We start from the raw sequence: 57,671 nt of genomic DNA on the forward strand, positions 1-57,671 counted from the left end.
CAATTTCCTGTAGGTACCACAATGGAAAATTATCATTGTCCCCTACCGTAAACAATATAGCCCCGGAATCTTGTTGGGTAGAATCCAAATAGGCCTTGGCCGATGCCCTTGCGGTAAATCTATTGGACCTATCGTGATCGTCCCAATTTTGGAAAGCCATCAATCCTGGAATGGCCAATAGAACCAAAATGAAATAGGGCCATGGTTTTTTAGGGAACCGAACCCGCTTTTGCAAAAATGCATATAGACCATAGGTCCCCATACCAATCCAAATGGCAAAGGCATAGAAGGAACCAACAAGGGAATAATCGCGCTCCCTCGGTTGAAAAATGGGCGGATTGGTGTAGAACTGGATGGCCAGACCTGTGAACATAAAAAAGACAAAAAGCACCCAAAACTGCTTGGAATCCCTTGAAAATTGAAAAACCATTCCAATCAAGCCCAAAAGTAAGGGCAAAAAGAAGTAAGTGTTCCTTCCTTTATTGGCCTTCAAATCCAAAGGAAGGTCCTTTTGATTTCCCAAACGCATCGCATCCAAAAAGCCAATTCCGCTGATCCATTCGCCATTTCCGTCGTATCTGCCCTGAACATCGTTTTGCCGGCCAACAAAATTCCACATGAAATAACGGAAGTACATATAATTGAACTGGTATGCTACCAAATACCTTATGTTGTCCCAAATCCCCGGTGGTTCAACCTCAATATATTCTCCAAAATCGTTTAGAAACTTAACATATTGGGACATTTCTATCTCCCCGGCCTTAAGACCTTGTTTGATTTGTTGTGCCACCTCCCTTAATTCGTCATTGGACAGATATTTAGCTTTAATCTGAAAATCCAATGGCGCAAAATACTGCATGTAGTTTTCGGCATGTTCGCTGCTCCACATTCTGGGCAGTAGCCCTATGTGTTCTTTGTTGGATTTGGGAATGGCCTTCTTATAGAGGTTTACAATTTTATACTTGCCCAAGTCCTCATTCTTTTCGTACTTGGGATTATCATCCCTGTACACTTCAACCTCGGCAAACCTATCGGAATAATAAGCTCCATAAAACGGGCTTTCGGTACTTGGATATTGCTCCCGATTGTAGTAGGCCAAGAGCATCCGCGCATCGGAAGGGTTATTTTCATTGATTCCCACATTGACATTGGCCCTAATGGGCAAAAGGAACCAAGAGGTAAAACCAAGGAACAAAAAGAGCACACAAAGTACCGTCGTGTTCAAATGAATAAGGCCTTTTCTTCTGGTGTACTGAATCAACATATAGAAGACCAAAACCAAAACCAGTCCCACAATAATGGACCCCGAATTAAAGGGCAGCCCCAATTGGTTTACAAAAAAAACTTCACCCCATCCAAACAATTTTAGGACATAGGTTAATGAAAACTTGAAAACCAACATCAGCAACAAAACGGCCACTGCATTGAATACTAGAAATCTTCCCACGGTAATTTTCGGGTAGCGCTTAAAGAAAAACAACAAGGCGATAGAAGGTATGGCCAAGAATCCCATAAACTGAATTCCAAAAGTCAATCCCACGACAAACGCGATGAGCAATAGCCATTTATGCCCCCTGGGGTCTTCCATCCGTTCCGTCCACTTAAGACCCAACCATATCAACAAGGCCATAACGAGACTGGCCATGGCATATACTTCCGTTTCCACGGCGTTGAACCAAAAACTGTCCGAATAGGTATAGGTCAATGCACCAACCAAGCCAGCGCATAGTATAAGTTGTCTTTTTCGCTGGGTCAATGGCCCCGCAAGTTTGCCGAGCAATTGGGTAATGGTCCAAAACAAAAAAAGGATGGTAAACGCGCTGGCCAAGCAGGAAACATAATTCACCATGAGCGCTACTTGGGTGTTGTCCTTTGCGAAAAACCCGAAAAATGCTCCTACCATTTGGAAAAGTGGGGCACCAGGTGGGTGTGGCACCTCCAACTTTGCCGAAGTGGCAATATATTCCCCGGTATCCCAAAAGCTAACCGTAGGTTCAACGGTAAGGGAGTATGTGACAAGGGCATTTAGAAATACGATCCAACCCAGGGCGGTATCCCAATTTTGGAAACGGTCGTTAAATGGGAAAAAGAACTGTTTTATCCTGTCTCGCATCCTTACTTTTTAGATGCAAGTAACTAGAGAACCTAGCCTTCTAAAAAAATCCAGGGGACCAATTAGGTACTAGTACCCGTTCTTTTTTGCAATAACTCTTTTCTATTGGCTATGTTCAACTTCGAATATATGTTGGTAATATGGGTTTTTACCGTGTTGAGGCTGATGAAGAGTTCGCTTGCGATTTCCTTATTCGTCTTTCCCTCTAAGATCAAGGCCTTTACATTTTGTTCCTGTCTGCTCAACCGATTATCCAATGCCACCCTATTTCTTTGTTTTACAGCAAAAATGCTCAGCGCAACCAGTAAAATGATGAGTACAACATTGAGCCATCTACTGACTAGTAGATCTTTTTGCACACCTACTTGGGTCAAATAGGCCATTTTCTTTTCTAAAAACCAATATTCGGAGGCTTTGATCGGACTTTCCCTTAAATCGTCAAGCAGGCCAAGATAGTAGGTGGGATTTTCCGAAATATCCCGGTCCAATAGTTGCTTTTCCTCCAATTGCTTTAACCCGATAAGTTTGACCATCAAAATCTGAAGGGAGTCCTTTATAAAACCCTTTCTGGGCCCATTCCCATCTTCTTCCGACAAAAGCCCACTTACCAACCGATTTTCAAAGGTCCTTAGCTTTTGCCATTCCAGATTTCCTTGATTGGTGGTTGAGTATTCCGCGAAAATCCGCTTTCCCTTCTTAAACTCCATGCGGTCCTTACCGGAAAACATAAAAGTGATGTCTTTGGCTAGGGTATCGTTAAGGATGCTCCGGATGCGTTCCACATGCAAACGATATATCTTATTGCTATCGGAAAAGTGTTTTTTGTCAAATTCAAAGAAGCCATTTTTTTGAACATCTGCTATGGCAATGGGAATTGCCTCCGATTCACTGCCCAGATTCACAACGGGCACTTGGCTCAAATACACCATAGGCTTCCAATCTTCCCCATCTCCAAGATTCACATAACCGGAAATAGCCTTTTGCGCGGATAGCTGAAACCCAACAGCAAACAAAAGAACAATAAGAAGATATTTGCGCATGTTCAATACTTTCCCAATAAAAGTACACTATTTGCTTTGCGGAAGCAATGTAAATTTTGATGCTTGGCATTTTCAATAAAATATCATGTTGTTACGACAACAAATTGGGTAATTTTGCACGAAATCCTAAGTAGATTCCATGACAAAGAACAGCGCCCAACTAGAACTTTCAAAAGAGGCCATGCAAGCTTATGGCTATCAAGTTGTTGATGCCATAGTGAACCATCATTGCACACAAAATGATCAGCTCCCGGTTGCCCTAGGTTCAAGGGAGGAGATGGACTCCCTTTTCTTGGAGGAAGCTCCTGAACAAGGTTCAAACCACGAGGATGTGCTTCAATTTGTGTTGGAAAAGGTAATGACAAACAGCACCAACATGTCCCATCCCAAGTCCTATTCCTTTGTGCCCGGTCCAAGTAATTATGTAAGTGTGATGGCGGATGCCCTTGCCACCGGATACAATATTTTTTCGGGCGGATGGGTGGCTTCGCCAGCTGCAGCTGAACTTGAAATTATTACCATTCAATGGTTGTTGAAAATTTTCGGGTTTCCCTCCAAAAAAGGAGGTGGAATTTTTACGAGTGGAGGCTCGATGGCCAACCTTACGGCCCTTACCACGGCTAGAAAAGTGAAATGCGGGCAGGATTTTTCCAAGGCCGTTATCTATCTTTCCGACCAAGCGCATTCTTCCAATATCAAAGCAATTAGGGTCCTGGGTTTTAAGAAGGAGCAAATCCGGATTATCCCAACCGACATCGAATTTAAGTTTGCTGTAAACAAGCTAAAAAACTGTATTGCCAAAGACCGCCTGGAAGGGCTGCAGCCTTTTTGTTTGATTGCCACTTCCGGAACCACCAACACAGGAACGGTTGATCCATTGGAAGAATTGAGCAAAATCTGTAAAAAGGAAGATATCTGGTTCCATATTGATGGTGCCTACGGTGCGGCAGCAATTTTGTCCAAAAGCGGCAAGGCATTGATGAAGGGAATTGAGAAAGCCGACTCCTTGACCGTTGATCCCCATAAATGGTTTTTCCAACCTTATGAAATGGGGTGTCTTTTGGTCCGAAATCACAAACATCTAAGTCAAACTTTCACGGAAAAGCCGGAATACCTCCGGGACATTGAAGGCAATACTTCTGAAATAAATTTTTACGACCACGGAATCCAGTTGACCCGAAGGTTCAGGGCGCTCAAATTTTATATGTCCATCAAGACTTTTGGACTTAAGGCATTTCGAAAGGCCATTAGCTACAACATCAGTCTTGCAGAAAAAGTTGAAGATCACTTACGAGGAAGCCAACATTGGGAGGTCGTTTTTCCAGCTACCTTGGCGGTCATTAATTTTAGATACCATCCCATTGGGAAAAGGTACACCGCGCAACAATTGGATAAAATCAACCAATATATTTCAGAACAGGTGGTGGCTTCCAGGAAAGCCTTGTTGGTAACGACGGTTTTACATGGTCAGGTAGTGTTGCGAATGTGCTTGATCAACCCCAGAACCACCCTAAACGATGTTCTGGACACCCTTAAGCTTTGCGAGCATTTTGCAAACGCATTACTTGCACCAAGCAGTGTGGAAAATTAATCTGAAGGTTGTGCTTTGCGCCTTTGGTTCTCGAAAATTGTAATAAACATACGGACGCTAATATTTCTGGCTCGCTGTTTTGCCTTTTCCGCATTTGCCCCAACAAAGTAGGTGTCCAAGGTTTCAAACCAATGCCGTAGCCAAATCCCAAAGTGATAATTGGTAATGGTGTTTCCCATCTTATCATCCACCTCTGCGTGCACTTGTAGCGGATTACCTTTATATTTTTGGACAAAAAATAGGTTGGTCTCCCAAAAATCGACCAGTTTTTCGATATGCTCTGGCCAATCTTGAATGACCTCATTAAAAAAATGCCCTATTTCCTTATCCTGCCTCACTTTTTCGTAAAAGCGGGTGACCAGTAGCTTCACATCTTCCCTTGATTCAATTTCTCCTTTGGACATCTTACAACAAATTTAAAACTAATACAGCGGTACTGACCAACAAGCTAAGGATAAATAGGTTTAGGATGCTTTTCGGCTTTTGCTGGGATAAAACAGCGGCATTGAAACCCATACAGGCGATGGTCACCAAGAAAAGTTGGGTCATCTGCCATACATCCACCCCATTGATCAAAACATACATGGCCGCCACTGACCCCAAACAACTTTGGGCAATGATAAAAATTGCGGAGTATCCCGTGGCATCCTTTTCAAATTCCTTTAACCCTTTAAGATATAGTTCCATCATCCTGTCATTTATCATTGTATGGAACAAAAATATTTTCGAATAGGTGTTGGGATTTATGACTGAAATCATATCAAATCCGACCAGGGAACAAGCTACCTAAGAATTTTATGGGATTGCAATTGCAGCAGGCCCTTCTTCTCCAAGGATTTTACTGCCCGGATCACGGTTTCCACGCGCAAGCCTGTCAAATCTGCCATTTGTTGCCTTGACAATTCCACCAGATAGGGTTCATATTCTGGAAGCCGGTGGATGTGGATTTTGAAGTAATCAATGAGTTTAAGTAGCCGATGCTCTGGATTTTCCGTAGAAATTTCAGCAACCATAGTAGCCTTATAATGCAGCCGGCCGGCCAATACCTTGGTCAATTTCAGATGCACTTCTGGTTGCTCCTTTAGCAAGGTCAAGAATTTGTGTTTATCCAGTTTCCAAACGGTTGAATCCTCCACAGCCTCAGCTTGTGCAGGATAAGCCAATTCCTGAAACAATGGAGGTTCCCCAAAACTGGAACCGGCCAGAAAGATACCCTGGATGTACTCCTTACCTTCTTCACTGTAATTATTCATCTTGATTTTTCCAGATAAAACCTGAAAGTAATATCGGGGTTGGGTCTCTACATGAAAAAGCACCTCCTTTTTCTGTAAGGTGACTTTTTCAGCACCATATTGATGTAGTAAATCTTCAGGAATCATGTCTTTTCCACAAATTCTACACAATCCAAGCGAATATTCTCATGCATCAATGGTTTTTCCAACAAATGACAATAGTGATGGTCCGGATTTTTTTGATAAAACTTACAGGCAAAACACGTTCGCTGTACCGTTAAAACACCTTCCCTATTCAGCCGATGAATAAGTTCAGACAATACTTTAAAAAATCCTTCTTTATCGGTAGGATTCACACCATCAAAATAATCACTTAGGCCTGCTGCAAAATGCTCGGTACCTTTCACTACTTCGCTTCCCAAACCAGATAGTACAATAGTATAGCTGCGGTTATCCTCGGAGGAGTAGTCCTTAATGATCAAAGCTTTTTTATCCAGAACTCGAATGGCATCACTTATAGTAGGCTTGGTAACGTTGAATTCTTGGGCCAAGGCACTTACATTGTTGAATTCACTTCGGTGGTGCGCCACAAAAATCAAGATTTGGATTTGTATTGGGCTTAATCCGAATTCCTTCGCTTTGTTCCACAGCATTACCTTAAAGGCTTGGGAAACACGTTCCAATCCAATTACTATTTTACTGGAAAGGTCATGTTGCTGCCGATGCGGGTCAAATGTACTTTTGCTATCCATAAAAAAGGGCCTGCCGGAAAATCCGACAGGCTAAGTTAGTAATCCTAATTATAAGTTTCGCAAATTGCCTTTGCATTTTATTAGGATTCCTAACATTAAAGGGCGAAATTAACCCTTTATATCCTCGATGGAAGCACCAAAATTAATGTGCAGCACATTCCCATTAGGAGTAACCAAGGCTGGAACCGACTTAACCCCGTACCCTTCGGCCTCTGGAATTCTGGATTTTTCCTCCCCAATGTTAACGATGGAAACCTTATCACTCCCAATTAGGTTTACCAAATCCTGCTCCGCGCTCACGCATACCGGGCATCCAGCATGATAAAAAACTGATTTACTCATGTACTTAAAATTAAAGGTTATCGCACTATTGCGATACAAATATAGTAAGGATTCCTTACTATATAACATTAGTATGCAAAAATTCCAACAAACTATCCAGTTGCCCCTGTACTTTAGGGTCTGTGCAATTGATCAGACAAGCAAACACAATTTCCTCCTCGGGGTATACAAAAAGATTGGAGTATGCACCCACACTATTGCCCACATGCCCCACAAACGGCCTACCTTGGGCATCTTGACTCACTTGAAAGCCTAAACCGTAATAGGTTGAATCCCCAATCACCTTTTGAGCCGTCAAAACCTCCTTGAGTAAACCGGTAGACACCAATTTTCCTTCCAAAATAGCTTGACCCAGTTTGCCCATATCTGAAACTGTCGAAAGGTATCCTCCGCCTGCCAATTTATATTGATTGTTCACTGGTGTTGCTTGTTTAAAACCCGATCTTGTTTTGGTGTAAAACTCTGCCATTTGTAATTTTTGGGAGGCCAAAAAGTTAGGATTCCCACGTACCTGCGCAGGGGACAGCGTATGAATCATTCCCAAGGGTTCCAACACCTTGTTTTGAACATAATCTTCAAAAGAAATCCCACTGGCTTCTTGCATGGCCAACGACAATAATACATAGTCAAAGCTATTGTACAAATACCCCTTTCCGGGTTCAAATTGAAGTGGGTCATCTTGGAAAATTTGTAAACTGTCCCTTATGGACAACTCCTTATTTAGTGCAAATTCCTTACCCCGGTACCCGCGAATTCCAGCGGTATGCCCAGCCAATTGTCTTAGGGTGAAATCAAATTCCTTGTTGGGAAAATATGTCACGTGCTTTTGGAAGGAATCGTCTAGGGTCAATAAACCTTCTTCAACCATCTTCGCCAACGCCAATCCGGTAATGCATTTGGAAATACTGGCAATACGGAATAAGGTACGCTCTGGAGCTACGGCCAATTTCCGCTCCAAATTTGCATGGCCATAGCCTTTTTGGAGTAGTTGTCTGCCTTTTTTGAACACAGCCACCCCCATTCCAGGGATGCTTTCATCTACAGCCAAACTTTGAAAAATGGTCTCTATTTTCTCAAGCCCTTCCAAATCCTTGGGCAATTTCGCTCCCGAATTGGAAAACCATTTTTTAATGTTTGAAAGAAGTGTCCTCACCAGTTGCCCTTATGCCACCTAACATAGTGAGAATTCCAAAGAACAAAAAATAGCTTGGGTGAAGATCAGCAAGAATGGAAAAGACTTTCCTGCCAATTCCGTCTACATTTGTCCTAAACAAACCGGAAATGCAGCAAAGCAGGAACAAAGAACTTTATCATCAGAAATTGAATCGGGTTTTGGAATACATCGATAACCACTTGGATGAAAAGATCGAGTTGAAAACCTTGGCGGAACTTTCCCATTTTTCCCCGTTCCATTTTCATCGCATAGTCAAGGCCTTGTTGGGCGAACCCATCGGTGCTTATATTACACGTATTCGGTTGGAAACTGCCGCCAAAATGATTCGATACAGCCAAATGTCGGTCGAAGAAATTGGATATGCCGTGGGTTATGACACCCCTTCTTCCTTAACCAAGGCATTTAAACAACATTTCGGCACAACTCCTTCAGCATATAGAAAAAGTAAATCATTAATCATAAATACAATAAAACGAATGGAAACAACATCTTTGAACATCAAAAAGCCAAAGATCCTCACTGTGGAGGACAAAAACTGCATTTACGTCACCCTCAAGGGCGCTTACCAAAAGTTGGACTATCCTTCGGCCTGGGCAACCCTATGGGCTGTGGTAAAAAACCAGAAATTGTTTACTGCTGGCATAGAGCACATCGGGTTACCCTTTGACGACCCCAACGTAACCGAAGAAAACAATATTCGGTATGATGCCTGCCTCATTATCCATAAAGAAGCTAAACCTGATGGGAAGGTGGGAACCAAAACCATACAGGGTGGAAAGTTTGCAGTTTTCCATTACCAAGGCAGTTATGCGAATTTAGGAGAGGTTTACGATTACATCTTTAACACCTGGCTTTTGGAAAGTGACCATGAGCTTCGTGAAGTACCTACAAGGGAAAAATACCTCAACAATCCCGAAAAAACCGAGGAGGGTAAGCTTAAAACGGAAATCTATATTCCGATCAAGTAATCAATCCCTGAATATCAAACGCCCATTAAAGATCTCTTCAACCTCAATCTCTGGTGGGCGGTTGAAACTAATTACATCTCCTGTACTTCTAATTATTCCCGAAATACGTTGTTGTGGATTTACCAAGATATCGTTGGTACCCCTGTGATTGATATCCACCGTTTGCGCAACCAGGTTTTCGGCTTCCACCCTGGAATCACCTGCTGCAATTCCAATTTGCAAATCATTGGCTGTTCCCCGCAATTTAAAATAGGCAATCCCGTTGGCAACAATTCTTACCGTTGAGGCATCCAGTTCCAAGTCGAAGGAACCATCCGTGGTTTCCGTTTCCGGATTGTTGAAACTTTCTGAAATCAAAGTAAGATTCCCGTAGTTGAGTGGCCCATCGCTGGATACCAAGAGCCCCGTACTACTTCGGACTTCCTCAATATCGGGTGAGGTAACGTATACTGTGGTCAGGCCGTAATCCCGGATAAAATTGCAGCCATTTTCGTTGCGGAGCACCAATCTATCTCCATTCACCTGAGCAGACACCTCATCTTGAAGAAACTCCCCAGTTTTGATTTCCACACCTTGCTCCTCCCCTTGAATTAGCACCAGGTTGATGTTTTCAAAAACGGTAATTTTTGAAAATGGTCCAGTTTCGGTGACCCTTCGGGTCAATTCCCCAGCGTTCTGAAAACAATCCGGTACCTTGTCCCCGTTGCAGGCCATCAAAAACACAAATAGCAGTAGCACGGATTTCTCCATCACCCTCGAAATTACTTGATAACTATATGTCGTTTTTTTAACGTTCAGCATCTTACATTCACAATCTTACCCCAATTCCAAATTCGACCGTTTCGGCCTTTGCCCCATGCGATTTTAGGGTTATGGCACCAAAAACCTTTTCGCCAAAATATCGTTTCAATCCAACCCTATTGTACACCCTGCCTTCAAAATCGAAGGGATAATACAGGTAGTACCCCAGCTGGGTCTCCACACTCATTTTGTTGATAAACAATTCATGGCCCAAAAACACTCCCACCCGTTTAAAATCGGTATCCGGGTCTACGTCCAACTCTGGAAACGAAGTGGCCTGCAACCGAATCAATTCCTTCAAAAAATTGGAGAAAAACAAATCAGTTCCAAATTGGATCGCACTTTTTCTACTCAATCGTTTATCCGCATAGGCAGAAATAATCCAGAATCCGTATCGCCCAGAATTATTGACATCACTTTCATTGACACCCCCTCTTAATGCAAGATTATATCGAAGGGGCTCCTTTGTTTTTTCCTTTGTAACCCTAGGAAGAAAATCGGGATTCACTTCTGGGTCCAAATCGTAGGACAGTCCAAGGTTTAAGGCAAAAGTATTGGTGGAGGTATTGGGTGCCTTAAAATTGGCATTGGAATAATGTATCAGAGATATGCCAGCCTTTACGCCCAAATTCTTCCAGAGGTTATCCCGTTGATAATTGAGCATGACCATGGTTGAACTCAAAAGATGGGTCCCGTAGGCATTATTCCTAAAATTGGTGGTCTTGTCGTAAGGATTGGTATTGTACGCGACTCCTTGCCCCACCCTTAGCTGCACATTTCTTTTGAACAGATAAAAGTTATAATGGGCATACACACCAAAGTGATTGCCCAAGGTAGGGTTGTGCATATTCTGGTAAATGAAGGTGAATCCTGTATCCGGGTAACCGTACAAGGCTTCCCATTCCTCTTGGCCGTAGCGTTTTCTATTGAATCCGAGTATGAAGCCGCTCGGATGCTCCGTGATCAAATGTGAGATATCCGGGTTATGAAGCAGTATGGAGCCATAAAAATGGCTTGCATCCAATACATATTTCTTAGAAATATCTTGGGATTGGCCAAATCCAAGGTCACCTAGCAGGCAAACAATAGCACAAATGGTTAGCAAGCGCTTCATGAGGGGCAAAAATAGGCATTATTGATAGATGCCCCAGGGGTTTCGAAACTCTGCAAACAATTAAAAAATAGCCTTGGCTATAGCCTTGATATTGTCCGATTTTCCCATGGAGTAGTAATGCAGTACAGGTACCCCGGCATCCTTTAACTCCTTGGACTGCTTGATACACCATTCCACACCAATCTGGCGTACCTCCTTGTTGCTTTTACAAGACTCCACAGCCTCTATCAAATCCTCGGGAATGTCTACCCGAAACACTTGGGGTAATAATTGAAGGTGACGTTTTACAGCGATGGGTTTAATACCTGGAATAATGGGTACTTCTATGCCGATTTTACGTGCTTCGTCCACAAATTCAAAGAATTTTTGATTGTCGAAAAACATCTGGGTCACAACATAATCCGCACCTAAATCCACCTTTTGCTTCAAACGCTTTAAATCGGTTTTTAAAGAGGGGGCCTCCATATGCTTTTCCGGATACCCGGCCACTCCAACACAAAAGTTAGCACAATTGTCGGTTTCGATCACTTCGTGCAAATAGTTTCCCTTGTTCAATTCCTGGATTTGCTCCACAAGATCCGAAGCGTACTTATGGCCGCCAGAGGTTGGGGCAAAATACTTCTCTTCTTTCATGGCATCCCCGCGAAGGGCCATAACATTATCGATACCCAAATAATGACAGTCCACCAACAAGTATTCCGTTTCCTCCCTGGTAAATCCACCACAAAGAACATGGGGTACGGTATCCACGTCGTACTTATGCTTGATCGAAGCGCAGATTCCCAAAGTCCCGGGGCGCATGCGGGTAAGTTTTTTGTCCAAAAGACCATCGCGATCAATGTAAACGAATTCTTCCCTGGAAGTTGTCACATCGATAAATGGGGGTTTGAATTCCATTAAAGGGTTAATATTGTCGTATAATTCCTGAATACTTCTTCCTTTAACTGGTGGAATTATCTCAAAACTAAAAAGCGTTTCTCCTTTTGCTGCTTTTATGTGGTCTGTTACTTTCATTCAATTTGTTGTTGTAGGTAGGTTATTGGTTATTGAAATAAAGTTAGTTTTCTACGATGTTTGGAGCCAGCCATTTTTCGGCATCCTTTAAAGCTATTCCCTTGCGTTCGGCAAAATCGGCGACCTGATCCGGTTTGATCTTCCCCAAACCAAAGTACTTGGCTTCAGGATGGCCAAAATAATATCCACTAACACTCGCAGCGGGCCACATGGCCAAGCTATCGGTTAGTTCCACCCCAATTTTTTCCTTCACCTCCAAAACCTCCCAAATGGTGATTTTTTCCAAATGGTCAGGGCAAGCGGGATAACCTGGCGCTGGACGAATCCCTCGATATTTTTCGTCAATGAGTTCGTCGTTGGACAACTGCTCTGTTAGGGCATAGCCCCAGTGTTTGGTCCTAACCTCTTTGTGCAAATACTCAGCAAAGGCCTCCGCTAACCGGTCTGCTAATGCTTTTACCATAATGGAGCCGTAATCGTCAAGGTTTTTTTCGTACTCCTGAGCCAATTCCTGCGTACCAAAACCGGTGGTCACACAAAAACAACCCATATAATCTTGTTTCCCGGAAGATTCTGGAGCTATAAAATCAGCAAGGGCAATGTTGGGTACTCCCTCCCGCTTTTTGAGTTGTTGGCGAAGCGTTCGGAAGATGAAATTAGAACTGTCCCCATTCGCACCGCTTTGGGCCGAAATGGCGATATCATCCTCGTTCACCTGTTGCGCTGGAAAAAGTCCAAAAACAGCTTTGGCCTTTAACAGCTTTTCCTCCAATATTTGGTCCAGCATTTTTTGGGCATCCTCGAAGAGTTCCGAAGCCTGTTCACCCACTATTTCATCTGTTAGGATGTTTGGATACTTCCCATGCAGGTCCCAACTTCTAAAAAATGGGCTCCAATCAATAAAAGGCTTGAGTTTTTTAAGGTCAAATTCCTCCCAAACCTGAACCCCGAGCTCGTTGGGCTTTTTGATTTCAGAGGCATTCCAATCCAACTTCAACTTGTTGTTCCGGGCCTCCTTAAGGGTCAAATATTCTTTTTGTTTGGTCCTGTTCAAGAAACGATCACGGAAACTCTCGTAGTCTAGCTTTATGGACTTTTTATAATTGTCCGAAGTTTCTTTTTGAAGCAAATCCCCTACTACGGTCACAGCTCTGGACGCGTCATTAACGTGCACCACGGATTGGCTATAAACCGGGTCGATTTTTACAGCTGTATGGGCTTTACTCGTAGTTGCGCCACCGATTAAGAGTGGAACTGTAAATTGTTGCCGTTCCATCTCTTTGGCCAAAAAGACCATTTCATCCAAGGAAGGGGTGATCAGACCACTCAATCCAATTATGTCCACCTGTTCCTCCTTGGCCTTTTGTATGATGACTTCTGGCGGTACCATCACACCCAGGTCCACAATTTCGTAGTTATTACAGGCCAATACCACGCTTACAATATTCTTGCCAATATCGTGGACATCGCCCTTTACCGTGGCCATAAGAATTTTTCCTGCTGCTGATGTACTTGCGTCTTTGGATGCTTCGATATATGGGGTTAGGTAGGCCACCGCTTTCTTCATCACCCTGGCCGATTTTACCACTTGGGGCAAAAACATTTTTCCGCTTCCAAATAGATCGCCCACCACGTTCATACCGGTCATCAAATTGCCCTCGATCACCTCAAGTGGCCTAGATGCCAGTTGCCTAGCCTCCTCAATATCTTCAACTATATATTGGTCTATGCCCTTTACCAGAGCTCTAGTTATCCGATTTTGCAAAGGCTCTTCCCGCCAGGATAGATCCACTTTATTTTCCTTGGCCTTGCCCACAACGGTTTCTGCAAATTCCAGCAAGCGTTCGGTGGCATCATCCCTCCTATCCAAAATCACATCCTCAACATGCTCCAATAGATCCTTAGGAATATCGTCGTATACTTCCAGCAAAGCTGGATTCACGATACCCATGTTCATCCCAGCCTTAATGGCATGGTACAAAAACACAGAATGCATGGCTTCACGAACCGGGTTGTTTCCCCTAAAGGAAAAGGAAACATTGCTCACCCCACCGCTAACACTACAGTATGGCAAATTTTCCCGCACCCAACGGGTACCTTCTATAAAATCAATAGCATTTTTACGATGTTCTTCCATCCCGGTCGCAACGGGGAAAATGTTTAGATCAAAGATGATATCCTCCGGAGGAAAATTCACCTCATTCACCAAAACATCGTAGGAACGTTTGGCAATCTCGATCCGTCGCTCATAGTTGTCGGCTTGGCCAACTTCATCAAAGGCCATTACAATAACCGCCGCTCCATATCTTTTAATCAAGGTGGCTTGACGAATAAATTCCGCCTCGCCTTCCTTTAAACTGATGGAATTCACAACGCATTTACCCTGCACCACTTGCAGTCCTGCCTCAATAATTTCCCATTTGGAACTGTCTATCATGATGGGAACACGGGCAATATCGGGCTCGGAACCTATAAGGTTCAGAAAATTGACCATGGCCTCTTTTCCATCGATAAGGCCATCGTCCATATTTATATCGATAATCTGTGCCCCACCTTCTACTTGATGTCTGGCCACGTCCAGCGCTTCCTCAAACTTCCGCTCCTTGATCAATCGAAGAAACTTTTTGGAACCGGCCACATTGGTACGCTCACCCACGTTCACAAAATTGCTGTGCGGGGTAATGATCAGGGGTTCCAGACCACTAAGTTTCAAGTATTTTGTTTTTTGATCTATCATTTAGCTATAGTGCAATACTTCGGGAAATGGCTCATAAAAATGATGCAGAAGATTCTTCCATCCTTGATATTCCTCAGATTTTCTGAATCCTTCCTCATGATCTTCCAAAGTTTCCCATTTGACCAATAGTATATACTGGTCAGGTTTCTCAATACATTTTTTCAGTTCGTGACCCATATATCCCTTCATCCCGGTGATTATTGAGGAAGCCTCGTCAAAACTTGCTTCAAACGCTGAAGCAAGGCCATGTTTAATGTTTAATATTGCCACCTCTAGAACCATAAGCGATTTAATTCAAGACCAAAGGCCTACGAGGTTTATATTCTTTCACCAAGTCCGCGATGGCCTTTATATGTTCGGGCGTGGTCCCACAACATCCTCCAACAATATTGACCAAGCTTTTTTCCAAATATTCCTTAATCTGTGAAGCCATCTGCTCCGGAGTTTCGTCATATTCCCCAAAGGCATTGGGCAACCCAGCATTGGGATGTGCCGAAATGGCAAATTCCGACTTAGCGGAAACCACCTCCAAATGGGGCACCAATTGACTTGCTCCCAAGGCGCAATTGAATCCGACCGAAAGAATAGGTAAATGGGAAACCGATATCAGGAAAGCCTCTGCTGTCTGGCCCGAAAGGGTTCTCCCGGAAGCATCCGTAATTGTTCCACTGACCATTATCGGAACATGTATTCCGCGCTCGTCCTTCACTTCCTCAATTGCGAACAATGCCGCCTTGGCATTTAGCGTATCAAAAATGGTCTCTACCAAGAGAAGGTCCGCTCCCCCGTCCAATAAAGCTTCTACCTGTTGCTTATAGGCAATGCGAAGTTCATTGAAGGATATGGCGCGGTAACCCGGGTCATTGACATCCGGAGACATACTGGCCGTCTTATTGGTGGGACCAATACTTCCGGCCACGAATCTGGGTTTGTCGGGCTCCTTTGCCGTAAACTCATCAGCCACTTCTTTGGCAATCCTGGCCGATTCATAATTGAGTTCATAGACCAATTCTTCCATGAAATAATCGGCCATCGCGATGGTGGTCCCAGAAAAGGTATTGGTTTCGACAATATCCGCCCCGGCCTCGAAGTACTTCCTATGAACCTCTGCAATGGCGTCCGGTTGTGTTAGCGACAACAAGTCGTTGTTTCCAACCAATGGGTGTTCCCAATCCTTGAAGCGGTCTCCCCTAAAGTCCCCCTCTGTGAATTTATAGCGTTGGAGCATGGTACCCATGGCCCCATCCAGTATCAGGATTCGCTCTTTTAGTATTTCCTCGATCTTTTTCATAAATAATATGGTATCGATTCCCTATCTCAACTAGGTACGATAGGACGATAACTTCTAATATGGTATCAAGAAATATGAAGAAAATACGGGAGGCCGTAATTGTCTGGTTATCCTTCCCAGGTTGTTTTGGGTAGAAAGTAGCACCTTCTCGAAGTCGAGGGTTGCTAAGGCTTCAGCGGGTCTATTCCCTCCACCTTTCTTGATAACAAATTCAATTTTTAAATGAACTGAGGACAAAATAACCACGTTTTGTCCTCAAAAACAACAGAAATCTGCATTTTGTTGGTCAATACCCTCCGAAGCAATGCTTTGGAGGGCGTTGACTAACTCAAAATAATCTAAAAAAAGCTCTAGACTATACTTTGCACCACCTCTTTTTTGGCCTCTTTCTTAGTGCCATCAAAGCCCTGTACTCCGCCAACGGTGGTATATTTCATAACAAAACGCTTGTCCGGATTGATGATTTGATAGGCATATTGGCACATAACCGCTGCCTCGTGGAATCCAGACAAAATCAATTTTAATTTGCCTTCATAGGTATTTACATCCCCAATAGCAAACACACCTGGAATATTGGTCTGATAATCCTTGGCATTGTTTACCTTAATGGCATTCTTTTGTATTTCCAAGCCCCAATTTCCGATTGGGCCCAATTTTGGTGACAACCCAAACAAGGGGATAAAGTAATCGGTTTCCACATAGGTTTGCCCTTTGGCCTCATCATTGTGTTTTATCACAACGGCCTTCAGTTCATTTTCGCCATGGATTTCCTTTACTTCCGCTTCGGTATACAGCTGAATCTTGCCCAACTTGGCCAATTCCGACGCCTTTTCCACAGAATCCAAAGCTCCCCTAAATTCATTTCTTCTATGTACCAAGGCAACTTCTGAGGCCACATCTGCCAAATAAATCGCCCAGTCCAAAGCAGAATCACCCCCACCTGCGATTACCACCTTTTTATCCCGATAAACTTCGGGGTCCTTGATCATATAGACCACCCCTTTATCTTCGTAATCTGCAATATTGGAAATCAAAGGTTTTCTCGGTTCGAAGGATCCCAAACCACCTGCAATAACCACAACGGGTGCATGATGCTTGGTCCCTTTGTTCGTAGTGACGATAAAGGAACCATCTTCTTGTTTTTCCAAAGTTTCGGCACGCTCACCAAGAGTAAATCCTGGCTCAAAAGGTTTTATTTGTTCCATCAGCTTATCTACCAAATCCCCAGCCAGAATCTCGGGATAGGCCGGGATGTCGTATATGGGTTTTTTGGGGTAGATTTCGGAACATTGACCACCAGGCTGTGGCAGTGCATCAATCAAATGGGTCTTTAACTTTAAAAGTCCTGCTTCAAAAACGGTGAACAACCCTGTTGGTCCCGCTCCAATAATAAGTATATCTGTCTTTATCATCTTAAGCTTTTTCTACTAACTCCAATTCTTTATTTCTAAACTCTTTTTGTATGTTCAATATATCTTGTCTGTGTTTTACCACCTCCCCTATGAGGATAATCGCCGGATTGGAAAGTTTGAGCTCTTCCACCCGTTGTTCGATATTGGCCACCGTACCTATTCCAATTTTTTCGTTTTCGGTTGTGCCATTTTGGATGATGGCCACAGGAAGGTTCGATTTACCTTCTTTTTTGAACAGTTCCACAATTTGACCGAGTTTTGACATCCCCATCAAAATCAGGACTGTTGCGTTGGATTTTGCTGCCAGTTCCACATCCTTTGAAAGCTTGTGTTCCTTGGTTGTCCCTGTTATTACCCAAAAACTCTCGGTAGCCCCTCTTTTGGTAACCGGAATATTTTGTGCCGCGGGCACCGAAACTGCTGAGGATATGCCTGGTACTACGGCAACCTCCACTCCAAACCTTGCGGCGTATTCCATTTCTTCTGCACCCCTACCAAAAACAAAAGGGTCTCCGCCCTTGAGCCGAACTACATGTCCACAAGTATGGGCACGTTGCACGATCAATTCATTGATTTGCACTTGTTGGTATGTATAACATCCCTTGCGTTTCCCTACAAATATTTTCTCTGCATTTGGGGCATATTCCAGCAATTGGGTATCCACCAAGGCGTCATAAAGCACTACATCAGCACTTTGTAAGGCTTTTATTCCCTTCAGGGTGATCAAATCCACATCCCCAGGGCCTGCTCCCACTACCGTTAGTCTTCCTCTATACATGGGCCAATTCCAATTTTCTATATGCTTCCAACTGCTCCAACACTTCTTTTGCATCATTCAAAAAGCTTTCGGCAAATGCTTTGTTCGGTGTGTTCTTGTTCAATTGTAGCGCCAATTCCCCAAAACTGCCACTAAAGCCAATTTTCCCGGATTCCACGTACAACTTGTCAAAATCCCTGATGATTCCAGCATGGGTATTGACCTTTACCTTTTCCGAGGTCAACAAGGCTTTGGCCGAGTTCACAATGGATTGATAGGAATAGTAGATACTTGCTGCCCATTTTGCCTCATTCAAAGCTTCTTGGGCGTTATCGATTTTTTCCTGGCTTTCGTAGAACAAGGTAGCTACCAAATCCACGATAACCCCGGCACATTCCCCGATGCCAATCTCTTTTTTATATTTTTCTTCGGTACCCCAATCAATAAAGTCCTCAGGGGTAAGATTTTCAATATTTGCCAAGGGTTTTAGGAAATCGTAGAAGTAATGTTCCCCTTTTTCCCAATAGTAATCGGCAAAAGAAGCTCCATTGCCATTGGCATTGTAGTCATCCAAGATCAAGCGTAGTGCTTGTGGTCCTCTTCTGCTTGGAATTTTTACCACTTTATCGGCAAATCTACCTTTCCCGTTCCCGAAGTTTCCTCCACCCAATAAAACCTGAAGTGCAGGAGCTACTAGTTTATCCTTGGTCCTAACGGACATTCCCTGAAAACCGATATTGGCCATATTGTGCTGTCCGCACGCGTTCATACAACCACTTATCTTGATCACTACATCCGGATTGTTGATATACTCTGGATATTCCGCCTTGATCACGCGCTCCAATTCCTCAGCAATACCGGTACTACTAGAAATTCCAAGATTACAGGTATCGGTTCCTGGGCAAGCCGTAATGTCCAAAGCCTTGTTATAACCGGCTTCCACAAATCCCAACTTTTCCAACTGGGTATAAAAGAAGGGAACAAGCTCCTCCTTTACATAAGGAATTAAAATATTTTGACGCAACGACAAACGAATTTCCCCAGCTGCATAATCCTGCACCAATCTGGCCAGTTTTCTCGCCTTATCGGTATAGAAATCCCCTAATAAAACTTTGATTCCAATAGCAACATATCCCTTCTGTTTTTGCGGGACAAGGTTGGTGGATTTCCAATTATTGAATGCGATATCGTCCAATATCTGCACTTTTGGGGCCTCCACAGTGGCCACTTTGGGTTTTGGATAGCTTTCAAATTCTATGGGGTAGGTTTTATGGGGAATGGCAAGTTGCTCTTCCTCCAATAGTGCCTTGAAACCATCGAGTCCAATGTCTTTCAACAAGAATTTTAGACGGGCTTTTGCTCGACTTTTACGTTCCCCATGACGGTCAAAAATACGGATGACGCCCTCCATCAATGGGATAATCTTATCACTGGGCAAGAAACTGTACAATTCGTCTGCATGGCGGGGTTGGGAACCCAATCCTCCGGCCAACATAACCTTGAAACCTCTTTCCCCATTTTTTATTTTGGCGATAAAGCCTAAATCGTGCATATAGGACAGGCCTGTATCTGCGTCACTGGCCGAGAATGAAACCTTGAACTTGCGTCCCATTTCCTGGCCGATAGGATTTCGCAGAAAATACTGGAACACGGCATGGGCGTAGGGAGAAACATCGAATGGTTCGTTGACATCGATTCCCGCAGTTTCACTCGCTGTCACATTTCGCACTGTATTTCCACAAGCTTCACGAAGGGTTACATCGTCCCGCTCCAATTCTGCCCAAAGCTCTGGGGTACGCTCCAAGTCCACATAGTGAATTTGAATATCCTGACGAGTGGTAATGTGCAACCGACCCCTGGAATACTCATCTGAAACATCGGAGATACGAAGCAATTGGTCTGAGGTCACCTTGCCATAGGGTAGTTTAATGCGAATCATTTGCACCCCTTGTTGGCGCTGTCCGTATACACCCCTTGCCAAACGAAGGCTACGGAACTTTTCCTCATCGACCTCGCCCCCTTTGAATTGACGAATTTTTCGCTCCAATTCAATGATGTCCTTTTCTACAACTGGATTTTCTATTTCTGTTCTAAAACTCTGCATATTCGAATTATTGTAAATGAATTCCGCACTCCCTTGTTTCCAAGGCTTTTACAGGATCAAAGTAGGTACTGTTTTTTGGTAAATCGTAGGCTTCCAAATAGGAATCCAGGTCATCGTCTGTCCAATAGTAAAAGGGGCTCACTTTCAAAATACCATCTTTTGAATAGCTTAAAATGTCCTTCTCACTCCTCAGTGCGGTCTGACGAATCCTAATATTGGTGAACCAAATATCGGGCTGGTGTTCTTCCAGTGCTCTTCGAAAAGGCTCGAGCTTTACGATATCCGAAAACTCCAAATGTTCAGGTTGATCCGCTGTGGGAAAACCCAAACGATGTTCGATAAAAGCACGAGTTTCCCTTGGCACGTAAGTATTCAATTTGAGATTGAATCGCTTTGTCAATACACTTGCATGTTCATAGGTTTCGGGAAGGTTGTATCCAGTATCGCACCAAACGACATCAATTTTGGGGTCGATTCGTTGAAAAGTGCTCAACAAAACTGCTGAATACTTACCAAAACTTGTGGTTACAATTCGCTTATTGGACAACCGAATGGCCCATTCAATGATTTCTTCAGGTGGTATGCCCCTAAACTGTTTGTTATAATATTCAGTATCGATATCTAATTTCATATTACCCTATGGATTTAATAGGAAAATCAAAGATAGTCCTTCAGTCGTAACAAATGGTTAAAATCTTTATAAAATCACATTTACCCTATAGTTTTTATAGATTTAACTAAAATCGGGTCTCAATTTTATGGATTTTCCACCTACTCCTTGTGTATTCGGCATATTTTTCGACCTCAAGAAACTAACTAGGTCAAGGGGTGTCGCAGCTTACTTCAAAGCGCAGTCCCTATTTTGCGGTATTTATTTGGGTAGGAATACCTGGTAAGGTAAACTATTAGGTATGCAAACCACATTCACGGTTTTCCAACACCTTGGTCGGGTCGAAATATTTGTGTTCGTTCGGTAGACGATATTCGTTTAGATACGCATCCAATTGGGTGTCGCTCCAGTAATAAAATGGACTCACTTTAAGGACACCATTACTGCCCAAACTCAAAACATCCAAAGAATCGCGATGGGCAGTCTGACCCTTTCTCAAGTTGGTGAACCAAATATCTGGTTTATGTTCTTCCATCGCCCTTCTGAAGGGTTCCAATTTTACCTGCTCCGTGAAAAGGGAATGCATGGGGTCGTCAATTTGTGGAATTCCCATAACAGCATCCCTATGCGCTGAAGTTTGCCTTGGCACATAATGTTTAACATTCAAACCCAATCGGGATATAAGCTCATCGGCGTGTTTATAGGTGTTTGGGGTATTGTATCCTGTATCGCACCAGATTACCGGAATGTCGGCATCCACATCAGTAACTGCATGCAAAATGGCCACTTCATAGGGCCTAAAATTGGTAGTCACCACAGGGTTTTTCCCATTATTTATGGCCCATGAAATAATTTCTTGGGGAGGAATACCCCTAAATTGTTTGTTTAAGTTTTCAATATCTTCAATTGTAAATGCCATAACCTTATATTTTTACTTGTCTCAAGAGATTGATTTCCAGATTCGTTCGTGAGAAAAATACAACACCATTTTTGTGACCAACTCCACCAAACCAATGGAAAATACCAAATTCAATATTCAGAACTAATTGGTCCGCCATCGTCGGAAATTTTAATTCCCTATCGATTTAATAGGAATTTCAAAAGTAGGATTATTTCATGAACTAACCGTTAATTTCAGCACAAAATTACTATTACCCTATGGTTTTTATAGATTTTAACAAAATCAATCTGAAAATTTAAGGATTCAGTACCCTTTTACAGTTAAATATTGAATTATTTGGTGCTAGGAAATTAAATCGGCAAGCGTATTGTTTCGATAAACCTCTAAGGCACTATCCCTTACCTGGAGCATCAGTTTATGGACAGAACATTTGTTTTCATCTGGGCAATCGTCACATTTTTCGTAAAAGTTGAGGCTTACACAGGGTACCATGGCAATTGGTCCTTCCAACACGCGGATAACCGATGTCATAAGAATTTCATGGGGCTCCCGAATGAGGTAGTACCCCCCACCCTTTCCTTTTTTGGAGCCTAAAAACCCATTTCGCCTTAGGGTCAGCAAAATACTTTCCAGAAACTTTTGGGAAATGTTCTCATGCTTTGCTATTTCAGCAATCTGAACAGGCTCTTTCCCATCCATGGAAGCAAGGTAGGTCAGCGCTTTTAGCCCATATTTCGTCTTCTTGGAGAGCATCCCACGAATATAGCTAAAAAAGGCGTTCGCCCCTTCCAAATTGGACCAACAATACGGCTATTTTTCCAAGGCTTGGGTTATATCCGCAATTATGTCATCAATATGCTCCAACCCAACCGAAACCCGTACCATCCCATCCGAAATTCCAACAGCTTGTCGCTCCTCAGAGGTTAACTTACTATGGGTGGTCGAAGCAGGGTGGGTTACTATGCTCCTAGAGTCCCCTAGATTGGCAGAAAGTGATAGCATTCTAATGGCGTCAAAGAAATTTCTTCCAGCTTCCAGGCCGCCCTTCACCTCAAAAGCTACAACACAGCCTCCTGCTTTCATCTGTTTTTTGGCAATCTCATATTTTGGGTGCGATTTAAGAAAAGGATACTTAACCCATTCGACATTGGGATGCGCTTCCAAAAAAGTTGCCAGTTGCAGTGCATTGGAACAATGGCGGTCCACCCGAATTGCCAAGGTTTCCAGACTTTTGGACAATACCCAGGCGTTAAAGGGTGAAAGTGCCGGTCCCGTAATTCGGGCAAAACGGTAAATTTTGTCCATGAGTTCACTACTGCCTACGGTAATACCCGCCAACACCCTACCTTGGCCGTCCATCAACTTGGTCCCGGAATGAATGATCAAATCCGCCCCAAATTTGATAGGCTGCTGCAAATAGGGAGACGCGAAGCAATTGTCTATGATAAATATTAAGTCATGCTTTTTGGCAATCTTTCCGAGTGCTTCCAAATCCAGAACATCCACGCCCGGATTAGTCGGTGATTCAGCATACAAAATTTTTGTCTTGGGCGTGATCAGCCCCTCTACGGCATCCAAGTCATTTACGTCGAAATAGCTGGTGGACACATCCCACTTTGGAAAAAATTGGGTAAACAATGTGTGGGTGGAACCAAAGATGCTCTTCGCCGACACAATATGATCTCCAGTTTCCAAAAGGGCCACAAAGGTGGAATAGACGGCCGCCATTCCAGAGGCAAAAGCAAAACCGGCCTCTGCTCCTTCCATTTTGCACACCTTGTCTATGAACTCATTGGAATTGGGGTTGGAGTACCTGGAATAAATATTCCGCTCCTTCTCTTCTGCAAAGGAAGCCCTCATGTCTTCGGCATCCTCGAAAACAAAGCTGGAGGTCAAATACATTGGAGTGGAATGCTCCAAGAATTGTGACCGCTCTGTCTGCGTCCGAACCGCTTCCGTTTCAAATTTTCGGGTGCTATTATCCGATTCTTTTTTCATAAGGTCTTATTCAATAACCAAAGTGCGGTCATAACTCTCCTATTCTTTTTCCTTATTATTTTTATAGTGTGTTCCATTTTGGCATTCGGACAAAGTCGGAAGGACTTCAAATTCACCATTAATCAGGGCTTCTTTTTTTGCTCTGGACCAACCTTGAATCTGTTTTTCACGTTCGAAAGCTATAGCAATACTCTGATACTCTTCAAAATACACCAATTTTACAGGTAATCTTTTCTTAGTGTGAATAGCTCCTCTTCCATCTTCATGTTCACTAAGTCTTTTGTCCAAATCAATTGTACTGCCCGTGTAATAGCTTCCATCTGAACATTCCAACATATAGACAAATCCTTTCATATTAACTCGTTGTGGCTTCGACTACGCTCAGCCACCAAACACACTAAAAGGTAGTTGAGCGAAGTCGAAACTAGATTTTTTCTGCTATTCTAAGTATGTCGCCAAAAACACCTCTTGCCGTTACTGCCGAACCTGCACCTGCACCTTGGATCACTAAGGGGTTTTCGCCATAAGACTCGGTATATATTTCTATGATGGAATCCGAACCGCTCACTTGCCCCAAAGCACTTTCCTTGGGAACCGAGACAAGTTTTACGTCCAGAATACCCTTGTCTTTCTGTAAATCACCATGCAAATCGCCAATATACCGAAGTACATGGCCCTTCTTTTGTTGTTCTTTGATAGCCTTGAACGTAGCATCCATCTTCCCAATTTGGGATTTAAATTCTTCAAAATTAAGCGTCCGTAACTCCTCAGGTATAAGATTTTCAATAGTAATGTCCGAAAATTCATTTTGGAGATCGAGCTCCCTGGCCAATATCAACAATTTTCTTCCCACATCGTTCCCGGACAAGTCTTCCCTTGGGTCGGGCTCTGTAAATCCCTGGCCCATGGCTTCCTGCACCACGGATGAAAAAGTAATTTCAGCTTCGGAAAATGTATTGAAAATATAGCTCAAAGATCCCGAAAACACTCCTTTGATCCGTGTAATATTCTCCCCGGAAAGATGGAGCAACTTAATCGTATCAATCAAAGGGAGTCCCGCTCCCACATTGGTTTCATAGAGGTACTGTTTTTGATTCTTCTCCAAACTTTTTCGAATGGATTTATAATAATCATAGCCAAGGGTGTTTGCTATTTTGTTGGAGGACACCAAATCAAAACCATATTCAATAAAAGTATCGTAATGGGACACGAATGCTTCGTTGGCCGTATTGTCCACGGCGATAAGGTTCTCCAAGTGATTTTCCTTGGCAAAATTCAAGATATCCGCAATCTCATAGGGCTTACCCTTCTTTTCAAGGTCGGACCTCCACTGCTTGGAAGCCCCTTCCGTAGTTAACAATGCCTTTTTAGAATTGGAGACGGAAAAAATCCGGAGATCTATTCCTTTTCGCAGTTCAATACTCTTTTGGGAGTCCAGAATTTGATCGATCAATGTACCTCCCACATTACCATGTCCGAAAATGGCAAGGTTTACTTTTTTGGCAATCCCAAAAATTTGTCCGTGCACCACATTGATGGCTTTGTGCAAATCGGATTTATGCACCACCAAACTCACATTTTTGCCCGTAACCGTGTTGTTGAACAGCAATGGCACTACCTGGTTTTGAACCAAGGCGTTAAAAGGTTTATGGAAGGTGCTAAGGTCCATTCCCACAATGGAGATAACGGACACATTGTCCATTACCGTAATCTGATTTACGTCTTTGGCCGAATAGTCCGTCTCAAATTCTTGGTCCAGTACTTTTTTGGCTTTCTGGGCCTTTTGGGCGTCCACCACAAGACCTATGCCCCGTTCAGAAGAACCTTGGGATATAATCCCAACACTGATATTGTTTTGCCCGAGCGCCCTAAAAATACGCGCGTCTATCCCAACTTTACCCAACAGCCCGCGTCCCGAGAGGTTTACGAGCGCCACATCTTCCAGAACAGAAAGGGATTTAATACCTCCATTGTCCGTCTTGGGGCCTATTAAGGTGCCATCACTTGCGGCATTAAAGGTGTTTTTGATCCGTAACGGAATGTTTTTTTCTATTAAGGGGATAATGGTCTTGGCGTGCAGGATATTGGCTCCGAAATTGGCCAATTCGTTGGCCTCGGCATAGGAAATGGAATCGATTAGCTTGGCATCCGGAACCAAATCTGGATTGGCTGTAAAAATTCCATCCACATGTGTATAGTTCACCAATTCCTGGGCATCCAAATAGTTGGCCAAAAGGGCAGCGGAATAATTACTTCCATTCCTGCCCAAAGTGGTAGTTTCTCCATTTGGGGTAGATGCAATAAAACCAGTGGTAATCGCTACCGCGCCTTCATCCAATTCCCTAAAACAACGGATAACGTTTTCTTTGGAAGTTCCCTCATTTACCTCAGCATTATTAAAGGTATCATCGGTTTTGATAAGGGTGCGTGAATCCACAAATTGGGCTTTTACCCCTCTGTTCTGCAACATGGCAGTAACCACTTTGGCCGAGATCAACTCGCCATAGGCCAATAGTTCATCCTTGGTCTTGAGGCTATAGTCCCCGGTTAATGATACCCCGCGCAACAGTTTTTCTATAGATTGAAGCTCCGCAGATAAATCAATCTTCGGAAAAGCCTCTTTTTGATATTTTGAAAATGCTTCAAGAGCCTCCTCGAAGGCCTCACCTTTGGCCGCACTTTCCAGCATGGATTCCAATTGGTCCGTGGCCCTGCCGCGAGCCGAAAGCACCACCCCAAAGTGTTCCTTTTCAGCTGCCTTGTTAGTGATTATGGAAAGAACGTTTTCCAAACCCTCGCCATTGGCCAGGGATTTCCCTCCAAATTTTAATATTTTGATACGTTCCGATACGGTTTGTTCCTTAAAAATGGGATTCAACAAGTTTTCCAACTGCTGAAATTCAATCAAAAAGGCATCATGGCCGTGCAAGGATTGAACCTCCCCGTAGGTAACATTGGCATTGGCCTGGGCCAAATGCCTGAAGGTTTCCTTATTTTCTTCCGCCGTAAAAAACAAATCCGAGTTTACACCGATAATATGGATTCTGGTGTCGCTGTCCTGCAAATTTTGAAAAGCTTGGTCACTCTCCCGGGTAATATCAATGGTTTTTAGGAGTTGGTTCATCAGCTTGTAGGCCGAAAGCTGAAACCGCTCTTGGAGTTTCTTACCATGGTGCATCAACCAACTTTCCACATTGAACACCTGAAGCTCCTCGTTGGTACTTCTTTTGAACCGCTCCTTAAAAGATTCCGGGGTTCTGTAACAAAGCATGGCATGCATACGGGCATCGTGTACAGGCTGTTTGGAATTGACCAAAAATTGTTCTTGGATTTGACAATTCGCAATCAGCCAATCCGTCGATTTCCAATCGGATGCCACAGGAATCAAATGCTCCGTAATATTTGGGCTCAAGGCTGCCATTTCCCAGGCGACCCCACCTCCTAAAGAACCACCAATAATGGCGTACAATCGCTCTATATTGAGTTTTTCCAGTCCAAGAAGGAAGATTCGGGCAATATCTCCGGCAACAAAATCCTTGTAATTATCCACTACAAAGCTATCATATCCATTCCCGGGAACATTAAAGGCCAAAATGGTGTAGGTTTCGGTGTCAATACACTTATCCTTGCCAATAATGTCGGACCACCACCCATTCTCCCCGGTAACATTTGAATTACCAGTGAGCGCATGGTTGACCAAAACGATAGGGGCCGAATGCAGTTCTTGCCCAAAAATCTGGTAGGACAACTGTAAATCCTGCTTTATTCCACTAATGGTAGTGTATCCCTTTATCTCTGTTTTATGGAGCATTCCAACGAAATTTGTTCAAATGGGTTCTATATCAATTTAAGGAAGCAAAAGCACTTTCCAAATCGGCCTTTAAATCTTCAAGATTTTCCAGACCAACAGATAATCTGATTAAGTCCTTGGTTACCCCGGTGGATTCTTGTTCCGCTTCATCCAACTGTTGATGGGTGGTACTTGCCGGGTGAATGATCAAGGATTTAGTATCTCCAATATTGGCCAAAAGTGAGAATATCTTGGTCTCGTCCGCTATCTTTTTGGAAGATTCAAATCCCCCCTTGACCCCAAAGGTCAAAATACTGCTCTGTCCGTTTGGCAAATATTCATCTGCCAATTTTTTGTATTTGCTGGATTCCAAGCCCGGGTAGTTTACCCAAGTAACCTCTTCCTTGGTTTCCAACCATTGTGCCAAGGCCAAGGCATTTTCACTATGCTTTTTCATACGGACCTCCAGGGTTTCCAATCCTTGGATAATCTGGAATGCATTAAAGGGGCTCAAACAGGCACCATGATCGCGTAATCCTTCTATTCTTACTTTGGCAATAAAGGCCGCAGGGCCCAATGCATCGTGATATACCAATCCGTGATAGCCTGGAGACGGTTCGGTGAACTCTGGGAATTTCCCATTGGCCCAGTTGAAGGTCCCTGCATCGATAATGGCCCCGCCCAAAGCTGTTCCATTACCATTAATATATTTGGTGAGCGAGTGAATTACGATGTTGGCGCCGTGTTCAATCGGATTCAATAAAGCAGGGGAAGCCACAGTATTGTCCACAATAAAAGGAACCTCCGCTGCCTTGGCTTCTTTGGAAATGGCCTTCAAATCCAATACATCGAGTTTTGGATTACCCAAAGATTCCACAAAGAACGCACGGGTATTTTCTTGAACTGCCTTACCAAAATTGGAGGGGTCTGAGGGGTCTACAAATGTTGTTGTGATTCCCAATCGGGGCAAGGTCACTTTAAAGAGATTGTAGGTTCCTCCATATAGACTGTTGGAAGCGACGATATGATCACCAGCTTTTAAGAGTACAAGCAAAGCGGTGTTCACAGCCCCAGTACCCGAAGAACAAACCACCGACGCGATTCCGCCTTCCAAAGCCGCGAGACGCTGCTCCAAAATATCGTTGGTGGGGTTGTTGATACGGGTATAGATGTTCCCAAACTCTGCCAGGGAGAAAAGGTTGGCCGCATGGTCCGAGTTATTGAACACATAGGCGGTACTCTGATAAATGGGCACGGCCCTAGTTCCTCCGTTAGTGGTTACATCGTGTCCTGCATGCAAGGCATTGGTTCCAAATTTTTGATCACTCATGATTTCAGTTTTTTAAATTTTAATTCAACAAAACAATTTAAAAAGCCAAACCCCGCTAGGAACAGTTCCTATGGGTCAAATCAAAAAGTTATAAGAAAGCGTAATCGAGAATGTTCGATTGTTGTTATCTATTCCTGTCTCAATTGCAGTTTTCCACTTTTGAGATCCTGAAACACGTTCAGGACAAGGATAGAATTTAGCACCTTCTTGGAACAGGTCCAAGGGTTGCTAAGGCTTCATAGGGTCTATTCCCTCCACCTTTCTTGATAACTATTCAATACGTGTTTGAACTTACAAGGACAAAGATAACGGTAGAAAAATGTAATTTCCTAATCTTTTCCAAGAATTCATTGAATCTATTTTGATCAAAATAGCATGAATTGGAGTTGACCACCCAATAATACATGAATCATTCAACTGTATTTCTTTCATTTTCTTTGCTTGTCCAAAGAAGACGAAACATAAGAAACGACACTTTCTTGCAAGGAATTTTCCATTGTTTCCAATGGAAATCGATTTCGAAACCTCGCCATCCCTCTAAAGCGGGTTGAGTACCAACCGAGGCTTCCTCAATCTATTCTGGAAGAAAGAACAGCTCCTCTTAAGCTATCTCAAAATAGAAAACTCAATTTGGGAATCCGTGAAAACCGTATGGATCTGGGTTTTAAAATCGCTTTCGTCCGCATTAAAGATATTGTCCACATAGGTCTGGGGATTCAAATCAATTAATGGAAACCAGGTACTTTGTACCTGCACTTGCAGTTTATGTCCTTTTTTTATGGTGTGGAAAACGTCTTGTAGTTTGATGTCCACAGCCGTTTTTTGATTGGGCACAAACGGCTCGGGATGCGAAAAACTGTTCCTAAAACGACCGCGGAGCACTTCACTTCTGACCATCAGATGGTAATTGGCAAGTTTTAAGTGGTCTTGCATTTCCTCATTGGTCTCTACATTGGACGGATGAACATCAATGATCTTCACAATCCAATCTGCCGCCGTTCCGGTGGTTGCCACCTTTAGTTTGGCCATAATATCACCAGCTAGCGTTAGGTCTTCTTCCAATACCTCTGTTTCGAAAACCAATACATCAGATCTACGGGCCGCAAACCGTTGGTCATCTGTCATATATTTTCTTGGGGTGAAAACCGATTTAATGTCCTCCGAGTAGGGAACCGGTTTATTAACGTCGCTAATAAACTTCAGTGGCACCGCTTTTTCAGGTTCAAGGGTCAGTTCTTGATTATCCGACAAAAACATAGTCTGCTTTACTACCCCTTTGGGCGGCCAAGCGTCCAGCGTGCTCCATTCTTTCTTTCCGGAATCGAAAACATAAGCTTCAGGAAGTCCACTGTTTTTGTCCCCTTCACCCTTAAGAAAATGGTTGAAGAACTTCGCTTCTATATTTTTTTGATAAAACAGGGAAATAGAATCCCCAAAGTAGTAATTCCCCACAGCGTTTCGAGTTACATTTCGAGCCCAACCCCCATGGTCCCAAGGGCCAAATACCATCGTATTGTAATTGCCCTTATTGTGCTTTTCTATGTTTTTGTAGGTCTCCAACGGACCGTATAGATCCTCCGCATCAAACCAGCCACCTACAATCATGGTGGCCACATGGGATTTTACATTTTTCAGATGCTGGATAATCCCCCTGCTTTGCCAGAGCTCGTCATAATTTGGATGGTCTTTTAGCTCATTCCAGAAAAAATCGTCGGTTACTCCTTCCGGTCGAAGCTTGGGTGTATCCACCGTTTCGTACTCAAAAAAGGAATTCAGGTTTTTAAGGGGGCCGTTGTCCAAAAAGAACTGATACTGGTCTTCGGTCTGAATATCCGGCAGTACATACCATGCCGTATCTATGGGTTGATCGTTGTTGGGCCTCGGCGTTCCAAAAAGGGAAGTTGCCCTAAAGTAGCTCAACAAATAGGCCCCGTTGTGATGGAAATCGTCAAAAAAGAAATCGCCAATACACGCTTGGGGGGAAGCCGCCTTTAGTGCAGGGTGGGCATCCACTGTGGCATAGGTAGCGTAAAAACCGGGGTAAGAAATCCCCCAAACCCCAACTTTTCCGTTGTTGTTTTCCACATTGTTCACCAACCACTCTATAGTATCATAGGTATCAGAACTTTCATCCACTTGATCATTACTGGTCTTGTTGGGAATATAGGCCCGCATGTTTTCGTAATGCCCCTCACTGAGCCATCTTCCACGCACATCTTGATAGACGATGATATTCCCTTCTTTCATTAAGTGCACATTGGGCCCGATCTGTTTCCTAAAGTTTCCTTCTCCATAGGGTCTCGAACTATAAGGAGTCCGTTGCATTAATATGGGGTATTCCTTAGAGGTGTCTTTCGGGGTATATATGGTGGTATGCAATTTTGCGCCATCCCTCATTTCAATATCCACTTCCTGTTTGGTATAGTGCAATTCAACATAGTTCTCCTTAACTGCAGCTTCTGTTTTGACTGTTTTTTTACAACCCACAAGTGCATTGATCAAACCCATAACCACCAACAAGCTTAAAATCCTATATTTCATACCATAAAATTTAGAAGCTAAAGCTACTAAAGTTCAAAGGAGTACGCCAACAAAAAAGGGAACCAATTGGTTCCCTTTCTATAATAATGATTTGTATTGCTTAAAGTCCAAACTCGCTTTTTATGGCTTCCAACATGTCCAGTTTCTCCCAGGTAAAAAGCTCAACCTCCTTTTCAATACGGCCGTTGTAGGGCGATTCGAAAACCTTGGTCAATGTCTGGGGTTGTTTGCCCATGTGTCCATAAGCGGCTGTTTCCAGGTAAATGGGATTTCGCAACTTAAGGCGTTCTTCTATAGCGAAGGGTCTCATATCGAATAGTTTGGCGGCTTTTTTGGCGATTTCACCATCTGAAAGGTCAACATTGGACGTTCCATAAGTATCCACAAAAATGGATGTGGGTTCCACAACCCCTATGGCGTAACTCACCTGCACCAATATTTCATCGGCTACACCGGCAGCCACCAAATTCTTGGCCGCATGCCTTGCGGCGTAGGCAGCACTTCGGTCCACCTTGCTCGGGTCTTTTCCGCTAAAAGCTCCTCCCCCATGTGCTCCCTTGCCCCCATAGGTGTCCACAATAATTTTGCGACCGGTAAGTCCAGCGTCCCCGTGAGGTCCTCCAATTACAAATTTCCCTGTAGGGTTAATGTGGTACTTTATATGGTCGTTGAACAAGGCGCTAATATTTGCAGGCAACAACTCCTTTACCCTGGGAATCAAAATACTAATGATATCCTCTTTGATCTTTGCCAGCATATTTTCATCCTCATCAAACTCGTCGTGCTGGGTAGAAACCACAATGGTATCGATGCGTTGCGGAACGTTGTCATCGGAGTACTCGATGGTCACCTGGGCTTTTGCATCGGGGCGTAAATACCCTATCTGGGTACCATCATGCCGTAAGGCTGCCAAAACCTGCAAGATCTTATGCGAAATATCCAATGCCAAGGGCATATAGTTTTCGGTTTCCTTGGTGGCATAACCAAACATCATTCCTTGATCTCCGGCTCCCTGCTCTTCCTTTTTGCCTCGGTCCACACCTTGATTAATATCTTGGGATTGTTCATGGATCAAAGAAATAACTCCGCAGGAGTCACCACTAAATTGATACTCTCCCTTGGTATACCCAATCTTATTGATAACCTCCCTGGCGATGTTCTGCACATCCAAATAGGTATCGCTCTTTACCTCGCCCGCTAGCACAACTTGCCCGGTGGTCACCAAGGTTTCACAGGCCACCTTACTTTCGGGGTCAAAGGCCAAAAAGTTGTCCAAAAGGGCATCACTGATCTGATCCGCAATCTTATCTGGGTGTCCTTCACTAACTGATTCAGATGTAAACAAATATGCCATTGTCCTTTTTTAGTTGGATTGGATTTGACGAAAAAGCATAAAGGAGTTTACAAATCTCTGGTGAGAAGCCCGGAATGCCCCGGGATAAACTGCTTTAGCATTTTTGAGGCTGAAATGGATTCAGTCAACGAGGTTGCAATCAGTCAAATCTATCCTCATTTTGAAGGGCAAAAGTATGGTAAATGGTAATTTCCTCAAAATAGAAAGTTATAAATCATACTTCACCTTCAGGACAACATATCGGGGTTGGACTAAATAGGAAGATGTTCTAAAAAATTGATCATTGTAAGTATCCTGATTGAGCTCCCTATTGTTGGTCAAATTGGTGGCTTCCAAGCTGTATTCCCATTTGCTATCCTTTTTCTGGTAGGAAAGGCTCGCATTTAAAAAACCATATTTGTTTTCCACCGACCCTGCCTTGTCCCGATAGAAATAATAGTCATAATCAGCCAACAAAATAAAACCCTTACCAAAAGCAGCATCGAATTTCACAAAAGGCCGATCGGTTAGAAATGTTGTGGACGTATTGGCGTTATCATAGTCATTTTTGGTAAATCTGTATCCAAGTTCCAGATTAGGGGCATTGGTAAAGCTACTGCCTACGGAGGTGGTATAATTCTGGGTGAAGGAAGTGGATTTCAAGGGTGCATCGTTGATGATGTTATAGGTATTGGAGTACGACAAGGAAGCACGTGCACTCAACTTCACCCGTCCAAATGTTCGCTGATATCCCCCCGAACCACTCAAAGTTTCGTCATCAAGATTGGAATTTATGGTAGTACTCACTTGATTGATCCCTGCAATGGCCGTGTTGGTCTTGAAGGCATCAATTCGTTTGCTGTATGAGGCGTTGGCAAAAATATTTTGCATGTTAAACATGCTAAAACTGAAGAAATTTAGGTTGACATTGTGGTACAGTGCACTTTCCAAGCCTGTATTTCCTTGGTACAGTGAGTTGTAGTTGTTGAAGATATATCCTTCTGCAAAGCTGTTGATATCTGAAAAGTTTCTTCGAATGTTATAATTGAGTCGGATGCTTTCCGACTGTTTAAACTGATAGTTGATAAACAGATCCGGCACTACGTTTACCATATCATCCTTAACAGCGGTCCCCAACTGGGTATTGGTGGCGGTATAGCTGTGAACATGGAAACCTGGATTCAGGGTCAACTTCCCAACGGCCACTTTATAGTGAAATCCCAAAAAGAGATCGGAAAAATTGAACTCTACGGTATTGTTCAAACTTGCGTCATTAAAGTTGGCGGGGCCACCCGAATCCAAAATCTGGAATATTGACGAATTAAACCGCTGACTACTTTGGATGGTACCCAAGGTAAAATTGAGGTTGCTCTTGGGGCCGGTCACCCAAAAGTGGTCCAATTTGGCATCCAACCGGTGGGTCTGTGTATATTGATTTTGATTGATGTTGAAATTGGACTGCCCTTGATCAAAGGGCACGATGCCCAAAAAGGGTTGTTGTTCTCGGATGGCGTTGTAAAAGGGGTTTTCGTCAGCATACTCATATTGTGCCTCCAAAGCGAAAATATGATCTTCACTGGCGGTGTAGTACACATTGGAATTTTGGGTCACCGTGGTCGGTTTTTGGGATTGGTTCTGTGTAATATCATCGGTTACATCAGAAACCGAACGTGTATTTTCCAGTTCTTCCTCGTCGGATAAGCGAATAAGCACATCGTAATCCCATTGTAGAAGATCTGATGGTTTATAGTTCGAGGCAAGTTTTATCAAACCCAATTGGGAAGTTTGGTCCGTTTGGGTTTCCGTGTTCTCCGTTTCTTCACTGGAAATGAAAGTCCTCGTAGCCATGGTTTCCAACAAAGTATTGGTATAGGAATAGATCCCAAATCCACTGAACCGCCAAGCTTCTGAAGGTTTATAACTAAAGTTCAACGCTCCAAATTTGGAATTGATGTCCTTGGCCCGGTTGTTCTGCACCTGGGCCAATCCCAATCCGCTTGAACCAGTGGTAAAGGTGGTGCCCGTATTGTTCCGCGTAGCCCCACGAAAACCGCCGGTGAAATTCCAATAATCCCTCCTGGAAAAAGCAATTTCCCCAAGGTTGTTCAAATCCGTTAAAATATTGATGCTAAAATTTGGACTGTAGTAGAACAATTTGGGATGGGCCACATAACGTTCATCCAATCCCAATCCACCGGTAATCTCCCCAAACCAAAATTTCTTTTTTCCTTCCTTTAGTTTAATGTTGAGGGCCACATTGTCCTGATTGTTGGTCACGCCGCTCAATTGGGAAACCTCGGTATAGTTACGTAGAACTTCCACCTTGTCCAGGGCATTGGCCGGAATGTTTTTTGACGCCAATTTGGAATCCCCGTCAAAAAAATCCTCCCCCTCCACCATTACTTTGCTTACGGTCTTGCCCTCAACCTCAATTTCGCCATCATCGTTCACCTCAATGCCAGGAAGCTTTTCCAATACATCTGCCAGCTTTTTTTCAGTTCCTGACACGAAAGAATCGGTATTATAAACAATGGTATCTCCTTTCACCGTAACTGGAATTTCGTAGACTACTTCGACCTCCTCCAAATTCTCAGCTTGCGGGTGGAGGGTGACATCGAGTTGTAAATCTTGCTCCATAGTGGAAACCGGAATTTCCTTCGGCTTAAAACCCAGATAACTGATCTTTACCAAGTATTCTGTATTGGCTTTTACATGAAGTCGAAAGAGCCCATCCGAATTGGTTATTCCAAAACCATCTAATGCCTGGTTGGATTGATTTACAGCTACCACATTGGCCATTTCCAACGGATTCTGGAGGGTATCGCGAACGGTTCCGACAAGTGTTATTTTTTGGGCCGTGGCTGAAACCCCTAAAAGCATTAAAAGGGCTAGCAATATTGGCGTAATATTTTTACCCATCAACCCCTAATTCTACCACTGTTACCACCTCTTCGTCGATTTCTGAATCTTTCGGACATCTCTTCCATTTTTTTGGACATTAAATCATCGTATTCCTTTTGGGTAACCTGTTTCCCTTTGGTAGGAGCCTCTATCTCCACTTCTTCCTTTGGATTGAGGATCAATTTGGAGCACAATATGGCCGTTCTCCCATCGTTGACTTCCAAAATAAGGCCGGGCAAACCCCAATAAGTGCCCGGGCCCTGACTTATGGGAATCTCCGGTGTGTACCAAACAGTAATTTCCTGTGCTTTGGGGGGCTCCATTTGGGATAAAAAGGAGTTGGACGAAGTACTGTTCTTTTGAATCGTATCTTTTTTAGCGGGGTCTCCTCCTGGTCTGGAATCCGCTCGGCGGGGACGCATTCTCCTAAAGCGATCCGTCATATCTGCCTCTTTTTTAATGGTGGTCGCCTTATAGCAGGTATAGTTTCCGATTTTTTTTGTCTCGGACCCCAACACCCACTCCCACTGAGGCAAACTATCCTTTATCAAGAACATTTTGCCAAACATTTCGGACTGCCTCACATAGGCCTGGTCTTGTACATTTTTGTAGTAGGTTCCAGATCCTGATGCCAAAAAGCCCATTCGCATGCCTCCCCTACCTTGGGTCCCAGGAGTTTCCAGTTTTTCTTCCTCTTCGTAGGTACTGGAAGTTTTGTCGAAGTTAAGCTCAAAGGTTCGTTCCATAGCCCTTCGCATGCGCTCCCTTATTTCCTGTTTTCTGGATTCGGGCATGTCTGGAGGTCCAAAATCATCTCCTATCGATGTTTTGGATTCGTAAACGGCTATTCCTTGAAAATCTTGGGCAAAAGTTGAAAGCATGCCAAAAAAGCACACAAACAAAAACGGTTTTATATGAGTCATGTTCCCCTAAATTTGGTCCTTGGACTAATGTAACCCACAATGGTTTAAGAGCATCATAAAAAAATGCAAATCTCTGGAAGGGGAGCAAAGAATTCTCACCCAAAGATTTTTACCAACTCAGGATAACTTGTATATTGCACGAAGGTTTTCCCCTGATCAAAACAACACCAATCTAAAACATCACTACCCCATGCACATTGCTGTAGCAGGAAACATTGGAGCCGGAAAGACAACCTTAACCAATTTACTGGCAAAACATTATAAATGGGACGCTCAATTTGAGGACGTGGTAGACAACCCCTATTTGGATGATTTTTACACCCAGATGGAACGGTGGAGTTTTAACCTTCAAATTTATTTCCTGAACAGTCGCTACCGACAAATACTAAAGATTCGGGAAAGCGGTAAAGATGTGATTCAGGACAGGACTATTTATGAGGACGCCCATATTTTTGCACCCAATTTGCATGCCATGGGACTCATGACCAACAGGGATTTTGAAAACTATTCCAGTCTTTTTGAATTGATGGAAACCCTGGTGCAACCTCCTGACCTCTTGATTTATTTAAGAAGTTCCATTCCCAATTTGGTGAACCAAATCCACAAAAGGGGAAGGGATTATGAAAATAGCATTTCCATAGATTACCTAAGCCGATTGAACGAACGATATGAAGCTTGGGTGAACACCTACGAAAAAGGCAAGTTGCTGATTTTTGATGTGGATGATATCAACTTCGTGGACAATCCTGAAGATTTGGGCAAGGTAATCAACCGCATTGATGCAGAATTGCACGGGTTGTTCTAGGAATCTCCACGTTCCAAATTCCAAAAATCCAACAATCTAATAATCTAATAATCCAATAGACCAAATCCTTCCCGTTCCCTCAACGAAAGGGTCTATTCCCTCATTTTCGATTTTTTAAGGCTGATTTTCAAGCTAGCTTGGATATGGAATTATTTCTATGTCTAACAAAAAGCAATTTACATATACTGGTTCTTGACTGCGCTAGAACTGACAGCATGAATTGCTTATCAAAAATTTGAAATTTATGAAACCGAAAAAGAACCAAGAATTGGAACTAAAACGAAACAGCGTACTCTACTTTTCAGTTGGTCTGGTAGCCGTATTGCTTTTGGCCTATGTGGCCTTGGAATGGAAATCGTATTATGAAACTCCAGAATATGCCCAGAACTTAGGTGTCCCCGATGAACTTATAGAGGATGTTCCCATCACGGTACATGAACTTCCACCACCACCGCCTAAAATCCAAACTCCCCCGGTCATTGAAATTATCCCCGATGAGGACAAAACTGTTGAAACAGTTATCGAATCCAGTGAAGTGAATCAAGAAACAGAAATTGCCAAAGTGGAAGATATTGTCGTCTTAGACGATGAAACACCGGATGAAGTTTCATTTATAGTTGTTGAAGATTCTCCAGTATTCCCTGGCTGTGAAGACGCGCAAGACCAAAGGGCTTGTTTTCAATCCATGATGCAAAAGCATATCCGTAAAAACTTCCGCTATCCCGAAAATGCGGTTGATATGAACCTGCAAGGTCGGGTCAATGTTATGTTTACCATTCAGAAAGATGGAAGTATCGATGATGTGCGTATGCGGGGACCCCATAAAGTTTTGGAGCAAGAAGCGGCACGGATCATCTCCAAGCTTCCCAAAATGACACCCGGGAAACAACGTGGTGCACCGGTGAGGGTTCCATTTTCCATCCCAATAACCTTTCAGTTACAATAAAAGGCCAATAACTTTGATATAGTTGATTTCCAAGACACCCAATGGAAATCAACTATTTTTTTCTAGCTTAGGGGAAGCCAACCTCTAAACGTTACACCCTTGAAAATTCAATTTTACGCACGCTGTTCGTTCTGCTTAACTATTCTCCTCGCTTCCTGTGAAACATCCAAAAAGGATTATGCAAATTGGTCATCCTATTTGGGTGGCCTGGACCGGAACCATTACACCACCTTATCACAAATCAACAAGGATAATCTGAACGATTTAAGAATTGCCTGGTCCTATTCATCACCAGACAGTGGGCAAATGCAAATGAACCCCATCGTTATAGACACTATGCTCTATGGGGTCACGGCGGGGCGTAGAGCCATCGCACTACATGCAGGTACGGGCAAGGAACTCTGGCGCTTTGGGGATTCTATAGAACGACCCAATACCAGCGGAAGAGGAGTGTCCTTTTGGTCCAAAGGCACAGACCAACGTATCTTTTATACCGTGGGGCCTGATTTATATGCCTTAAATGCAATGACCGGCAAGCCGATACCCTCCTTTGGGAACCAGGGAAAAATAGATATGCGGTCTGCCATGCCAAGTGCTGCCAAAGATAAATTTGTAGCTTCCAATACCCCGGGCACTATTTATAAGGATATTATTGTGATGCCCACTCGTTTAGGAGAAGATGTGGGCGCCGCCCCAGGGGACATCTTAGCCTTTAATGTGATTACTGGAGCAGTAGCATGGGTTTTTCATACCATTCCCCACCCAGGGGAAGAAGGCTCCGAAACATGGGAAGACGAAAATGCCCATAATAGCGACATTATTGGTGCGGCCAACAATTGGTCCGGGATGGCAGTAGATGAAGAAACGGGGATAATTTACATCCCAACAGGCTCCGTCGCTCCGGATTTTTACGGTGGCCATCGAAAGGGCTCCAACCTTTTTGCGAATTGTTTGTTGGCATTGGACGCTGAAACAGGAGAACGTATTTGGCATTATCAGTTTGTGCACCATGATCTTTGGGATCGCGATTTACCGGCCCCTCCCAATCTTATTACAGTAAAACGTCAAGGAAAAAGTGTCAAAGCAGTGGCACAGGTTACCAAACAGGGGTATGTTTATGTATTTGACCGGGCAACCGGAGAACCCTTGTTCGACATCGAGGAGGTTCCTTTTCCCGCGTCCCAATTGGAAGGTGAAAAAGCATGGCCTACCCAGCCCATACCTGTAAAACCCAAACCCTTTGCCCGCTTGTCCAAGGACCTTACCGAAGATGATGTGAGTCCTTATGCCGAAAACAAGGAAGAATTGCAGGAAATCCTGCGAACCGCAGATAAACGTCAATATGCCCCACCAAACGTGGAGCCTTTACTGCTGTTACCCGGGCTTGATGGGGCAGCGGAATGGGGTGGAACCGGGGCCGATCCTGATGAGGGAATTATTTACGTAAACTCGAACGAAATGGCTTGGTTGATCCATATGAAAAAGAACGAAGTCCCCGTGGAAAACATGCCCTTGGGAGAACGGGTTTACACGCAATATTGCGTAGTCTGCCATCAAAAGGACCGGAGCGGTATTGAAGCGAGTGGCTACCCATCCCTCGTGAACCTAAAAGACTCGAAAACCAAAACCGAAATTTCCGAACTCATTACCAAGGGCAAAGGAATGATGACCGGGTTTCCCCAAATCCCGGAGAATGAAAAAGAGGCCTTGCTTCAATTTCTTTTTGACGAAGAAAGTACCCTTGCGGATAATGACACATCCAAAACGTATCCCCTTCCTTATAAATTTGGAGGCTATGCCAGGTTTCAGGACAGCAACGGGCACCCGGCCTTGTCTCCCCCATGGGGAACCATGCATGCCATTGATTTGAATACCGGGAATTTTGTTTGGTCCATTACTTTGGGTGACACCCCGGAGCTTAAGAAAGAAGGCTTACCGCCAACAGGGTGTGAAAACTACGGAGGTCCTATAGTTACGGAAAATGGACTGCTTTTTATAGCAGCGACCAAAGACGGGTATTTTAGGGCTTTTGACAAGAACACTGGGGAGCTTCTTTGGCAATTCAAATTACCGGCGGCAGCCTTTGCCACCCCGGCCACCTATGAAGTTAATGGCAAACAATATATCGCTCTTGCTTGTGGTGGGGAAAAGTTGGGGACGGAGAAAGGAAATCAGATTATAGCTTTTGCTTTAGGGGAATAAAAAAACCACGCTGAAGAGCGTGGTTTTCTAAACTATTTTGAAAAAGGAAAATTATCCTTTGGACGCTGCGGTATAAGCATCAACCAACTTTTGAACCTCCTCTTTGGTGGCCCCAACAAATTCCTTTATTTCTTCAGTTTTCTCACCTGCTTTTTCAAAGGTTGAAGTAACTACAGCCTTGAATTCACCTTCAGCAGTATTGCTCATTTCAACCTTGATTTGTTTTTCCACAGCAACAGTTTCCTTCATACCCTCTGTAGTGATGGAAATTTTGGTCCCATCTTCTTTTAGCATACTAACCTCGTCGGCAGGAGCCAAGCTCACCAAACTAGGAGCAATTACCAAAGCAACTACGGACATCAGCTTCAACAAGATGTTCAAAGATGGACCTGAGGTATCCTTAAACGGATCCCCAACAGTATCTCCAACAACGGCAGCTTTATGGGCATCGGAACCTTTACGACCATCACTTTCAATGGTCTTTTTGGCATTATCCCAAGCACCACCAGCATTAGACTGGAAAATGGCCATCAATACACCCGCTGTTGTAACACCGGCAAGCAAGCCACCTAGCATCTCAGCACCACCAATAAATCCAACAGCAACCGGAACAGCAATTGCCAACAGACCTGGTAAAACCATTTCTTTAATGGAAGCTGTAGTGGAAATGGCCACACATTTATCATATTCTGCAACGCCATCAGCAGCATCAAAAATCTTTCTGTCTTCAGCAGATGCCTTTGAAATATCGGAATCGTACTTACGCATTACTTCCAAAGCGGCTTTCAACTGAGGGATATCCCTAAACTGACGACGAACTTCTTCAATCATGGCCATCGCAGCTCTACCCACAGCATTCATGGAAAGTGCAGAAAATACAAATGGAAGCATTCCCCCAATCAATAGACCAGCCATGATATCGGGTTGGGAAACGTCAATTGAAGTTACATTTGCCGTTTTCATAAAGGCGGCAAATAAAGCCAAAGCAGTAAGGGCAGCAGACGCAATAGCAAAACCTTTACCAATGGCAGCAGTGGTGTTACCTACAGCGTCCAATTTATCGGTACGCTCACGTACTTCTGGGTCTAATTCGGCCATTTCGGCAATACCTCCTGCGTTATCAGAAATTGGTCCGTAAGCATCTACAGCCAATTGGATACCTGTGTTGGCCAACATACCAACGGCAGCAATAGCAATTCCGTAAAGACCAGCAAAATGGTGCGAGACCAAAATCGCGGCAGCAATTAAAAGAATAGGAATCATTGTTGACATCATACCAACACCTAATCCTGCAATAATATTTGTGGCAGCACCAGTTTCGGACTGACGTACAATAGAGTTAACAGGTTTTGTCCCAGTTCCTGTATAATATTCCGTTACCTTACCAACGGCAAGACCAGCTACAAGACCAGCAATGGTAGCCCAAAAAACACCCATTGCAGAATATGTGGTTCCTGCTTCTACCCAAGATTCAGGAAGCATTGAATTAATTATGAAATAGGAAGCAACCAACATTAATCCAGCTGAACCAAATTCTCCAATATTTAAAGCAGTTTGAGGATTTCCACCATCCTTAACACGGACAAAGAAAGTTCCTAGAATGGACATTACAATTCCAACTGCTGCTAATGCCAAAGGAAGGTATACAGCTCCCAATCCATCATAAACCCCAGAAAATTCAGGTAGTGTAGCAAAAACAGCTCCCAATACCATGGTACCAATAATAGAACCTACATAAGACTCAAAAAGGTCAGCACCCATACCAGCAACATCCCCTACATTGTCACCAACATTATCCGCAATGGTTGCGGGGTTCAATGGGTGATCCTCTGGAATACCAGCTTCTACCTTACCAACAAGGTCAGCACCAACGTCTGCAGCTTTGGTGTATATACCTCCACCCACACGTGCAAAAAGTGCAATGGAAGAAGCACCCAAAGAGAATCCAGAAAGTACGTTAAGTACCTCACCTAGTTCCCATCCCTGTCCGCTGTAAATCATAAAAAGTCCACTCAATCCAAGTACACCCAATCCTACAACACCTAGACCCATGACGGCTCCACCAGCAAAGGCTACTTCAAGTGCTTTGCCCAGGGAAGTTCTTGCAGCATTGGTAGTTCTTACATTGGCTTTTGTAGCGACCTTCATTCCAATAAATCCTGCCAAAGCAGAACAAATGGCACCCACGATAAAGGATACGGCAACCATTCCGTTTGACCCTTCCTCGCTACTTCCTTTGAAGTAAAGCAAAATGGCCACTGCGATAACAAAAACACTGAGTATCTTATATTCTGCCTTTAAAAATGACATTGCCCCATCGGCAATATTTTTGGCAATCCTTGCCATTTTATCATCTCCAACCTCCTGTTTTGAGACCCATACGTTTTTAATGAATACGTACAACAAGCCCAAAACACCAAAAGCGGGCAGAAATTTTACGATTAGTTCCATAATTGTCTAGTTGTTTATAAGTTTTAAAAGTGGCAGCAAAAGTAGTAAAATACACACTAATAAAAAAAATGCGCTTTTGGGGTCCAAAAGCGCATAAATATCTTGCCAACAATGCCTAAATCGTAAAGGTGCGTTTCTTCTTGTGTTCGCTTTCCTCGTATCGCTGCACACATTTGCGATAAATCTCAATGGCTTCATTGACGTCTCCCCATCCGCCGGTGTCCACCTTCTTTTCCTCAAGGTCTTTATACACTTTAAAGAAGTGTTCAATTTCCTTTTGGCGGTGCGGGTTTATATCGCTGATGTCGTTCTTTTTATTCCAAACGGGATCGCTAATGGGAACACAAATGATTTTCTCATCAGGACCTTTTTCATCGGTCATATGGAATACCCCTATGGGCTTTACCTCCATGACCACCATGGGATAGGTAGGCTCGGTTCCCAACACCAAAACATCCAAAGGATCTTTGTCCAAGGCCAAAGTTTCAGGAACAAAACCGTAGTCCCCAGGATACATCATGGAAGAAAACAAAGTTCTGTCGAATCGGATTTTATGAAGGGCGAAATCGTACTCATATTTGTTACGACTTCCTTTCGGAATTTCTATTAGCACGTCGAAGGTAACCTCTCCTTTTTTAGCCATCTTGAATCTTTAATTTTTTTGCAAAAATAGCCACTAACAACCGATTAGCACTATTATTTCGCTGAGATTATGTTGATTAAAAGTTAAATCCGAAGGTACCTGTTACCCCAAAGCGTCTTGCATCCGGATTATCAAGGTAGTTGCCCCGAAAATTGAAGTCAATCCTAAAGATTTTGAAGATATTACCCACCCCGAAGGAATACTCCCAATAGATTTGGTCCTCGGGTGCCATTAAAGGAATGTTTGCTGGAGCACTCAAGGCCCGGTTTTCATCGGAAAGCTGACCCCAGGCACCTCTAAGGCCCACAATCTCCCGAAGATTCCAATTTCTTAGTACCGGAATTCTTGAAAAAAGGCGTCCATTAAAATTATGCTCTAAATGCAGGGTGGCATAGGTATCGGTCACGAATTCATAAAAATCCAGATTGGGGAAGGTATTGTATAAGGAAAACAAGGTTTGGTTTCCAGGTACCACGCTAAGCAAGCTCAAAGGCACCTCACCAAAGGTTTTTCCCAGTTCCACACTACTCGTCAACCTTCCAAACCCACCAATTTGCCAAGGCTGTCTGTAGGAGAATTGGATGCGTTCGTAGTCAAAATCGCTTTCCAAAAATCCGCTGATTCCCTTGGTATAATTAAACAGGATGGTACTATAATTATCGTTCACCTGCACCGGTTCCACCCCATAGCCGATAATCCTTCTCCCAGGGGTATAAATTAGCGTGGTATTGATGTCAAATTGTTTGACTTCGGAAGAAATTCCACCAGCTGCTTCCGGATCTATATAATCCAAGTTAAAATCATTCGGTAAGGCGGAGCTTAAGGTTCGCATGGAACTACCAAACCGGACCCTAAAATTCTTTAGGGGTTCGAGTTCCACATTAACCGTGGATAGGTCAATATTGGTCAAGCGGTTATTGTTCCCCACCGTTACCAGGGAAGAGGAAGCGATGCTTCTTCCCAACACATCGTTGGTACTGGTAAGACTCAATCCCAATTGCTCTATGTCTCTTCGATGGCCTCCGGATAAAATCAATCGTGATTTCCTGTCCAATAAAAACTTGGCAGAAAGTCCATGCTTGAACTTCTTATCGGTAAAACCATAGGCCATATATCCTTCCAATCGCCAAGTGTCGTTTTGCCCAAAATAGGTCCTCGCCCCTGCCCTTAAGCGAGTTCCCTCTGCATCATTGAACCCGAAGGTGCTATAAATGTCCCCAATGTCGATGTTCCACTTATCTATTTCCACATAACCCGAACCAAGAATACTTACAATATCGTAGTAGGTTCGGAATTTGGGAACCGTTTTGAGGGTATCCAAAAGTTTGAAAATCCCGGATTCGTCATCATTCAGTCGTTCTAACCGGGCGTTGCTCCAAAAGGTGCTATCACGTGCAAACACGCGAGGATCGTAGGGGTCTGATACCGCTTTGTAAAAATCCGCCGGCCTGCTGGTATCAAACTGGTAGTTATCGTAAACAGAGGTACGCTTTCCATAAATCCCCCGAGACTTTTCCTTTTTGGAGAAGCTGAAATCACTCAGCATATAATCCCGTTTCAATAGAAAAACGGAATCGTTGACCACATCAAATTCCTGTTCAATATAAATCTCCTTAACCCAATTGATATTGGCACTTTTGGTCACCTGAAGGTTTATTTTTTTGATGGCATAAGTGGTATCAGCTACCCAAAAATCCCCTTTAAAGGTGAGCTCGTTCTTTCGTCTGGGATAGTAAATGATATTGTAGCACCATTTGTTATCGATATAGGTACTGTCCGACAACACATAATTATAGGTATCCACCCCAGTTTTGGACAAAGGACTAGTGAAACTCTTGTCAAAAAATTTCAAGTAGTTCTCGTATACATCATAGTCGGAGTACAAATCTTCCACAAATGCCGTAATAGACTGATGCCCATCAAAACCCGAGCTTTTATTCCCCATCACATCCTCTTTTTCTTCCCCCAAGAGGTTGTCGCCATATACTTTGGAAAACGTTTCGTTCAAAAACATAGGGAGATAGGTTTTCCCTGTAACTTTTGAGGTGTCCAAATTTTCGAACATAAACTCCAGACCTCTAAAAAGTTTACTTTTTATAAGGGCACTATCAATGGTATTCAGGTCGAACTCTATTTTCTCGTACTTATCGTACTGATATTGTTTAAACTTGCGCACCCCGTTCTCCCGTTTTTTGGCCCATATTTTCTTTAAGATATCGATGGCAGGGTTGTTCTTTTTGGATTGTTTCCCTGTATACACAATCACTTCCTTCAATTGCTCGGTGGATTCCTCCAGCACCACCTGCATATCATAATTAACCTTCTGGGCCAATTGTATTACCATGGATTCATAACCAATAAACGACACCTCAACCGAAGAATAGGTGTTGTCCGATTCCAGATAAAAACGGCCGTTGTCATTCGTAATGGTCCCCTCTGTGGAATTGGGAAAAACGATATTGGCAAAGGCTATAGGTGAACCATCAAAGTCCACCACAATACCACTGACTTTGGTCTGCGAAAAAAGGGAACAAAAGGATAAAAGAAAAATAGGGACAAGGAATCTTCTCATGTTCTGATAAATAGGCACGGGAAAACCCAGATGGTTTTTCAAAAGTGCTTGATCATTTTGGATTTAAAAGTAATTTCTTATCAAAAACTGTTCCTTAAAAAAAGCCTCATCAATCCCGACGGCAGTCGGGAGCGACGAGGCTAATATACCGTACAAATATATGTAACTTATTTATATAACACTTTCTTAACAGCCTTGATCACGTCCTGGTGATTAGGCAACCATTCGGCCAGTAGAACTGGAGAGTATGGTGCAGGGGTATCTGCTGTATTGATCTTTACAATAGGGGCATCCAGATAATCGAAGGCCTTATCTTGAACGTGATATGTGATTTCGGTAGCTACATTGCCAAAAGGCCAAGCTTCTTCCAATACAACCAAGCGATTGGTCTTTTTCACAGAATTGAGGATGGCGTCATGGTCCATGGGACGCACAGTGCGCAAATCGATAATCTCACAGCTTATGCCTTCTTTTTCCAATTCATCCGCAGCCTTATAAGCCTCTTTGATGATCTTTCCGAAGGAAACAATGGTTACATCGGTTCCCTCTCTTTTGATGTCTGCAACACCCAACGGGATGGTGTATTCCCCTTCCGGTACTTCCCCCTTATCGCCATACATCTGCTCAGACTCCATAAAAATCACGGGATCGTCATCACGGATAGCGGATTTCAACAATCCTTTGGCATCTGCCGGATTGGAAGGCACCACAACTTTTAATCCCGGGCAATTGGCATACCAGCTTTCAAAAGCCTGGGAATGTGTAGCCGCCAACTGACCTGCAGAAGCCGTTGGCCCCCTAAATACAATTGGACAAGGAAACTGCCCGGCAGACATCTGTCTGATCTTGGCCGCGTTGTTTATAATTTGATCAATTCCCACCAAGGAGAAATTGAAAGTCATAAATTCTATAATAGGTCGGTTCCCGATCATCGCAGAACCTACACCTATACCAGCAAAGCCTAATTCAGAAATAGGAGTATCCAGCACCCGATCAGGGCCAAATTCATCCAACATTCCCTTGGAAGCCTTGTAGGCACCGTTATACTCTGCAACCTCTTCACCCATTAAATAAATGGTATCATCCCTACGCATTTCCTCGGTCATGGCCTCGGCGATGGCTTGCCTAAACTGTAATGTTTTCATTAAGTAGTACTAATAAGATTAGTTGTGTGCTTAAAAATGCAAGCAAAAATAGCAAAATCTATACGAAACACAGAAGAAGGAAAAACAAAAAAAAGTACAAAATTTATTATGCATGCATAATAAATTTATCATTTTTATAGCTATCTTTGAAGCGTTAAACATATACAAGATATGAAGATTTTAGTTTGCATTAGCAACGTGCCGGATACGACTTCCAAAATCAATTTTACCGAAGGGGATACTAAGTTCGATACAAACGGGGTTCAATTTGTTATTAATCCCAATGACGAGTTTGGTTTGACCCGTGCCATGTGGTTCAAGGAAAAACAAGGAGCCGCAGTACATGTAGCCACTGTAGGGGGTGCTCAAACTGAGCCCACTATTAGAAAGGCATTGGCTATCGGAGCCGATGAGGCTATCAGAATCAATGCAGAACCCACAGATGGTTTCTTCGTGGCCCGCCAGTTGGCAGAAGTGGTCAAAAATGGAGGTTACGACCTTATTATCGCAGGACGTGAATCCATCGACTATAACGGAGGCATGGTACCTGGAATTCTGGCCACCCTTCTGGATATGAACTTTGTAAACACTTGTATTAGCTTAGAGGTTGATGGAAATTCGGCAACAGCCATACGGGAAATTGATGGTGGAAAAGAAACCATCAGCACCTCGCTTCCACTGGTCATTGGTGGACAAAAAGGTTTGGTAGCCGAAAGTGATCTTCGTATTCCCAATATGCGCGGCATCATGATGGCCCGGAAAAAGGCTCTGAACGTTGTGGAACCCGTTGATGCACCACAACCTACACAAGACCAAAAATTTGAAAAACCAGCCGCCAAAGGCCCTGTAAAGTTGGTGGATGCAGGCAATGTGGGCGAATTGGTCAATCTTTTACACACCGAAGCCAAGGTAATCTAATTCTCAAACAACAAATTCCAAATTCCAAGGCTTGGTGCTTGGAATTTGTGATTTTTAATTTTCAAAAAACATGTCAGTACTCGTATATACAGAATCCGATAAAGGAAAGTTCAAAAAAAACGCATTTGAAGTGGCTTCCTATGCCTATAAAGTAGCTCAAGATTTGGGGACAACGGTTACGGCAGTGACCATCAATGCGGAAGATGAAGCATCTTTGGGTAATTATGGAGTTTCCAAAGTATTAAAAGTCAGCAATGGCGATCTGGATACTTTTAATGCCAAGGCCTATGCCCATGTTTTGGCCCAAGCGGCAGAAACTGAAGGCGCTAAAGTCATTGTGGTAAGTTCCAGCGCCGATGCCAAATTTTTGGCTCCCATCCTATCAGCCAAACTAAATGCAGGATATACGCCAAATGTGGTTGCCGCTCCAGATAGCACATCCCCTTTCGTGGTTAAAAGAACCGCTTTTAGTAACAAAGGCTTCGCCCATACTGAAATTAGTTCGGACACCAAGCTTATTGGGGTATCCAACAATGCTTATGGTGTGCATGAAAATACTGAATCGGCAGCGGTAGAAGATTTTGCTCCTTCATTGGGAGATGGGGATTTTACCACAAAGTCCGTAGAAGTGGATAAAGTAGTTGGAAAAGCCACCATTGCCGATGCCGATATCGTGGTTTCTGGCGGTAGAGGGCTAAAAGGTCCTGAAAATTGGGGCATGATCGAGGAATTGGCCGATGTATTGGGTGCAGCTACCGCCTGCTCCAAGCCTGTATCCGATTTGGGATGGAGACCCCATGGCGAACACGTGGGTCAAACTGGGAAGCCTGTAGCAAGTAATCTTTATATCGCCGTAGGTATTTCTGGAGCCATTCAGCATTTGGCTGGGGTAAGTGCCTCCAAAACCAAAGTGGTGATCAATAACGACCCGGAAGCTCCTTTCTTTAAAGCAGCGGATTACGGTATCGTTGGGGATGCCTTTGAAGTGGTACCGGAACTCATCGAAAAATTAAAGGAATTTAAAGCCCAGAACACTTAATTTTTGTTAATTTGCCTTTTGCAAGGGGCTGTTCAGATAATGGTAGTGCCACTTATTTGAACGGCCTTTTTTGGTTTTAGGAGGATTATATGAGTTTAGTTCGATTGAAAATAAAGGGGATATCTTATAGCCAAACACAAAATGGGGCGTATGCCCTTATTTTGAATGAAGTTGAGGGGGATAGAAAGCTTCCCATCGTCATTGGTGCATTTGAGGCCCAATCCATCGCCATCGCCCTTGAAAAAGAAATAAAGCCGCCTAGACCGCTTACACACGATTTGTTCAAAAACTTTTCAGATAGGTTTGAGATTGTGATCAAGCAAGTCATTATCCATAAATTGGTGGACGGGGTATTTTATTCCAGTATCATCTGCGAGCGGGATAAAGTGGAGGAAATTGTTGACGCAAGAACCAGCGATGCCATAGCTTTGGCCCTAAGGTTTGATGCTCCCATTTTTACGTACAAGACCATATTGGACAAGGCCGGGATCTATTTGAAATTCTCTTCCAAGGAAAGCGAGGAAAATGAAGAGGATGACAGTATTGTGGTGGATGAAATTTTGCAGGAGGGAGAAACTGTGGAAATTGAGTCCGGGGCTTCATCGCAGGGATATCGCGAAATGACTTTGGAAGAACTTCATAAAGAACTGGATAAGGCAGTAGCCAACGAAGACTACGAAAAAGCTGCCAAACTACGGGACGAAATCTCCAAACGTAAATAATCCGCTGCATGCCAAAATCCATCAAGATTTTCCTTGTATTAATCTGTTTTGTTTGTACAGCAAGTTTTGGTCAAGATTTACTCCCTGCCGATTCCATCAACGCTGCCGTTGACACCACCATTATTGATGATATTACCCCAAAAGAAACCCCACAATTGGTGCCCAACCAAGGGTTTACCATAAACTCATTGTGGCGTGGAGCTTTGGGCATGGCAGTTTTGATTCTGATTTCCTTTCTTTTTAGTGCGAACAGAAGGGCCATTAATTGGAGAACAGTGGGAATTGGATTGGGATTGCAATTACTCATTGCCATTGGGGTACTCAAAGTGCCTTTTATTCAACTCATCTTTGAAAAAATAGGGCAGGTTTTTGTTAGCATTCTCGACTTTACACGGGTAGGAAGTAAGTTTTTGTTCGAAGGTCTCGTTGTGGATATGGACACCTTTGGTTTCATTTTTGCCTTTCAGGTATTACCTACTATAATTTTCTTTTCAGCCTTGACCTCGGTGCTCTTTTATTTAGGGGTCATTCAAAAAGTAGTACGGGCATTGGCATGGTTGTTATCTAAATCCCTAGGAATATCCGGAGCAGAAAGTCTTTCCATTGCCGGAAATATATTTTTAGGTCAGACCGAAGCACCTTTGCTTATCAAGGCCTATCTGGAAAAAATGAACAAGTCTGAGATTCTGCTGGTCATGATTGGTGGAATGGCCACCGTGGCCGGAGCTGTTTTGGCTGCTTACATCGGATTTTTAGGTGGCGATGACCCAGCGCTCAGATTGGTTTTTGCCAAACACCTCTTGGCAGCTTCCGTGATGGCAGCTCCTGGAGCCATTGTCGTTTCTAAAATTTTATATCCACAGACTGAAAAAGTAAATACGGATGTCCACGTTTCCTCAGAAAAGATAGGTGCCAATATTTTGGATGCCATCTCCAACGGAACAACCGAAGGTTTGAAACTGGCCATGAATGTTGGGGCCATGCTTTTAGTTTTTGTAGCCTTTATTGCCATGATTAATGGTATTTTGGGCTGGGTTGGTGATTTGACCACCTTCAACAATTGGATTGCTACGAACTCTCCTTATGAAAGCTTTTCTTTGGAAGCCATTCTAGGAACCATTTTCGCACCCCTTATGTGGTTGATTGGCGTAGCCAACGAAGATATTATGCTTATGGGCCAACTCTTGGGAATCAAGCTTGCTGCCAGTGAGTTTGTGGGTTATATCCAACTTGCGGAACTCAAAACCATGACCAATAACCTACATTTCACCTATAACAAATCCGTAATCATGGCTACCTATATGCTCTGCGGATTCGCCAATTTTGCCTCTATCGGTATCCAAATTGGGGGTATTGGTTCTTTGGCACCAGGTCAGCGTAAAACCCTTTCTGAATTTGGAATGCGTGCTGTACTTGGTGGTTCGTTAGCTTCTTTGCTTTCTGCTACTATTGCTGGGATGATTCTTGGGTAGAACGAAGGGTGAAAGGTCAAGGGTTCCCCCAAGACCGGAATAGTATTATCAACCTCGAAATTTAACAATGCGATTATGCGAAATTTTCGAGAGTTGGAAGTCTGGAAAGACGCGAGAAAATTAGTAAAAGAAGTTTACCTCATTACCAAACTTTTACCCAAGACCGAAACTTATGGTCTAACTCAACAAATTCAGAGAAGTGCTGTCTCCATTCCGGCCAATATAGCGGAAGGCTGTGGCAAAAATTCAAATAGAGATTTTGCCCGATTTCTTCAAATCAGTTTAGGCTCAATATATGAATTGGAAACCCATCTAATACTTTGTAACGACCTCGGTTTTATCCCTTCAAAAGAATTTAAGGCCTTAGTTAAAGCCATTCAATTGCTCCAAAAACGCCTCACGGCCCTAATCAAATACAATACTACCTAACCCTTTACCCTTTCACCCTTCACCCATTTACCCTTCACCCCTTCACCCATTTACCCTTTACCTTTCAGCCAACACCCGTTAATAAAATTGCTCAAAACTCCCTCCCTTTACCCTTTACCTTTCCCACTTAACCCATTACCTTTAACCCCACTATGAAACAATACCACGACTTACTCAAACACGTACTTACAGAAGGAAATGCCAAAGGAGACCGCACAGGAACAGGAACCGTCAGCGTTTTTGGCTATCAAATGCGTTTTGATCTCTCCGAAGGCTTCCCCATGGTCACTACCAAGAAATTGCACCTAAAATCCATAGTACATGAACTGCTCTGGTTTTTAAAGGGCGATACCAATGTGGGTTACCTACAGGAAAATGGAGTACGTATTTGGAACGAGTGGGCCGATGACAATGGTGATTTGGGCCCTGTCTACGGGCATCAATGGCGTAACTGGAACAGTGAGGAAATCGACCAGATAAAAGAGGTGATCGAAACCCTGAAAACCAATCCAAACAGCCGAAGGATGTTGGTATCAGCTTGGAACCCCAGCGTGTTGCCCGACACATCTGTGTCATTTAGTGAAAATGTGGCCAATGGAAAGGCTGCCCTTCCCCCTTGTCATGCCTTTTTTCAGTTTTATGTGGCGGATGGGAAATTGTCGTGTCAATTGTACCAACGCAGTGCGGATGTCTTTTTAGGAGTTCCTTTTAACATAGCCTCGTACGCCTTGTTTACCATGATGATGGCCCAAGTATGTGGTTACGAACCCGGCGATTTTATCCACACCTTTGGGGATACACACATTTACGACAACCACCGAGATCAAGTGGAACTGCAACTAAGCCGTGAACCGCGGCCGCTACCTACCATGAAATTGAACCCAGCAGTTAAAAATATCTTCGATTTTACCTTTGACGATTTTGAACTACTGAACTACGACCCACATCCGCACATCAAAGGTGTTGTGGCGGTGTAGCAAAAGCTAGGAAATCATATAAAAGCAAGTACCATCCAAACCAACCTTTAAAATGAAAATCAACCTTAAAAAAGCACTTGGACTGGCACTCTGCTGTTTGTCCTTGTTCGTTGTACCCCTTTTTGCCCAAGAAGAACGTCCCAATGTGATTGTGATCATTACTGATGATCAAGGCTATGGCGATTTAGGCATTACCGGAAATCCCCATGTGCAGACCCCGGTCATTGACCAATTGGCTACCGAAAGTGTCCGATTCAACAACTTTTATGTCTCCCCGGTATGCGCCCCTACCCGCTCCAGTCTCATGACAGGCCGCTATTCCTTACGTACGGGAGTGCGCGACACCTACAATGGCGGGGCCATCATGGCCTCCAACGAGGTTACCATTGCCGAAATGCTCAAACAGGGCGGTTATACCACCGGTGTATTTGGCAAGTGGCATTTGGGCGACAACTACCCCAGCCGACCCAGCGACCAAGGTTTTGACGAATCCGTGATCCATCTTTCCGGCGGTATGGGTCAGGTAGGCGACATCACCACCTATTTTAAAGGAGATACCAGCTATTTTGATCCCGTGCTTTGGCACAACAACCAACAAGAGGCCTATGAGGGCTATTGCTCGGATATTTTTGCGGATGAAGCCATTCAATTTATTGAGAACAACAAGGAATCGCCCTTCTTTTGCTATCTCTCCTTTAATGCACCGCATACCCCTCTGCAGGTACCCGATGAATATTACCAAAAGTACAAGGACATAGACCCGGCCTCGGGTTTTGATGGAGACAACCGCCCTTTCCCGGAAATGAGTGAAAAGGACAAGGAAGACGCTCGAAAGATTTATGCCATGGTCACCAATATTGACGATAATCTGGGTAAGCTCTTTAAAAAATTGGACGAGCTGCAACTCTCCAAAAACACCCTTGTGGTTTTTATGACGGACAATGGCCCGCAGCAGCGTCGCTATGTGGCCGGGATGCGGGGCCGTAAGGGCAATGTATACCAAGGCGGGGTGCGGGTACCTTTTTATGTGAAGTATCCCACGGCATTTGCCCAAAACAAGGATATTGAGACCATGAGTGCCCATATTGATGTGCTGCCAACCTTGGCCGAAGTTTGTAAAGTGGATTTGCCCCAAGACCGGCAACTAGATGGCAAAAGCCTATTGCCCCTGATTCAGGGCAAAAATGTGGATTGGGCCAACCGTTCTCTGTTTTTTTACTGGACGCGCCGCTATCCCGAACTCTACTACAACATGGCGCTGCAAAAAGATGGCTACAAATTGGTGGGAAAGACCAATTACAACGCCGCCCTTGGGGATTTTGAACTGTTTAATCTCAAAACCGACCCTTATGAGCAAAACAACTTGGTTTTGGAAGACAAAGCGAAGGCCAAAGCCCTTAAAGTGGAGCTAGACGGTTTGTATAACGAACTCATCACCTCCGAAAACTTGGTAAACCAACCCCGTATTGTTGTAGGGAACCCAGCCGAAAATCCCATTTTTCTGAACCGCAACGATGCAGGAGGTGAACGCGGTATCTGGGATCAGGAAGAGATTTATGGAACTTGGAAGGTGAGTATTGAAGAAGGCCATTACGATATTCGCATGAAGTTTGTAAAGCCTGTAAAAGCGGGTGGCCGACTCTATTTGGAAGCCAACACCTTGGTAAAACAACAGGCAAACACCCAAGACAACGTGGATGTGCTGGAATTAAAAAACGTATACCTCCCAAACATGGACTGCGATTTATTGGCTCACTATGCGGTGGACCGCAAACACATTATGCCTTTTTGGGTGGAAATGGAGAAACTGGATTAGTTGCAAGTGGAAAAATTTGAACTAATATCGAAAGGATCTTCCATCGGGTTAGCAATTAAAATTGTGGTGTCCACAATCCTAGTGAATCAAGCATTCAATTTTTTTGAAAAACTTGAAAGCCAGCAACCTCTCTTAAATTTGTTCCTTATAGTGGCGGTAATAGCTTATTTGATTTTTAAACATGTTACCACCAAAACTATTCTTTTGATTGCCGATGGTAAATTGAGCTTGAAAAGTATTGGGCACCTACCAAAAAAACATGAAGAAAATTTGATAGAGTTAAAAGATGTTTCTACAATTAATCTCATTCAAACTCATACCCAGATTTATGGTAAAAAAATGATGGAAATTGTTGGTATGGATGGAGGTAAAAAGAGCTTCGAGATTAATCTGAGATACTATCAGATGGTAAAGCTGCAAGATTATTTAAATGAAAAACTGAAAATCAAAGCTAATCTAATTGGATAAATTCACTTCCATTAATGAACAAGCCCACAAAACCCAACAAAGCCCTTCTGGTCATCGATATGCAAAAAGGCTCTTTTACCCCCAAAACCCCGCGTTTTGATACTGAGGGCGTGGTAGCCCGTATCAACACATTGGCAGAGATGTTTCGGCAAAAGGGTTGGCCTGTGGTGATCATACAGCACGATGGCACCGGAACGGGTGAGTTTGAAAAAAACAACTGGGATTGGGAGTTGTTGGACGAACTCCAAACCGAACCCCAAGACACCTTCCTGGACAAATATGCCAACGATGTCTTCTATAGATCCCAGCTACAAGAGTTATTGATGGCTTGGGGAACCCAAAAATTACTGATCACAGGCTGCGCCACCGACTTTTGTGTGGAGGCCACCGTGCAATCTGCCTTGGCCAAGGATTACAACATTACAGTGGTGGCAGATGGACATACCACGGGAGACCGACCCCATTTACCCGCTCAAAAGGTGATTGAACACTACAATTGGGTATGGCAAAACATGATTCCCACCAAAGGGAACATAGGGGTGGAGGATTTTGAGGCGGTTATCAAGAATATCGGTAGTACGGAAAGTGAAAATACAACCATTATTTAGCCATAATTTGATGCCCACCTTGCTATGACCAACACCTTTTCATTTGATTCCGAAGCCTACGATTTTTGGCCCTTGTACCATGTCATTCAAAAATACTATCCCATTGGTATCCCAAAAAATTACGGCGAAGGAATTCATAGGGAATATGAAGGTTATAAGGCGTTGGAACGTTTGCTCGTAGAAAACATTCACGATGAAAAGACCTGGAAAAGCAACTGGGTCTCCTTTACCAAAAAGTTGGGTTCGGAACTTGGAAAAAAGGCTTTTGGAACCACCTACGGGCAAGCACCCAGTTACAGTGCATATCTGCTACTGGATTGGGAAAAAGACGGCAACCGTTTCAATTCCAAGGAACTCCATTTTTCGGTGAGCTTGTTGGGCAACTATTTTCAGATCTATGGGATTGAAAAGACCCAACTGTCCTACGAGGACGAGGCCATGCCCTATCAAGTGGAGAATGTTAAGGAGATTATTGTATCTCCCGTGGATGATTTTAAAACCTATTTTGAGGCGGCTGAGGAAAAAATAAAGGAGCAATTCAAAGGGTATCGTTTGGTGCCTTTTTCCATTGGGCAAAGCATGATCAATGGATTGGAGGTATACCATTTGGATAAAGAAAACTGTACCGTTAACATGGCCTTGTTCAACGATTTTGTGGGCTATGGAGACCAAATTGTGGATGTGTATCTGCGAGGTGATCAAAATTATGGTATGGATTATTGGAAAAATAACTAAACCAAATTGTTGGAAACAATGTATCCAAATTAAATTTGACCAAAACATCCGAAACCCTTAGAAATACGATACAGGGAATTTCCCTATTTTTTTTCCACTGACCTTTGGTTTGGGACCTTCAAGTTTGTTCAGATTAAGGGAAATAATTCAGGAAAAAACCACCTATAACTTTGCGGTAACCCAGTATTTCTTGGATTATGCCTTCATTGCGGTCATACCTTTTGTGGAAATGGTTTAATTCACCAGAAAAGAATTAAAGTTTAGTACATTGACTTTGGATATTTTAACCATCCTTTTTTCAACACTTCTTACCTTTTGACTTAGACTTTATGTTTTGAAGTTAATCGGAAAACCTTCAAGTCTATTTACTTTGTTAAATCTATTGGGGTGGAGCCCATTTATATTTTCTGTTCTAATTTCAAGAATTGATGTTTGGTTTGCGCTATAATTATTTTTAAATACACGCACACCCTTGTTTAGCAGATACATTATTTTGAACTGTTCCAGTTTAAACCAAACCGTGATGTCCAAATTCCCATGAGGCAATTGGTTTTGTTTTTGTAAATTCCATATACATTTTAACTTTTAAATAAAATAACAGCACTAGCTTCCCAAAACTTTCATTTTTTAACCGGATTGGTTGAGGAAAAATGTATTTTACACAGGTAATAACGGATTATCGACAACCCTAATTGGAAAAATATTTTTAATTAAAATCAGAAATGAGTAAAAAAAGTGGAATCATCGTATTAATGTTAATAGGTATATTATTGACGTTTTATTTCTGGAACAAAGCAAGATCGAATAGTAGGGAAGAAGTTGATAAAATTAAGATAGGAATGGTAACTTTTCCTGGTTATGCCCCGCTCTATTTAGCCGAGGAAAAAGGGTTTTTTGAAAACGTTGATGTTCAACTAGTAAGAATTGAAGCCATAGGTGATTTGCGTTCTGCCA

General features: G+C 43.3%; 49 protein-coding genes and 2 riboswitches (2 of these 51 cut by a window edge). Of the genes, 16 read left to right on the forward strand and 33 right to left on the reverse strand.

What is annotated here, in order from left to right; translation table 11 throughout:
* Both M3P07_RS16555 and M3P07_RS16560 read right to left on the reverse strand, forming a co-directional pair.
* Positions 1–2,113: the 5' portion of a glycosyltransferase family 117 protein gene (locus M3P07_RS16555; protein ID WP_249971041.1), read on the reverse strand. 1,133 nt of this gene lie to the left of the window's left edge; only the first 2,113 of its 3,246 coding nucleotides appear in the window; its start codon is at positions 2,111–2,113; the stop codon falls past the left edge of the window.
* Positions 2,114–2,175: 62 nt separating this feature from the next.
* Positions 2,176–3,153 carry a helix-turn-helix domain-containing protein gene (locus M3P07_RS16560; protein WP_249971042.1) on the reverse strand — a complete coding sequence of 326 codons (978 nt, stop codon included), beginning with the start codon at positions 3,151–3,153 and terminating at the stop codon, positions 2,176–2,178.
* A gap of 139 nt (positions 3,154–3,292) precedes the next feature.
* On the opposite strand from M3P07_RS16560, the gene M3P07_RS16565 reads away from it, so the two are divergent.
* Positions 3,293–4,744 (forward strand): pyridoxal phosphate-dependent decarboxylase family protein, encoded by a 1,452-nt coding sequence (locus M3P07_RS16565; protein WP_249971043.1) that lies wholly within the window; start codon positions 3,293–3,295, stop codon positions 4,742–4,744.
* Here the strand turns inward: M3P07_RS16565 and M3P07_RS16570 are convergent.
* From M3P07_RS16570 to M3P07_RS16595, 6 genes are all read right to left on the reverse strand, one after another.
* Positions 4,741–5,148, reverse strand: a complete 408-nt coding sequence (locus M3P07_RS16570; protein ID WP_249971044.1) for a group III truncated hemoglobin — start codon at positions 5,146–5,148, stop codon at positions 4,741–4,743. The genes M3P07_RS16565 and M3P07_RS16570 overlap by 4 nt on opposite strands.
* A 1-nt stretch (position 5,149) precedes the next feature.
* On the reverse strand, positions 5,150–5,434 hold the full coding sequence (locus M3P07_RS16575; protein WP_249971045.1) for a hypothetical protein: 285 nt from the start codon (positions 5,432–5,434) through the stop codon (positions 5,150–5,152).
* A 92-nt stretch (positions 5,435–5,526) separates the two neighbouring features.
* On the reverse strand, positions 5,527–6,123 hold the full coding sequence (locus M3P07_RS16580) for a Crp/Fnr family transcriptional regulator (protein ID WP_249971046.1): 597 nt from the start codon (positions 6,121–6,123) through the stop codon (positions 5,527–5,529).
* The gene (locus M3P07_RS16585; protein WP_249971047.1) at positions 6,120–6,728 is read right to left on the reverse strand and encodes a MarR family winged helix-turn-helix transcriptional regulator; all 609 of its coding nucleotides are present in this window, start codon (positions 6,726–6,728) and stop codon (positions 6,120–6,122) included. The genes M3P07_RS16580 and M3P07_RS16585 overlap by 4 nt, the downstream gene beginning before the upstream one ends.
* A gap of 108 nt (positions 6,729–6,836) precedes the next feature.
* Positions 6,837–7,070: a thioredoxin family protein gene (locus M3P07_RS16590; RefSeq protein ID WP_249971048.1), complete on the reverse strand. Its 234-nt coding sequence runs from the start codon at positions 7,068–7,070 to the stop codon at positions 6,837–6,839.
* 58 nt (positions 7,071–7,128) lie between these two features.
* Positions 7,129–8,223, reverse strand: a complete 1,095-nt coding sequence (locus M3P07_RS16595; RefSeq protein ID WP_249971049.1) for a serine hydrolase domain-containing protein — start codon at positions 8,221–8,223, stop codon at positions 7,129–7,131.
* Between the two features lie 128 nt (positions 8,224–8,351).
* On the opposite strand from M3P07_RS16595, the gene M3P07_RS16600 reads away from it, so the two are divergent.
* Positions 8,352–9,212, forward strand: a complete 861-nt coding sequence (locus M3P07_RS16600) for an AraC family transcriptional regulator (RefSeq protein WP_417952755.1) — start codon at positions 8,352–8,354, stop codon at positions 9,210–9,212.
* On the opposite strand, the gene M3P07_RS16605 is transcribed toward M3P07_RS16600, so the two are convergent.
* The 21 genes from M3P07_RS16605 to M3P07_RS16700 form a co-directional block, all read right to left on the reverse strand.
* Positions 9,213–9,962: a head GIN domain-containing protein gene (locus M3P07_RS16605; RefSeq protein WP_249971051.1), complete on the reverse strand. Its 750-nt coding sequence runs from the start codon at positions 9,960–9,962 to the stop codon at positions 9,213–9,215.
* A gap of 58 nt (positions 9,963–10,020) precedes the next feature.
* Positions 10,021–11,127, reverse strand: coding sequence for an acyloxyacyl hydrolase (locus M3P07_RS16610; protein WP_249971052.1), 1,107 nt, complete (start codon positions 11,125–11,127; stop codon positions 10,021–10,023).
* 60 nt (positions 11,128–11,187) lie between these two features.
* Complete coding sequence (gene metF, locus M3P07_RS16615; protein WP_249971053.1) at positions 11,188–12,141, reverse strand: methylenetetrahydrofolate reductase [NAD(P)H]; 954 nt, start codon at positions 12,139–12,141, stop codon at positions 11,188–11,190.
* 43 nt (positions 12,142–12,184) lie between these two features.
* Positions 12,185–14,878: a methionine synthase gene (gene metH / locus M3P07_RS16620; RefSeq protein WP_249971054.1), complete on the reverse strand. Its 2,694-nt coding sequence runs from the start codon at positions 14,876–14,878 to the stop codon at positions 12,185–12,187.
* A complete protein-coding gene (locus tag M3P07_RS16625) occupies positions 14,879–15,160 on the reverse strand; it encodes an antibiotic biosynthesis monooxygenase family protein (protein ID WP_249971055.1) in 282 nt (93 codons plus the stop codon).
* 7 nt (positions 15,161–15,167) lie between these two features.
* A complete protein-coding gene (locus M3P07_RS16630; protein ID WP_249971056.1) occupies positions 15,168–16,169 on the reverse strand; it encodes a homocysteine S-methyltransferase family protein in 1,002 nt (333 codons plus the stop codon).
* Positions 16,170–16,273: 104 nt separating this feature from the next.
* Positions 16,274–16,378: riboswitch (SAM riboswitch) on the reverse strand.
* Positions 16,379–16,519: 141 nt separating this feature from the next.
* Positions 16,520–17,581, reverse strand: a complete 1,062-nt coding sequence (locus M3P07_RS16635; RefSeq protein WP_249971057.1) for an NAD(P)/FAD-dependent oxidoreductase — start codon at positions 17,579–17,581, stop codon at positions 16,520–16,522.
* 1 nt (position 17,582) lies between these two features.
* The gene (gene cobA / locus M3P07_RS16640) at positions 17,583–18,359 is read right to left on the reverse strand and encodes a uroporphyrinogen-III C-methyltransferase (protein ID WP_249971058.1); all 777 of its coding nucleotides are present in this window, start codon (positions 18,357–18,359) and stop codon (positions 17,583–17,585) included.
* Entirely contained in the window at positions 18,352–20,442 is a 2,091-nt protein-coding gene (locus tag M3P07_RS16645) for a HEPN domain-containing protein (RefSeq protein WP_249971059.1), read from the reverse strand. The genes cobA and M3P07_RS16645 overlap by 8 nt, the downstream gene beginning before the upstream one ends.
* Before the next feature lie 7 nt (positions 20,443–20,449).
* The gene (locus M3P07_RS16650; protein WP_249971060.1) at positions 20,450–21,073 is read right to left on the reverse strand and encodes a phosphoadenosine phosphosulfate reductase domain-containing protein; all 624 of its coding nucleotides are present in this window, start codon (positions 21,071–21,073) and stop codon (positions 20,450–20,452) included.
* A gap of 274 nt (positions 21,074–21,347) precedes the next feature.
* Positions 21,348–21,971 (reverse strand): phosphoadenosine phosphosulfate reductase domain-containing protein, encoded by a 624-nt coding sequence (locus tag M3P07_RS16655; protein ID WP_249971061.1) that lies wholly within the window; start codon positions 21,969–21,971, stop codon positions 21,348–21,350.
* Positions 21,972–21,992: 21 nt separating this feature from the next.
* On the reverse strand, positions 21,993–22,085 hold the full coding sequence (locus M3P07_RS17870; RefSeq protein ID WP_417952754.1) for a DUF2061 domain-containing protein: 93 nt from the start codon (positions 22,083–22,085) through the stop codon (positions 21,993–21,995).
* A 210-nt stretch (positions 22,086–22,295) separates the two neighbouring features.
* Positions 22,296–22,706 (reverse strand): RrF2 family transcriptional regulator, encoded by a 411-nt coding sequence (locus M3P07_RS16660; protein ID WP_249971062.1) that lies wholly within the window; start codon positions 22,704–22,706, stop codon positions 22,296–22,298.
* A 57-nt stretch (positions 22,707–22,763) separates the two neighbouring features.
* Complete coding sequence (locus tag M3P07_RS16665; protein ID WP_249971063.1) at positions 22,764–23,951, reverse strand: trans-sulfuration enzyme family protein; 1,188 nt, start codon at positions 23,949–23,951, stop codon at positions 22,764–22,766.
* A gap of 39 nt (positions 23,952–23,990) precedes the next feature.
* Positions 23,991–24,305: a GIY-YIG nuclease family protein gene (locus M3P07_RS16670; RefSeq protein WP_249971064.1), complete on the reverse strand. Its 315-nt coding sequence runs from the start codon at positions 24,303–24,305 to the stop codon at positions 23,991–23,993.
* Between the two features lie 70 nt (positions 24,306–24,375).
* Positions 24,376–27,762, reverse strand: a complete 3,387-nt coding sequence (gene thrA / locus M3P07_RS16675) for a bifunctional aspartate kinase/homoserine dehydrogenase I (protein ID WP_249971065.1) — start codon at positions 27,760–27,762, stop codon at positions 24,376–24,378.
* Positions 27,763–27,793: 31 nt separating this feature from the next.
* Positions 27,794–29,071 carry an O-acetylhomoserine aminocarboxypropyltransferase/cysteine synthase family protein gene (locus M3P07_RS16680; protein ID WP_249971066.1) on the reverse strand — a complete coding sequence of 426 codons (1,278 nt, stop codon included), beginning with the start codon at positions 29,069–29,071 and terminating at the stop codon, positions 27,794–27,796.
* 159 nt (positions 29,072–29,230) lie between these two features.
* Positions 29,231–29,344: riboswitch (SAM riboswitch) on the reverse strand.
* A gap of 333 nt (positions 29,345–29,677) precedes the next feature.
* On the reverse strand, positions 29,678–31,612 hold the full coding sequence (locus M3P07_RS16685) for a CocE/NonD family hydrolase (protein WP_249971067.1): 1,935 nt from the start codon (positions 31,610–31,612) through the stop codon (positions 29,678–29,680).
* A gap of 100 nt (positions 31,613–31,712) precedes the next feature.
* Positions 31,713–32,966: a methionine adenosyltransferase gene (gene metK, locus M3P07_RS16690; RefSeq protein ID WP_249971068.1), complete on the reverse strand. Its 1,254-nt coding sequence runs from the start codon at positions 32,964–32,966 to the stop codon at positions 31,713–31,715.
* Between the two features lie 207 nt (positions 32,967–33,173).
* A complete protein-coding gene (locus tag M3P07_RS16695; RefSeq protein ID WP_249971069.1) occupies positions 33,174–35,864 on the reverse strand; it encodes a TonB-dependent receptor in 2,691 nt (896 codons plus the stop codon).
* Complete coding sequence (locus M3P07_RS16700; protein ID WP_249971070.1) at positions 35,864–36,769, reverse strand: GLPGLI family protein; 906 nt, start codon at positions 36,767–36,769, stop codon at positions 35,864–35,866. Before M3P07_RS16700 ends, M3P07_RS16695 begins: the two co-directional genes overlap by 1 nt.
* A 190-nt stretch (positions 36,770–36,959) precedes the next feature.
* Between M3P07_RS16700 and M3P07_RS16705 the strand changes: the two genes are divergently transcribed.
* From M3P07_RS16705 to M3P07_RS16715, 3 genes are all read left to right on the forward strand, one after another.
* A complete protein-coding gene (locus M3P07_RS16705) occupies positions 36,960–37,574 on the forward strand; it encodes a deoxynucleoside kinase (RefSeq protein ID WP_249971071.1) in 615 nt (204 codons plus the stop codon).
* 244 nt (positions 37,575–37,818) lie between these two features.
* On the forward strand, positions 37,819–38,520 hold the full coding sequence (locus M3P07_RS16710; protein ID WP_249971072.1) for an energy transducer TonB: 702 nt from the start codon (positions 37,819–37,821) through the stop codon (positions 38,518–38,520).
* A gap of 99 nt (positions 38,521–38,619) precedes the next feature.
* On the forward strand, positions 38,620–40,722 hold the full coding sequence (locus M3P07_RS16715; protein ID WP_249971073.1) for an outer membrane protein assembly factor BamB family protein: 2,103 nt from the start codon (positions 38,620–38,622) through the stop codon (positions 40,720–40,722).
* Positions 40,723–40,773: 51 nt separating this feature from the next.
* Here the strand turns inward: M3P07_RS16715 and M3P07_RS16720 are convergent, their stop codons facing one another.
* From M3P07_RS16720 to M3P07_RS16735, 4 genes are all read right to left on the reverse strand, one after another.
* Positions 40,774–43,173: a sodium-translocating pyrophosphatase gene (locus M3P07_RS16720; protein ID WP_249971074.1), complete on the reverse strand. Its 2,400-nt coding sequence runs from the start codon at positions 43,171–43,173 to the stop codon at positions 40,774–40,776.
* A 115-nt stretch (positions 43,174–43,288) separates the two neighbouring features.
* The gene (locus M3P07_RS16725; protein ID WP_249971075.1) at positions 43,289–43,816 is read right to left on the reverse strand and encodes an inorganic diphosphatase; all 528 of its coding nucleotides are present in this window, start codon (positions 43,814–43,816) and stop codon (positions 43,289–43,291) included.
* Between the two features lie 76 nt (positions 43,817–43,892).
* Positions 43,893–46,388 (reverse strand): DUF5686 family protein, encoded by a 2,496-nt coding sequence (locus M3P07_RS16730; protein WP_249971076.1) that lies wholly within the window; start codon positions 46,386–46,388, stop codon positions 43,893–43,895.
* Between the two features lie 167 nt (positions 46,389–46,555).
* On the reverse strand, positions 46,556–47,533 hold the full coding sequence (locus tag M3P07_RS16735) for a pyruvate dehydrogenase complex E1 component subunit beta (RefSeq protein ID WP_249971077.1): 978 nt from the start codon (positions 47,531–47,533) through the stop codon (positions 46,556–46,558).
* A 171-nt stretch (positions 47,534–47,704) separates the two neighbouring features.
* On the opposite strand from M3P07_RS16735, the gene M3P07_RS16740 reads away from it, so the two are divergent.
* The 11 genes from M3P07_RS16740 to M3P07_RS16790 form a co-directional block, all read left to right on the forward strand.
* Positions 47,705–48,451, forward strand: coding sequence for an electron transfer flavoprotein subunit beta/FixA family protein (locus M3P07_RS16740; RefSeq protein ID WP_249971078.1), 747 nt, complete (start codon positions 47,705–47,707; stop codon positions 48,449–48,451).
* A gap of 70 nt (positions 48,452–48,521) precedes the next feature.
* Positions 48,522–49,490, forward strand: a complete 969-nt coding sequence (locus M3P07_RS16745) for an electron transfer flavoprotein subunit alpha/FixB family protein (RefSeq protein ID WP_249971079.1) — start codon at positions 48,522–48,524, stop codon at positions 49,488–49,490.
* 89 nt (positions 49,491–49,579) lie between these two features.
* Positions 49,580–50,212: a bifunctional nuclease family protein gene (locus M3P07_RS16750; protein ID WP_138838678.1), complete on the forward strand. Its 633-nt coding sequence runs from the start codon at positions 49,580–49,582 to the stop codon at positions 50,210–50,212.
* An 8-nt stretch (positions 50,213–50,220) separates the two neighbouring features.
* Positions 50,221–51,684, forward strand: a complete 1,464-nt coding sequence (locus M3P07_RS16755) for a NupC/NupG family nucleoside CNT transporter (protein WP_249971080.1) — start codon at positions 50,221–50,223, stop codon at positions 51,682–51,684.
* A 75-nt stretch (positions 51,685–51,759) separates the two neighbouring features.
* The gene (locus M3P07_RS16760) at positions 51,760–52,113 is read left to right on the forward strand and encodes a four helix bundle protein (RefSeq protein ID WP_249971081.1); all 354 of its coding nucleotides are present in this window, start codon (positions 51,760–51,762) and stop codon (positions 52,111–52,113) included.
* A gap of 152 nt (positions 52,114–52,265) precedes the next feature.
* Positions 52,266–53,090: a thymidylate synthase gene (locus tag M3P07_RS16765; protein WP_249971082.1), complete on the forward strand. Its 825-nt coding sequence runs from the start codon at positions 52,266–52,268 to the stop codon at positions 53,088–53,090.
* Positions 53,091–53,142: 52 nt separating this feature from the next.
* A complete protein-coding gene (locus M3P07_RS16770; protein ID WP_249971083.1) occupies positions 53,143–54,906 on the forward strand; it encodes an arylsulfatase in 1,764 nt (587 codons plus the stop codon).
* Positions 54,907–55,374, forward strand: a complete 468-nt coding sequence (locus M3P07_RS16775) for a hypothetical protein (protein WP_249971084.1) — start codon at positions 54,907–54,909, stop codon at positions 55,372–55,374.
* A gap of 14 nt (positions 55,375–55,388) precedes the next feature.
* Positions 55,389–55,982: a cysteine hydrolase family protein gene (locus tag M3P07_RS16780; RefSeq protein WP_249971085.1), complete on the forward strand. Its 594-nt coding sequence runs from the start codon at positions 55,389–55,391 to the stop codon at positions 55,980–55,982.
* Positions 55,983–56,006: 24 nt separating this feature from the next.
* On the forward strand, positions 56,007–56,717 hold the full coding sequence (locus M3P07_RS16785; protein WP_249971086.1) for a hypothetical protein: 711 nt from the start codon (positions 56,007–56,009) through the stop codon (positions 56,715–56,717).
* 722 nt (positions 56,718–57,439) lie between these two features.
* A protein-coding gene (locus M3P07_RS16790) for an ABC transporter substrate-binding protein (protein WP_249971087.1) crosses the window boundary here: on the forward strand, positions 57,440–57,671 show its beginning. It continues 761 nt past the right edge of the window; only the first 232 of its 993 coding nucleotides appear in the window; the start codon lies at positions 57,440–57,442; the stop codon falls past the right edge of the window.

The organism is Flagellimonas myxillae (genome assembly GCF_023502235.1).
GTDB lineage: Bacteria > Bacteroidota > Bacteroidia > Flavobacteriales > Flavobacteriaceae > Flagellimonas > Flagellimonas myxillae.

Bases quoted from the DNA above. Each gene is read 5' to 3' on its own strand.
- M3P07_RS16560 (WP_249971042.1), bottom strand. From the start codon at position 3,153: ATGCGCAAATATCTTCTTATTGTTCTTTTGTTTGCTGTTGGGTTTCAG.
- M3P07_RS16565 (WP_249971043.1), top strand. From the start codon at position 3,293: ATGACAAAGAACAGCGCCCAACTAGAACTTTCAAAAGAGGCCATGCAA.
- M3P07_RS16570 (WP_249971044.1), bottom strand. From the start codon at position 5,148: ATGTCCAAAGGAGAAATTGAATCAAGGGAAGATGTGAAGCTACTGGTC.
- M3P07_RS16575 (WP_249971045.1), bottom strand. From the start codon at position 5,434: ATGATGGAACTATATCTTAAAGGGTTAAAGGAATTTGAAAAGGATGCC.
- M3P07_RS16580 (WP_249971046.1), bottom strand. From the start codon at position 6,123: ATGATTCCTGAAGATTTACTACATCAATATGGTGCTGAAAAAGTCACC.
- M3P07_RS16585 (WP_249971047.1), bottom strand. From the start codon at position 6,728: ATGGATAGCAAAAGTACATTTGACCCGCATCGGCAGCAACATGACCTT.
- M3P07_RS16590 (WP_249971048.1), bottom strand. From the start codon at position 7,070: ATGAGTAAATCAGTTTTTTATCATGCTGGATGCCCGGTATGCGTGAGC.
- M3P07_RS16600 (WP_417952755.1), top strand. From the start codon at position 8,352: ATGCAGCAAAGCAGGAACAAAGAACTTTATCATCAGAAATTGAATCGG.
- M3P07_RS16605 (WP_249971051.1), bottom strand. From the start codon at position 9,962: ATGGAGAAATCCGTGCTACTGCTATTTGTGTTTTTGATGGCCTGCAAC.
- M3P07_RS16610 (WP_249971052.1), bottom strand. From the start codon at position 11,127: ATGAAGCGCTTGCTAACCATTTGTGCTATTGTTTGCCTGCTAGGTGAC.
- metF (WP_249971053.1), bottom strand. From the start codon at position 12,141: ATGAAAGTAACAGACCACATAAAAGCAGCAAAAGGAGAAACGCTTTTT.
- metH (WP_249971054.1), bottom strand. From the start codon at position 14,878: ATGATAGATCAAAAAACAAAATACTTGAAACTTAGTGGTCTGGAACCC.
- M3P07_RS16625 (WP_249971055.1), bottom strand. From the start codon at position 15,160: ATGGTTCTAGAGGTGGCAATATTAAACATTAAACATGGCCTTGCTTCA.
- M3P07_RS16630 (WP_249971056.1), bottom strand. From the start codon at position 16,169: ATGAAAAAGATCGAGGAAATACTAAAAGAGCGAATCCTGATACTGGAT.
- M3P07_RS16635 (WP_249971057.1), bottom strand. From the start codon at position 17,581: ATGATAAAGACAGATATACTTATTATTGGAGCGGGACCAACAGGGTTG.
- cobA (WP_249971058.1), bottom strand. From the start codon at position 18,359: ATGTATAGAGGAAGACTAACGGTAGTGGGAGCAGGCCCTGGGGATGTG.
- M3P07_RS16645 (WP_249971059.1), bottom strand. From the start codon at position 20,442: ATGCAGAGTTTTAGAACAGAAATAGAAAATCCAGTTGTAGAAAAGGAC.
- M3P07_RS16650 (WP_249971060.1), bottom strand. From the start codon at position 21,073: ATGAAATTAGATATCGATACTGAATATTATAACAAACAGTTTAGGGGC.
- M3P07_RS16655 (WP_249971061.1), bottom strand. From the start codon at position 21,971: ATGGCATTTACAATTGAAGATATTGAAAACTTAAACAAACAATTTAGG.
- M3P07_RS16660 (WP_249971062.1), bottom strand. From the start codon at position 22,706: ATGCTCTCCAAGAAGACGAAATATGGGCTAAAAGCGCTGACCTACCTT.
- M3P07_RS16665 (WP_249971063.1), bottom strand. From the start codon at position 23,951: ATGAAAAAAGAATCGGATAATAGCACCCGAAAATTTGAAACGGAAGCG.
- M3P07_RS16670 (WP_249971064.1), bottom strand. From the start codon at position 24,305: ATGAAAGGATTTGTCTATATGTTGGAATGTTCAGATGGAAGCTATTAC.
- thrA (WP_249971065.1), bottom strand. From the start codon at position 27,762: ATGCTCCATAAAACAGAGATAAAGGGATACACTACCATTAGTGGAATA.
- M3P07_RS16680 (WP_249971066.1), bottom strand. From the start codon at position 29,071: ATGAGTGATCAAAAATTTGGAACCAATGCCTTGCATGCAGGACACGAT.
- M3P07_RS16685 (WP_249971067.1), bottom strand. From the start codon at position 31,612: ATGAAATATAGGATTTTAAGCTTGTTGGTGGTTATGGGTTTGATCAAT.
- metK (WP_249971068.1), bottom strand. From the start codon at position 32,966: ATGGCATATTTGTTTACATCTGAATCAGTTAGTGAAGGACACCCAGAT.
- M3P07_RS16695 (WP_249971069.1), bottom strand. From the start codon at position 35,864: ATGGGTAAAAATATTACGCCAATATTGCTAGCCCTTTTAATGCTTTTA.
- M3P07_RS16700 (WP_249971070.1), bottom strand. From the start codon at position 36,769: ATGACTCATATAAAACCGTTTTTGTTTGTGTGCTTTTTTGGCATGCTT.
- M3P07_RS16705 (WP_249971071.1), top strand. From the start codon at position 36,960: ATGCACATTGCTGTAGCAGGAAACATTGGAGCCGGAAAGACAACCTTA.
- M3P07_RS16710 (WP_249971072.1), top strand. From the start codon at position 37,819: ATGAAACCGAAAAAGAACCAAGAATTGGAACTAAAACGAAACAGCGTA.
- M3P07_RS16720 (WP_249971074.1), bottom strand. From the start codon at position 43,173: ATGGAACTAATCGTAAAATTTCTGCCCGCTTTTGGTGTTTTGGGCTTG.
- M3P07_RS16725 (WP_249971075.1), bottom strand. From the start codon at position 43,816: ATGGCTAAAAAAGGAGAGGTTACCTTCGACGTGCTAATAGAAATTCCG.
- M3P07_RS16730 (WP_249971076.1), bottom strand. From the start codon at position 46,388: ATGAGAAGATTCCTTGTCCCTATTTTTCTTTTATCCTTTTGTTCCCTT.
- M3P07_RS16735 (WP_249971077.1), bottom strand. From the start codon at position 47,533: ATGAAAACATTACAGTTTAGGCAAGCCATCGCCGAGGCCATGACCGAG.
- M3P07_RS16740 (WP_249971078.1), top strand. From the start codon at position 47,705: ATGAAGATTTTAGTTTGCATTAGCAACGTGCCGGATACGACTTCCAAA.
- M3P07_RS16745 (WP_249971079.1), top strand. From the start codon at position 48,522: ATGTCAGTACTCGTATATACAGAATCCGATAAAGGAAAGTTCAAAAAA.
- M3P07_RS16750 (WP_138838678.1), top strand. From the start codon at position 49,580: ATGAGTTTAGTTCGATTGAAAATAAAGGGGATATCTTATAGCCAAACA.
- M3P07_RS16755 (WP_249971080.1), top strand. From the start codon at position 50,221: ATGCCAAAATCCATCAAGATTTTCCTTGTATTAATCTGTTTTGTTTGT.
- M3P07_RS16760 (WP_249971081.1), top strand. From the start codon at position 51,760: ATGCGAAATTTTCGAGAGTTGGAAGTCTGGAAAGACGCGAGAAAATTA.
- M3P07_RS16765 (WP_249971082.1), top strand. From the start codon at position 52,266: ATGAAACAATACCACGACTTACTCAAACACGTACTTACAGAAGGAAAT.
- M3P07_RS16770 (WP_249971083.1), top strand. From the start codon at position 53,143: ATGAAAATCAACCTTAAAAAAGCACTTGGACTGGCACTCTGCTGTTTG.
- M3P07_RS16780 (WP_249971085.1), top strand. From the start codon at position 55,389: ATGAACAAGCCCACAAAACCCAACAAAGCCCTTCTGGTCATCGATATG.
- M3P07_RS16785 (WP_249971086.1), top strand. From the start codon at position 56,007: ATGACCAACACCTTTTCATTTGATTCCGAAGCCTACGATTTTTGGCCC.